The following is a 56,252-nucleotide window of genomic DNA, read 5'->3' as shown; positions in this document are numbered from 1 at the left end:
CCGCTCGATCGTGTGGGGTTCGGCGTGGGACGCCACGCGCGATGCAGAGACGCGCCCACGAGACTTCGTTCGCCTGGTGCTCGGCAACATCGCCACCGAGAGTGAGAGCACCACACTCCGCACGGCCCTCAACCAGCTGGTGCTGACGGCAAAGCTCTATGTCGCTCCTTCGTTCAGCCAGGAGGCGGTCGCCCACGCGGCGACGGAGCTCTGGTCGCTCGCGCGAAACGCTGCTCCCGGTTCTGACGAGCAGTTCCAGTTCGTGAAGTTCTTCGCCGCGGTTGCCAGCTCCGCTGACGATCTGGCGGTCGTGGCCGGGCTCAGGGACGGCTCCGTCGCACTCGACGGGCTCGCGATCGACACCGACCTCACGTGGGACCTGCTGACCGCTCTCGTGGCGAACGGAGTGGCGGGAGAGACGGAGATCGCCGAGGCCCTCGCGGCAGACAACACGGCCACCGGCGCCCAGTCGGCGGCGAGCGCCAGGGCATCGATTCCCACGGCCGAGGCGAAAGCTGCTGCCTGGGCATCGCTTGTCGACACCGATACGGCGTCGAACCTCATCGTTCGGGCCACGACCGCTGGTTTCCAACGCTCGAACGACGACGCGCTGCTGCAGCCATACATTGCGAAGTACTTCGAGGTCGTGAAAGAGCTGTGGGAGACCCGCAGCTACCAGATCGCGGCAACCCTCATCACCGGGCTGTACCCGGCTGGGCTCGCGAGCCAGGAACTCCGTGATGCAACGCAGGCCTGGCTCGACACCGACCCGGAGCCGGCCGCACTTCGCCGTCTCGTGGTCGAGAACCTCGCCGGCGTCGACCGCGCCCTCGCTGCCCAGGCCAAAGACGCCGCTTGATCTTGCGGCGTGTCTGACGCCACGCACGCGCTGCGATTGCCACTCCGCCGAGGCCGATCGGCGGACCAACCGAGTTCGGGCGAGCGTTCACGGGCTGCCTGCGCTCTGGCGTTCCCCAGTTTCACCGTTGCATGCTCGCCCGACAGCGAACCCGAGGTCGCTAGCGAAGCTGGGCCGAATGCCTCGGGCAATGCCAAGGGACGGGTGAGTACGATTGGGCACAAATGAATGAATTCTGGGCCAGCGTCGGGGACTTCTACACGACGTTCCAGCACCTGATCAACATCGTGCTGATCATCCTCGGAGCCCTGATCGCCCGGTGGATCCTGTTGAGGTCGGTCGACCGCGTCGTGAAGCGCGTGGTCACCGGCGTCAAGAAGAAGCATGACGCCGAGAACACCCAGGAGCTCCCCGCCTCTCCGGTGGCCGCCGTACGTGTGGTTCAGCGCACCCGCACCATGGGCAGCGTGCTCTCGAACGTGATCACCTGGTCGATCGTCGTCTTCGCCTTCATCATGATCCTCGGCGAACTGCAGTTCCAGGTCACGGCCCTTGTCGCGAGCGCCGGTGTCATCGGGGCCGCCCTCGGTTTCGGCGCCCAGAACGTCATCAAAGACATGCTCAACGGCCTGTTCATGGTGGTCGAAGACCAGCTCGGCGTCGGCGACGTTGTCGACCTCGGCCCCGCGACCGGTGTGGTCGAGGCCGTCGGCATTCGGGTGACGACGCTTCGCGACGTCAACGGCACACTCTGGTTCGTGCGCAACGGCGAGATCCTTCGCGTCGGCAACATGTCGCAGGGCTGGGCGCGGGTCATCATCGACCTCGCCATCCCCTACGATACCGACGTCGACGCCGTACAGGCACGCATGCTCGAAACGGCGAACGAGCTCGCCCTGAACCCCAAGTGGCGGTCGCGAATCCTCGAGAAACCCGAGATCTGGGGGCTCGAGAGCATCTCGGCCGAGGCCCTCGTGATCCGCCTCGTCATAAAGACGCGCACCAACGCCAAAGACGATGTCGCACGCGAGCTCCGGATGATGCTCAAACGTTCGCTCGATGCGATGGGCGTGAAGCTGCCTTCGCTGAACAGCATCGTTCTCACGGGATTCGAGGGTGCATCATCCGTCGCAGGCGCCCGGCCACCGCGCACCAAGTCGATTCCCACCCCGACACCCGCAGACCCCGGGCGTACCCCCGGCTCCCCCACTGGCAAGGCGTGACACCATGACCGACGAAACCCAGCGCCCCACGGGCATCCCACTGATCCCGGTGGTGCCGACGGCGTCGGTGCCGGCAACCGAATCCGGCACCACGTTCTACGAGCAGCTCGGCGGCCGCCCCACGTTCGAGGCCCTGGTGCGCGAGTTCTACCGCGGCGTCGCGGGTGACCCGGTCTTGAAGCCGATGTACCCCGAAGACGACCTCGAAGGGGCCATCCAGCGATTGACGGGCTTTCTCGAGCAGTACTGGGATGGCCCGACCACCTACAGCCAGCAGCGCGGTCACCCGAGGCTGCGGATGCGGCACAACCCGTTCAAGGTCAACCCCGATGCCCGCGACCGATGGTTGGCACACATGAGGGTCGCCGTCGACTCCCTGGCGCTGCCGCCGCTTCAGGAGGCGACCCTGTGGGACTATCTCGAACGCGCAGCGCATGCCATGGTGAATACGTTCGACGAGTAACGGAATACGCAGGTCTCGGATCTGGGCGGGCTCGGGCCTTCGAGATTCGCGCTGGGCATCACCGCTGTGAAACCACGATTTCGAGACCGACACCGAGACCGAGACTGAGACTGAGACTGAGACTGAGACAAGGATGTTTCTGATGACAGACCCCGAAGAGACCGATGTCATCGTTGTCGGGGCGGGGCTCGCAGGCCTGGTCGCCACCGCAGAACTCGTCGATGCCGGTCGGAGGGTCACCATCGTCGAGCAGGAGCCGGCGGCCTCGCTCGGGGGCCAGGCGTGGTGGTCGTTCGGTGGGCTGTTCCTGGTCGACAGCCCGGAGCAGCGTCGGCTCGGGGTGCGCGACAGCCTCGAACTCGCCCGGCAGGACTGGTTCGGCTCTGCCGGTTTCGACCGCCCGGAGGACTATTGGCCGAGGCGCTGGGCAGAGGCCTACCTGCAGTTCGCCGCCGGGGAGAAGCGTTCGTGGCTCCGCCAGCGGGGCGTGCGGTTCTTTCCTGTGGTCGGCTGGGCCGAGCGAGGCGGTTACACCGCGAACGGGCACGGCAACTCAGTACCGCGGTTTCACATCACCTGGGGAACGGGACCGGGCGTCGTCGCCCCCTTCGCGGCCCGCGTGCAGGCCGGGGTCGACGCGGGCCTCGTCACCATGCTGCACCGACACCGCGTGGACGCCCTGGAGGTGACCGGCGGGCGCGTGACCGGCGTCAGTGGCAGCGTTCTCGAGGCATCGGGCGCGGCCCGCGGTGAGACCAGTTCACGGGAGGTGAAGGGCGAGTTCTCGCTGCGATCCTCTGCCGTGATCGTGACGAGCGGGGGCATCGGGGGCAACCACGACCTGGTGCGCGCGAACTGGCCGGTTCGAATGGGGCAGGCACCAACATCCATGCTCTCGGGCGTACCCGCACACGTCGACGGCCGGATGCTCGGCATCACCCAGGCGGCCGGCGCGCGCCTCGTCAACACTGATCGCATGTGGCACTACACCGAGGGGGTGACCAATTTCGATCCCGTGTGGCCCCGGCACGGAATCCGGATTCTGCCGGGGCCCTCGTCGCTGTGGCTCGACGCGACGGGCAAGCGACTCCCGGTACCTCTGTTCCCCGGCTTCGATACGCTCGGAACACTCGAGCACATCGTCTCGACGGGGTTCGACTACAGCTGGTTCGTGCTCACCCAGAAGATCATCGAGAAGGAGTTCGCGCTCTCGGGCAGCGAGCAGAACCCTGACCTCACGGGCAAAGACCTGCGGCTGCTGGCCGCGCGCATCGGCCCCGGCGCGCCGGGGCCGATAGAGGCGTTCAAGGCGAGGGGTGTCGACTTCATCGTGGCAGACACGCTGAACGAGCTTCTGGCAGGCATGCAGCGTCTGTCGGGCGCCGGTGAGTCCGGCCCGAGCCCGCTGAACGCCGACCTCGTCGAGAGCGAGATCCGGGCGCGCGACCGCGAGATCGACAATGTGTTCACCAAAGATGCACAGATCACCGCGATTCGGGGTGCGAGAAACTACCGCGGCGACAGGCTGATCCGCGTGGCGGCTCCCCACAAGCTCCTCGATCCGAAGGCCGGGCCGCTGATCGCCGTCAAACTGCACGTTCTCACCCGCAAGTCACTCGGCGGCATAGAAACCGATCTGTCGGGGCGTGCTCGTGGTGTCGATGGCACTCCGATCGACGGGCTGTATGCCGCAGGCGAGGCGTCAGGCTTCGGTGGCGGCGGGATGCACGGCTACCGTTCGCTCGAAGGCACTTTTCTGGGCGGCTGCATCTTCTCGGGCCGCCAGGCCGGCCGTGCTGTTGCCGCGCAACTCTGACGTGCCCCGCCTCGCATCGAGTTGCCCGATTGTGCGAGCATCTCGCGAAATCGGTGCGCAATCGGGAAAGTCGATCACGTGGGCAGGGCCGGCGCGCCCGCGTTCAGCGTGTGAGGATGTGGCCGCGACGGGTTGTGAGGCGGGTCCATGGCCCCGACTCGTACAGAGCGACGGGGTCATCAGGGCGCAGGAAGCCCAGGCTCACCGCGGCAAACGCGGCCCCGGCAGCAGTTCGTCGGTCGATGTCGGGAATCGCGCGGCCCCAGACCTCTGAGCGGACCTTGTGCACGAGTTGCTCGCCCGTGTCGGGCGGGAGAGCCGCCGCGACCTCAGAGATACCCTCTCCGGCCGACCGCTCCAGCACGGCTGCGTCGACGAGGCCGAGGTTCGTCCACCCCCCGCGAGGTGGTGAGATCCCGGCCCACGCCATGAGGCCCTCGGCAGGCGGAAGGGAGACGTCGACAGGGCCCGTCTCTCCGTTCACTGTGACCGAGAGCATCGCCAGTCGGTCGAGCAGAGCGCGGATCGAGACGATCTCGTCGAACTGTACGGTCTTGTCGGTCAGGGCGAACGTACGAAGCCCGAGAACGGTCGGGGCATCGTCGAGCAACCCCTTGGGTGCCAGCACTGACGCATAGACCGCGAGCACGCCCTGGCCGCCGATCAGGCGCACCGAGCCGGTGCCGATCCGCGCTGCACGTCCCAGAAAGACCTTGAGGTCTCCGAGGGAGAGCGCGTCGACGAGAGAAAACGAATGAACCATCAGCTTCTAAACTACTTCAAGGAAACGGTTCGTGCGTGTTCTGGCACAGCTGTTGCAGTACTGAGATGGAGGCTTCATGACGAATCCGAATGCTGATCCGATGGCCGATCTTCTGGCGACGCTGACACTCACCGATACGGGCGCCCGAACGGCAGAAGACATCTTCACCGCCCCTTCGCAGTGGACCGCCCACGGTCGCGTCTTCGGTGGCCAGGTGCTCGCCCAGTCGCTCATCGCGGCACAGCACACCGTCGGCGGTGAACGGCCGGCGCACTCCATGCACGGGTACTTCCTGCGGCCCGGAGACACCTCGAAGCCCATCACCTTCTCCGTCGACCGGATCCATGACGGCCGCTCGTTCTCGACGCGTCGGACGCAGGCGTATCAGGATGGCCTTCCGATCCTGTCGATGATCGCCTCGTTCCAGGCAGTCGGGCCGGGCCTCGACCACCAGATCGACATACCCGCCGGCCTGCCGAGCCCCGAAGAGTTGCCCAGCGTCGCTGAACTCATCGGCCACATCGATCACCCCGTCGCCCAGAACTGGGCGCACCAGCGCCCGTTCGACATTCGGCACGTGGGTTCACCGATCTACCTGTCCTCCGATCCCAATCCGGTCGAATACCAGGCCATCTGGATGAAATCGATCGGCCCGCTCCCCGACGACCCGGATCTCCACCGCGCAGCGATGGCCTACGCCAGCGACTATTCGCTGCTTGAACCGATCTTTCGCCGCCACAGCGTCGTCTGGGTCACTCCCGGTCTCAAGTCGGCCAGTCTCGATCACGCGATGTGGTGGCACCGCCCAGGGCGGGCGGACGAGTGGATGCTCTACGTGCAGGAATCCCCAAGCGCCCAGGGTGGCCGAGGGCTGGCGACCGGCCGTATCTACTCGCAGGCGGGCATCCTGCTCGCGTCTGTGGCGCAGGAAGGCATGGTACGGGTTCCCGTGCACTGAGGAGCATGGTTCCTCTGCTGGCTGCGCGTCGCTGAGGTCACCACCCCGAGGGTGTTTCAGCGGCGTTTGTTGAAGACCACCGGTTCGTCGACGTAGGGCTGCCATGCCGCGCGCTCCTCGTCGGTGATGCGCCTGGGTCGCTGCGTCGCCGCGTCGACCAGAACGAGCGTGGTGGATGCCCGGGTGAAGAGCGTCGCCGGTTCGACACCCTCGGGGCTCCAGACCTCGTAGCAGAGCTCGAGGCTCGCACCACCGAGTCGACTGATCCACAAGTGGAGGTCGAGCGGCTGTCGAAGGAACGGAATCGGTGCCAGGTATTCGACCTCCTGGTGGGCGACCAGGCTGAGCGTCGCGGACCCGAGATCGGCATTGATGACCGCCATCGTGGTTCCTTCGATCGACGTGCGGTCGCCCGTCTCGCCGGACTCCGATGTCTTCAGCTGGATTCCGGGTTCGTCAGTCGCCCAGAAGGCCTGCACGCGCGCCTCTTCGAGAAGCCGCAGGATCTGTACGTTGTTGACGTGCCCGTACGCGTCGAGGTCGGACCAGCGCAGGCGGGTGGGGATGTGGAGTCTCATCGGCGTGCGCCGCGCCTAGTCGCGAGTGAGCTTGCGGTACGCGGAACGATGGGGCTTTGCCGCATCGGGGCCGAGCCGCTCGATCTTGTTCTGCTCGTACGACTCGAAGTTTCCCTCGAACCAGTACCAGTTTGCCGGATCGTCTTCGGTGCCTTCGTACGAGAGGATGTGCGTGGCGATGCGGTCGAGGAACCACCGGTCGTGTGTGATGACCACAGCGCAGCCAGGGAACTCGAGCAGGGCGTTCTCGAGGCTGCCGAGCGTTTCGACGTCGAGGTCGTTCGTCGGTTCGTCGAGCAGCAGCAGGTTGCCCCCCTGTTTGAGCGTGAGCGCCAGGTTGAGGCGGTTCCGCTCCCCGCCGGAGAGGACCCCCGCAGCCTTCTGCTGGTCAGGACCCTTGAAACCGAACGTCGAGACGTAGGCACGGGAGGGGATCTCCGTCTTGCCGACCTGGATGTAGTCCTGGCCGTCGGAGACGACCTCCCAGAGGGTCTTCTTCGGATCGATGCCGCCCCTGTCCTGGTCGACGTAGGAGATGTCGACAGTGTCGCCGATGACCAGCTCACCGGAGTCGAGCGGCTCGAACCCCACGATGGTCTTGAACAGCGTCGACTTGCCGACGCCGTTCGGGCCGATGACGCCGACGATGCCATTTCGGGGCAACGTGAAGCTGAGGTCGTCGATGAGCACGCGCTCTCCGAACCCCTTGTGCAGGTGCTTCGCATCGATGACCTGCGAACCGAGGCGCGGGCCCACGGGAATCACGATCTCCTCGAAGTCGAGCTTCTTGGTGCGCTCGGCTTCGGTCGCCATCTCTTCGTAGCGGGCAAGGCGTGCCTTGGACTTCGCCTGGCGTCCCTTGGCGTTCGACCGCACCCATGCGAGCTCTTCAGCGAGTCTCTTCGAGAGCTTGGCGTCTTTCTTGCCCTGCACCATGAGCCGTTCCTGCTTCTTCTCGAGGTAGGTCGAGTAGTTGCCCTCGTAGGGGTACAGGTGCCCACGGTCGACTTCGGCGATCCACTCCGCGACGTGGTCGAGGAAGTACCGGTCGTGTGTCACGGCGAGAACGGCACCGTGATATTTCGCCAGGTGCTGCTCGAGCCAGAGCACACTCTCGGCGTCGAGGTGGTTCGTCGGTTCGTCGAGCAGGAGGAGGTCGGGCTTCTGCAGCAGCAGCTTGGTGAGCGCGACGCGACGCTTCTCGCCACCGGAGAGGTTGGCGACACTGGCATCGCCGGGCGGGGTTCGCAGGGCATCCATCGCCTGTTCGAGCTGGGAGTCGAGATCCCAGGCGTCTTCGGCGTCGATCTGCTCCTGCAGTGTGCCCATTTCGGCCAGCAGCGTGTCGAAGTCGGCGTCAGGGTCGGCCAGCTCCTGGGAGATCTCATTGAAGCGGTCGACCTTGGCCTTGATCGGGCCAACCCCCTCTTGCACGTTCTCGAGGACCGTCTTCGTCTCGTCGAGTTCAGGCTCCTGCATGAGGATGCCGACGGTGTAGCCCGGGCTGAGTTTGGCCTCACCGTTGCTTGGTGTGTCGAGCCCGGCCATGATCTTCAGGATGGTCGACTTGCCGGCCCCGTTGGGACCGACAATGCCGATCTTCGCCCCGGGCAGGAATGCCATCGTGACGTCGTCGAGGATCAGTTTGTCGCCCACGGCCTTGCGGGCGCGCACCATGGAATAAATGTATTCGGCCATGGCTACCAGTCTATTGGGCGCGTCTCACCGATCAGACAGCCACCCGTACCCAGCGCGGGCGCAACGATGCTCGTGTAGTGGCCGAAACCGTACTGGCCGATGAGGCACTGCCCCCCAATGGCGACGGAGAACTGGATCGAATCGGCCTTGACGCCCACGGTGGTCACGTCGGGAGTCACCTGCATGTCGGCGACAGCGAATCCGCCCGAGCGGAGCGCAGAGATGAAAGCGACCCCGTCTGCTTGGCTGTTCGCCGCCGCAGCAGTCGTGATGACGCCGGCATTGACGAAGTCGAAGAATGCCTGGTTCTGCGCGGCCGTTCCATTGGCAACGTGAACAGGAGCAACCGAAGGCGACGGAGACGGCGCAGGTGCAGCCGATGTCGATGGTGTCGCGGTGGGACCCGGCGAAGGCGCAGAGGTGCACCCCGCGAGTGCGAACACAGCGCCGACAGACACCGCAGCCAGAATGCCCAGCTGTTGCGCACCACGCATGACCGCTCTCCTACTCATCTGGTTGTACCCGCCCCTGTGCCACGTAGTCTAAGCGGGCCAGCATGGAGAAAAGCTCAGAAGCCAGGACAAGCGCGGTTCGGCGCTCCGGAAGCCCACGAGGGCATCGGTACGTCAGCCGGTTGGTGTGTTGCTGGCGACAGCGGTCACTTCCACAGCGATGTCGTCAGCGAACTCGCTACCGTCGACGTCGTCAAAGTCATCATCGTCGTCGCCGTCATCGACGTCGTCGTCTTCAGCGTCAGCGACCTCGACGTCGACACGCCCGTGGTCGCTCCAGGCTGCCTGCGGCCGCCCGCTGGCCGCGTCAGAGCCGGCATCGGCGGCCACACCCTGGCCGAGCGAGGAGTTCCAATCGGCTGCACCCCCCGGAGACAACGCCGGGAAACCCGAGACCGGTAGCGTGAATGGATCAGGGTCACCTGCTGGCAGGAACCCTCCACCATGCACCTGCCCACCAGCACTCTGCCCGGCCGGCAGTGCATCGCTCAGGTCGTTCCGCGAACCTGAGCCTGCGGGCACGTTCTGGCCACGGGATGACGCGTCTCGTGAAAGGGCCTGTGCGCCGGCGGATGACCCCGCCGTTCTGGTGAAGACCGACCGACCCCAGGCGAGATCATGGCCGACGGAATCGGCCTCGATCTCCACGGTGATACCCGCTCGCTCCGTGCCCTGCCATTCCCGGATGCGCAGCCGACCCGTGGCTACGACCCGGTCGCCCTTACTGATTGATTGTGCGAGGTTCGAAGCGAGTTGCCTGAACGACGCGACGGTGTACCAGTTCGTTCCCGCATCGACCCAGGCATTCTTGTTGCGGTCGAACCGGCGCTGGCTGGACGCCAGCCGGAAAGTGGTCACCTCCAGCCCGTCGTTGGTGGTGAGGAATCTCGGCTCTGTTGCCACGACTCCGGTCAGCGAAATGGTGTCGGTCACGGTTGTCTTCTCTCTCTCGTCGACAGGCACGATGGCCCGGTGAGACGACTCTGCCCCGTCGCGAACGCGGCGGGGCAGAGGAAGAACAAGACTGTGCAGAGCATCCGCTCGCCCAGGATTGTGAGGGAGAAGCACCAGGATTGTGAGGGTGAAGCGCCAGGATTGTGAGGGAGAAGAATACGGGTCAGGCTGCCGTGATGTACTGCGCGAAACTCTTTCGCACCTTGTTCACCTTGGGCACCGCCACCGCCATGCAATAGCCCTGGCCGGGGTTCTTGGCGAAGAAGTCCTGGTGGTACTCCTCAGCCGAGAAGAATTCGGTGAGCGGCACAACCTCGGTGACCACCGTGCCGTCCCACAGGTCTGCGGCGCGCACGACCGACGCGTCGAACAACGCTTTCTGCTCCGGGCTGGAGTAGAACATGGCTGATCGGTACTGGGTACCCACGTCGTTGCCCTGGCGGTTGAGCTGGCGAGGATCGTGCAGCGTGAAGAACACGTCCAGGATGACATCGGCGGGGATCACGTCGGGGTCGAAGGTCACAGCCACAACTTCGGCATGCCCAGTGCGACCGGTGCAGACCTGTTCGTAACTGGGGTTCGGAACCTCCCCGCCCGTGTAACCCGAGACGACGTCGGTGACGCCGTGGAGTGTGCGATAGACAGCATCGAGGCACCAGAAACAACCGCCCGCGAGAACAAAGGTTTGCATGGATCAAGCGTACGACGAGCCACGCAGGGTTCGACCCCCGGCGCTCTGCTTGGAGCGAACGGGCTGCGGTGTCGGAGGCTGCTCGTAGAGTCAGCCACACGAAGACAACAAGCCCGGGCCGGCGCTGAGAATGGAGAACCACGATGCCGATCACCTCCACCCCGACCCCGATGCTCCGCAGCTCGCCGGTACTCCGCCAGGTGCGGCCGACGCTGTGGCGTGTGATTCGTGCCGATGGGTCACTGGCCGGGTACATAGCGAGGGCAGGCGATGCCGAGGGCGCGCGAACAGTAGGCGTGGCAACGGCACCCCGGTTCGAAGCCCGCCGCCTTGTTGTATCGACAAGGCAGATCATGCAGATCGGTGACTTCGCGTCGATAAATGATGCGCTCACCTGCTTCTTGTGACCCTCCCGCACGTATCCAGCGCCACACGCGCGGCGTGCCCGGGCATTCCGGGAACGCGGAGGTAGTCTTCCCCCATGGAATGGTGGAGCAACTTTCTCAACTGGACTCAGACAGACGGTGGCGCATTCGTCATCACCAGCATTGCCGTGCCGACCGTGTCGATCATCGCGGCTGGGCTTCTGGCCGCGTGGATAGCGAGCGGTTCGATCAAGCGGCTCCTCGCCGGCAGGGATCGCGAACTGAAAGTCGCTGCAATCGGTGCACTGGTCGACGCCGCAGAGCAGGCGTCGGTCTGGAACTCCCTGTCACCACAGGAGCAGATTCTGTCTGACAGGGCGACAGGCCAGGCCGACATCCAGGTGCGCCTGCTTCCCATTAAGGGAGCTTCTGTCGCTGCGAACTGGGCAGCGCACTCCCTCGGCGAGATGAAGCGCAACTCGGCGACGTTCGGCTACCAGATCGAACCCGCGGTCGTGCAGTTCCGTGACCAGCTCGTCGAATGGCAGCATCGACCAGGCCGCACCCGCCGCGCCTTCCAAGGCGATCTCGAGCGCTGGAAGACGCAGTCTGCAGACACCGAGAACACTCTTCGTGAGCAGCAGGAAGCCTGGGTCGCACAACAGCATCATGAACAGTACGCCGCTGCGCCTGCGGCAGTTGCGCCTGCCGTCACGCCAGCTGCACAAGCCACTTCCGGCGCTACCGTCACCGCTGCCGGCGACACCACTGCACCCACCGTTGCCTACGCTGCACCGGCACACAGTGCGCCTGCCGCAGCCGCGTACTCACGGTCATCCATACCGGCAGCATCAATCGAGACCAAACCGCGCGTTGCGCCGAGCGACCTCGACACACAGCGGGTGCTGAGCGATGTCGACGCCGTCGAGCGGCAGATCGAGGCAACGTCCGGGCGCTGAGCCGGGCACCCGAAAGCCTTACGCGAAGTCCCCCCGGAGGGATTCGAACCCCCGGCCTGATGGGTAGAAACCATTTGCTCTTCCGCTGAGCTACGGGGGGAGGACTACAACAGTCCATTATGCAGTAGTTGCCCGCGACGGCATCGAGCCTCGCGCGTGCCGCGATGGGCTGCTTCGAATGCGGCCCTAACCTCACCGCGATTAGGCTCAGGGCATGGCCACAGTCATTCTCGTGCGGCATGGCCGCACCACCGCAAATGCCAGCGGCATCCTGGCCGGCCGTACCGCCGGCGTCAGGCTCGACAAAGTCGGGCGCGACCAGGCTCTTCGCGCTGGCGAACGCTTGGCAGCCGTTCCCCTGGTGGCAGTTGTCTCCAGCCCGCTGGAGCGGTGTCGCCAGACGTCGCGCATGATTCTCGACCTCCAGGCAGAATCTCCGATCGTTCCCGTCTCGCCGATCGAGGCGGGCATCACCGAATGCGACTACGGACTCTGGCAAGGCCGACCCCTGAAGGAACTCGCCGCAGAAGACCTGTGGTCGGTCGTGCAGACTCAGCCATCGGCGGCGATCTTTCCCGGCGGCGAATCATTGACGGCGATGCAGGCCCGTTCAGTCTCGGCGATCAGGCGACACGATGCGGCGTTCGAATCCCAGCATGGCGCGGGGGCAGTGTGGGCCGCAGTCAGTCACGGCGACATCATCAAATCGATCCTTGCCGATGCACTCGGCATGCACCTCGACCTGTTCCAGCGCATCAATGTCAGCCCTGCATCGATTTCGATCGTTCGTTACGGTTCTGGGCGCCCCACCGTCTTCTCCATGAATACCGACGCGGGTGACCTCTCCTGGCTCAGGGCTTCTGACTCCGCCGAGCAGGAGACGGTCGGCGGCGGCGACAGCCGTACTACGCCCGAAACATCGCACGCCTAAAATATCCCCATGCCCACAATCGTCCATCTGTTCGACTGGCCCGACCGAATCATCGTCGGCACCGTCGGCCGACCAGGTTCGCGTACTTTCTACCTCCAGGCGCGAACCGGCTCACAGATCGTCAGTGTCGCGCTCGAGAAAGAGCAATCTGCCCTTCTGGCCGGTTCCATCGACGAGATCCTCGATGAGCTGATGGCCAGTGAGGGCAATCCCTTCAGCGTGCAGGCGACGACCCCCGTCGAGCTGGTCGACAACGATCCGCTGGAGCAACCGGTCGATGAGCAGTTCCGGGCGGGAGCGATGAGCCTGGGCTGGGACCCCTCGACCGCCCAGGTCGTGATCGAGGCGTTTCCGCTCGACCTCGCAGACGACGAAGACCCAGATCCGGTTCCGACCGAGCCCGCCGAGATGCTTCTCATCCGAATTCCTGTCGGAACCGCCAGGGCGTTCGCGATGCGCACGCGCGAAATCGTCGGTGCAGGCCGGCCGATCTGTCCACTCTGCGGCACTCCCATCGACGCTGACGGGCACGTGTGCCCGGTGCCAGACGACATTCTGTGACAACAGAGGGTGACCTCGCCGGGCGTGACGAACCCTCGCGAGGCGAGCTCGAGCTGAAGGGCCAGATCAGAACGGCCTCGAACGCAGCCTTCTTCGGCACGATCGGAGACGTGCCGGTCATCTACAAGCCCATCTCCGGCGAACGACCCCTCTGGGACTTTCCCGACGGGAACCTCGCACACCGGGAGGCCGCCGCCTATCTCGTCTCGCAGTCGATCGGCTGGAACATCGTGCCCCGCACGTGGCTGCATGACGGCCCTCTGGGCACAGGCTCGGTTCAACTGTGGCAGGAATACGATGGGGGGCAGGACGCCGTCGACCTCGTGCCGACGGATTCCGTACCCGGCGAAGGCTGGCGTCACGTCTTCGACGGGATCGACGAGGAAGATCATCCGGTGTCGCTCGTGCACGAGGATTCGCCGGAGCTTCGGAGAATGGCCGTGTTCGACATCGTCGTGAACAATGCCGATCGCAAAGGCGGCCACATTCTGCCGATGCCCGGCGGCCACCGCCACGGGATCGACCACGGCCTGACCTTTCACGCCGAATACAAGCTGCGCACGGTTCTCTGGGGATGGCGGGGCGACGAGCTCAGCGTCGCTGAACGGCAGGGGGTCGAAAAGGTGGTGGCAGACATCCAGGGTGAGCTCGGCGCAGCGCTTGAACCGCTGCTCACCGGGCGCGAAATCGCCGCCCTTGAAACGAGATGCGAGCGGCTGCTGGCGCGCGGCAGGTTTCCTGCGCCCCGCGGTGAGATGCCCGCGGTGCCCTGGCCCCTGTTCTGAGCTCTGCGGCTCCCTCCCTGCGAGGCCCGAACCTCCTAGGCTGAGTCCCATGGAATCCAGCTCCGGCACGCAACGACCGCTCGGCCACGCCGCAGACATCCACGACCAGATCCGTGTACAGGGCGCGCACGTGAACAACCTCAAAGACGTCAGCGTCACCATTCCCAAACGCCGGCTGACCGTCTTCACCGGCGTTTCGGGCTCAGGCAAGAGCTCCCTGGTCTTCGGCACCATCGCCGCAGAGTCGCAGAGGATGATCAACGAGACCTACAGCGCATTCGTGCAGGGTTTCATGCCCACGCAGGCCCGCCCCGACGTCGACGTACTCGAAGGCCTGACCACGGCGATCATCGTCGACCAGCAGCGACTGGGGGGCGATGTCCGCTCCACCGTCGGCACTGCGACCGACGCCACAGCACTCCTGCGAATCGTGTTCAGCCGTCTCGGGCAGCCCCACATCGGGCCGCCGAGTGCATTCTCCTTCAATGTCGCTTCGATCCGGGCCAGCGGTGCCATCACCGTCGATCGAGGCGCCGCCAGCAAGACCGTCGCCCAGTCGTTCTCCCGTACCGGCGGCATGTGCCCGCGCTGCGAAGGTCGGGGCACCGTCTCCGACATCGACCTCACCCAGCTCTTCGACGATGCGAAGTCGATCAATGCGGGAGCGATCACCGTGCCGGGCTATACCGGCGACGGCTGGATGGTGCGCATCATCGCGGGCTCGGGTTTCTTCGACCCCGACAAGCCGATCCGCGACTACACCGAGACCGAACTCCAGGACTTCCTCCACCACGAACCGGTGAAGGTCAAGATCAATGGGGTCAACCTCACGTTCGAGGGCCTCATTCCCCGCGTCCAGAACTCCTTTCTCTCCAAGGATCCGGATGCCCTGCAGCCCCACATCCGTGCGTTTGTCGATCGCGCGGTGACCTTCACCGCGTGCCCCGAGTGCGGCGGTACCCGACTCAGCGAAGGTGCCCGTTCGTCGCGCATCGGCGGAGTGAACATCGCCGAGGCCTGCTCGATGCAGATCAGCGACCTCGCCGAGTGGATCCGCGGGCTCGACGAGTCGACAGTGCGGCCGCTCCTGGATTCACTGCAGCAGATCCTCGATTCGATCGTGGAGATCGGCCTGGGGTACCTGTCGCTCGACAGGCCATCGGGCACGCTCTCGGGTGGAGAGGCACAACGCGTGAAGATGATCCGCCACCTCGGCTCCTCCCTCACCGACGTGACGTATGTGTTCGACGAGCCGACGACGGGCCTGCATCCCCACGACATCCAGAGCATGAACAACCTGCTCCTGCGGCTGCGAGACAAGGGCAACACGGTTCTCGTCGTCGAACACAAGCCCGAGACGATCGCGATCGCCGACCACGTCATCGACCTGGGCCCCGGTGCCGGCTCGGCAGGCGGCTCGATCTGTTTCGAAGGCACTGTCGACGAATTGCGATCAAGCGACACGATCACCGGAAAGCACTTCGACGACAGGGCGACCCTCAAGAACGAGGTGCGCACGCGCACTGGCAGCTTCGAGATCCGCGGCGCGGAAGCGAACAACCTCCAGAGCGTCGACGTCGACATTCCTCTCGGCGTGCTGTGCGTCATCACGGGTGTCGCCGGCTCCGGCAAGAGTTCGCTCATCCACGGTTCGGTGAGCCGCGCACCCGAAACCGCCCACGGCACCGTTGTGACGGTCGACCAGAGCGTGATCCGCGGCTCCAGAAGGAGCAACCCCGCCACGTACACCGGGCTGCTCGAGCCCATCCGCAAGGCGTTCGCGAAAGCGAACGGCGTGAAGCCCGCACTCTTCAGCTCCAACTCTGAGGGTGCGTGCCCGGTCTGCAATGGGGCCGGGGTCATCTACACAGACCTCGCCATGATGGCCGGGGTCGCGACCACCTGCGAGGAGTGCGACGGCAAACGGTTTCTCGCCTCGGTGCTCGACTACCATCTCGGCGGCCGTGACATCAGCGAGGTGCTCGGCATGTCGGTCACCGAGGCAGAACAGTTCTTCGGTGCCGGTGAAGCGCGCAATGCGCCCGCCCACGCCATCCTCGCCCGGCTCGTCGACGTCGGGCTCGGCTACCTCAGCATCGGCCAGCCCCTCCCGACGCTCTCCGGCGGCGAGCGCCAGCGGCTCAAACTGGCGACCCACATGGCCGAGAAGGGCGCGATCTACGTGCTCGACGAACCCACCGCGGGCCTACATCTCGCCGACGTAGCGCAACTCCTCGGCCTGCTCGACAGGCTCGTCGATTCGGGGCGATCGGTGATCGTCATCGAACACCACCAGGCGGTGATGGCCCACGCCGACTGGATGATCGACCTCGGCCCCGGCGCCGGCCACGACGGTGGCCGGGTCGTCTTCGAGGGCACCCCCGCCGACCTTGTCGCCACTCCCTCGACTCTCACCGGCGAGCACCTCGCCGCCTACGTCTCCGGCAGCAACATCCCGGCAGCCGCTGCGTCATGAGCGACGTCATCACCGAGTACCTGGACACCATCGCCGAGCCCACGCGAACGAGAATCGACGAGATCTACACGCGCGCCCGCACGATCGTGCCGGAGGCAGTGGCCGGAGTCAGCTACGGAATGCCGTCGCTTCTCTACCGAGGCAAGGGCCTCCTGTCGGTCATGAGCACGAGGAAGCACATCGGTGTCTACCCGTTCGGAAATCTGGGCGAACTCGCTGCAGAGGTGAACGCGCTCGGCCTCGAGACCACCAAGGGTTCCATCCACCTGCGAGAGGGCGAAGACCTGCCTGTCGAATTGCTGGAGAGGTTCCTCCTTGGGCGCAAGGCCCAGATCGAGCTCAGAGCGGGCTGAGCCCTGAAGCTGGCAGGCCCAGCCAAGCAGCCGATCAGGTGAGCCACTTCGACCGCACCTCGACGGCCGCGTCTTCGTACCCGAGGTGGTCGTAGAACCCGAGTACCTCCGTGTTCGACGACCGCACCATGAGTTGCACTTTCACTACGGCCTGTTCCCGCAGCCAGTCTTCTGCTCTCGACATCAACAGCCTGCCCAGGCCGATTCCCCGCCGACTCCCGCTCACGGCGAGGTAGTAGATCCAGCCGCGGTGCCCGTCGTGGCCGACCATGACAGTCCCGCACAACTCCTCGCCGTCGAACGCGCCGAGCACGGTCGATGTCGAGGTGTCGAGGGCCCGTTGCAGGTCGGTTTCGGGCGGATTCCACGGCCTCGTGAGCCCGGCTTCGTGCCACAGGGCAACAACGCCACGGGCATCGGCACTCGTCAGATCGCGTACGCGCATGCTCCTACAGATCCTGCGGCCCGAGAGACGCGCCCAAAGCAGTGCCGGCAGCTGCGCCCTTGAGTTCTACGAGAATCGTGTGCGTCGGCGTCTCGCCCGTGTTGGTGCCGGAGTGCCGTTGAGCAGGCAACCACACGGCCTTGCCACGGGGCAGGCTCACATCGGATTCGCGCCCACCCGAGGAGAGCCGCCGGTCGAACCCCGACAGAGTGACCATGACGGAGTTCGGATGATCGTGGGGGCTCGTTTCGGCACCGGGAACGTCGTCGTACTCCAGCACCCGCACAAACTCGTTCTCCCAGAGCGCCCTGTAGTTGGCGGGGTCTGTCACGGTAGGGTCATCGACACCCTCGCGCGTGCTGAGAGCGACGGTTTCGAGTCGACGTCGGTACGACTCCCACCAGGCCCGGTCGCCTTCCGGAAGGTTGCTGTTGTCTGCCCGGAGCCCAGCCGAGCCGTCGATGAGTTCACGAACGATGTCGGCGTGCCCGGCGTGGCGGTGGGTCTCGGCGATCATGTGCACGAGGATCTGCTGCAGGGTGACCTTGCCACGCTCGCCCGGCCACCAAGGCACGACGCCCGGTGCATCCAGTGGCAGGGCGGCGATGGTGGCATCGGAGTTGGCCCAGACCCGGTGGTACAGGCCGATGATGGATTCCGGCGATTCTTCGAGTGTCGCCCACATGTCGGCGTTGTCTTCGGCATCGGCGGCAATCCAGGGCAGTGGCTCAGCGAACGGGCGGTCGAAGACCTCACCGAAGTACCCGGCCTCCACACTCGCGGTGTGTTTCACGATGCCGAGCAGATTGGTTCCGCTCGTCACCATTGGTCGCCTGACGTCGTACTCGGAAAGGCCCTCGAGCTTCCAGAGCAGCGCGTCTCTCCCGGTCTGCAGATAGCGCTGGAGAACAGTCTTCGCGTTCACGTCGTCCATGACTCCAGCCTCACATCTTTGCCGCCCGAACGCGAGACCCGTCGTGCCGGCAGCTCGAGGCGGCGACTCCAGCGAACCGCACAAGGGCGGCCGGGCATCCGGCGCGGTGTAACGTCTTCACTGCAGACACGGCCCGGGGCGCGAACCCACGAACAGAGAGCACCACGTGAGCGAACCGGAATCTCCCCAGCCCGCAGCCCAGATCCCCCCAGCGCCACTCCCCCCAGCGCTACTTCCCGCAACGCTATTTCCCCCGACGCCGTTCCCTACGACCCCTCTTCCCCCAGCGCCACTTCCCGCCGCGCCACTCAACCAAGCGCAGTTCAATGTGCTCGCGATCGTGTCGTTCGTCTCGTCATTCATCGTCTCGATCGCCGGGGTCATCACCGGGCACATCGCGCTCTCGCAGATCCGGAAGACGGGCGAGCGCGGCCACGGACTGGCGCTGGCCGGTGTGATCATCGGCTACGTGCGCATCGTGATCGACCTTGCGGCGGTGATCGTGCTCGTGGTGATCCTGGTTCTCACTCTCAGCCACGCCCAGCGTGTCTACGATCCGGGCGGATTCAACCCGCTCCTGCCGACCGCGGCAGTTCCGGTTCCGCAGGGCCCGGCAGCCGCAGACCTCACGTTCGAGGCGGGTACCACCCTGACCCCTGAGTCCATCCCGCAGATCAGCGACGGCCTTCTCGGCACGGCTGGCTGGAAGGCAGGCCTGGCCAAGGGTGCCGAGGGAACGTGGACCTACATCTCTGCCGACAACCTCTGTCGCACCACGTTTCACCAGGGCCCGCTCGACCCGAAGGTGACCCTGACCGCGGGCGATGACCGCGCTACCACCGAAAGTTATCTCGCGCTGATCGACAAGACCACCGTCGACGATGTCTCCGCCAACGCGAGCGATGACTACATCAACCAGAACGTCGTCAACGCCGACTCCGTGGTCCAGACCCGCGCGATGTCTGGAACCGACCAGTCGAACAACAGCTTCATCACCACGGCCCGCGCGTTCGCGGCCTCTGGTCAGGGCGTCTTCGTGGATGTGACCTGTCGCCCGACAGCCGACATCACGTCTGTCATCACTGAAGTTCTGGACAGTTCCGCGATCCTGATCAGCTGAGGCGTTGCCTGGGACCTCAGCCGTTGACCTGAATCGTCACCGGTAGACTCGACCACATGAGTGCACAAACAGACCGACTGGTCTGGATCGACTGTGAAATGACCGGGCTCGACCTGGCGATCGACGAACTGGTCGAGGTGGCCGTCGTCATCACCGACTTCGACCTGAACCTGGTCGACCCCGGCTTCACCATCGTCATCAAGCCCGACGACTCTGCGCTGTCGAACATGAACGACTTCGTGCGCAACATGCACGCCACGAGCGGCCTCGACGCGCTCATCCCGAACGGCGTCAGCCTGGCGGAGGCGGAGTACGAGGTTCTCGAATACATTCTGAAGTTCGTACCGAACGAGATGAAGGCCCCGATCGCGGGCAACACCATCGGCACCGACCGCATGTTCCTGGCGAAGTACATGCCGCGGGTCGACGCCCACCTGCACTACCGCAGCGTCGACGTGTCGTCGATCAAAGAATTGGCCCGACGCTGGTTCCCGCCCATCTACTTCCACGCACCCGCCAAAGACGGCGGCCACCGCGCCCTCGCCGACATTCTCGAGTCGATCCGCGAACTCGAGTATTACCGCAAGGCCGTGTTCGTGGCTCCTCCGGGCCCCGCATCCGCCGACCTCAAGACCATTGCAGCAGACGTCGTGAACGAGTTCGCCGCAAAGCTGTAATAGACTTCTCTGGTTGCCCCGTTTGACGGGTCGACAGCCTGGTGGGTATAGCTCAGTTGGCAGAGCGCCTGGTTGTGGTCTAGGAGGCCGCGGGTTCGAGCCCCGTTACTCACCCCAGCAGAGAAAAACAGCACTGTGAAAAGTTGCAGAAGAAGAAATGGCCCGGCGCTTTCGGGTCATTTCTTCGTTAACCGCTTGTCTCCCGCATGAAGGGCCTGCTCCGGATGATCGAGCTCGACGCCGCCGCATTCGAAGCCCTTGTGGTCGAAGAACTCGACCTGTTGCCCGACGAGATGGTCGACGGGCTCGACAATGTCATCTTCGTGGTCGAAGACCTCCCCGAAGACGGCTCTCTCGATCTGCTCGGACTCTACGAGGGAATCGCGCTCACCGAGCGAGGTGACTACGGTTTCGGCGAACTGCCCGACCGCATCGTGCTCTTTCGGCTACCGCTGCTCTCGGTGTGCGAAAACGAAGACGAGCTCCGCGACGAGATCCACACCACTCTCGTCCACGAGATCGGCCACTTCTACGGCATCGACGACGAGCGTCTACACGAACTCGGCTGGGCCTGAGCGGAATACACGCACCGGCGGGTTAGCCTGACTTCATGCCGCTCACTCTCGCCCACCGCATCAGGCGTGGGGTGTTCGTGGGTCTCGGTGCCATCATCATCCTCGCGGTCGGCATCTACGGCCCGGCAACCCTCGTGGGCCCCCTGCCGGCCGCAACGGCAACCGTTCTGAATCCCGCCCCGCCTGCGGTCGCGTCATCGCCTCCCACGCTCCCCCAGACAGGCGCGAGCGGAATCTCCGTCGGAGACGACCCCACCGTTCTGGCGACAGCGGGCCAGGCCGACGCCGTTCCCCTCGGCGGCACGGCGAAGGTCATCCTGGCTCTCGTGGTGCTCGACGCCAAACCCGTCGACGCCGGCAAACCGGGCCCGTCGATCGTGGTGACCGCAGAGGACTATGCCGGTTACGTCGACTACATCGCGAACAGCGCCCGTGCCGTCTCGTTCATCACGGGGGAATCGTGGACCGAGCGTGAGTTCCTCCAGGCCATTCTGCTCGGCTCGAGCAACAATCACAGCGATGCGCTGGCCAGATGGGCATTCGGCTCCGTCGACGGTTATCTGACGGCCGCGAAATCCTGGCTCACCAAGAACGGGCTTGCCAGCACAACTGTTGTCGATGCGACCGGGCTCTCGGGAGACTCGGTGGGCACGGCATCCGATCTCACCCGCGTGGCACAGCTCGCCTTCGAGAACCCGGTCATCGCCGAGATCATGGCAGAGCCCTCAGCCACGGTGAACAAGAACCGTGTCGTCAACAATCTCGCAACGTATCTGCCCGAACAGGGCGTCACCGGGTTGTCTCTCAGCTACACCGACCAGGCGGGGCTGTGTTTTCTCTTCAGCGTTACGGTGACGGTCGCGGGCAACACCGTTCCGGTCTACGGGGCGCTGCTTCGTGAGCCCGACTACGACACACTGCACCAGGACATGGTCGCCCTCGTGGCGAGCGCGCCGCTCAGTCTGAAGCCCACTCCTGTCGTGACCGCAGGCGACACATTCATCCGCTACGACACGGCCTGGGGCCAGTCGGCAGAGGGCGTGGCACTCGCGGGCGACGACCGGATGCGCTGGGCACCCGTCACGACAGAACCGGTTGTCTCGGCCGCCCAGGTCACGACCGCACTCGCCGGAACCACGGCCGGCAGCGTCGCCTTCGACCTGCCCGGCGGGCCACTGACGGTACCGCTCAAGCTGAGCGCACCGATCACCGACCCCGGGCCACTGTGGAGGCTGACGCACCCGGTGCCGGTCATCCAGGCCTTCCTGGATTCACGACACTGAACGCGCGGGAGAACTGGATCAGACCAGCGCTTCGCCCAGGTCGGTGTCGTCGCCGCTCACGTAGGGGTCACTGTCTGCAGCGTCGAACGAGTAGCTCACGTGCAGTTCACCGTTGAGGGTGCGCTCTGAAACGGCCGTGTACTCGAAATTTGATTCGATGCCGTCGACGAGGGCAATCACACCGAAGGTCTTGTCGTGCTTGCCACCGACGAAGACCCGCTTGTCGAACTGGCCCTTGAGGGGGCCGTCGACGTATTCGACGGTGTACGACGTTGGGGTTGCAGCTGTCTCTGTCATACCCCCACCGTAGCGCTGTTGAGCGCCCAGCCCCCGGCGAGCTCACAGCCGTTTTGCGGAGAGGGCCGCATCGTCTATCCTTTCGCATCGCCTATTCTGAAGGGACGATGCCCCTCCTCCTGCTCGCCGCCGCCGTTCTGGTGGCTGTACTCTTTCTCGCCGTGTTCGCGCACCGCAGAATGACCGAGAGCTGGCTCTCACGGAACGGCACGCGTACCCGGGGCCAGGCCGTCACGGTTGCGCCTCCGCTCACCGCAGGGCTTCTCTCCCGGCTGACCTCAACGGTGACGATCATCTCGTTCACCGCGAGCGACGGCATCGCGCGCAGCCTCATTCCCCGCTCCGGCGGCTTCACGTTCAAGCTCGCGCAAGCCAGCGGCGCGGTGACCGTGCTGTATGACGCAGCGAGACCCGCCAACGACGACCGGATGCGCGTGGGTTTCGGCCCCGCACCGACCACGTGGCACCGCGTCAGATTGCGCCAGGCTGCCTGAACCACTGGACAGAGAGCCCGGCCGGAGCGCTAGTGCTTCAGAAGCGGTCTACTTCTTCAGTGACTTGATCACCCTCGACATGGCGTGGCCCCACACCCACATGGCCGGTATCGAGACAGCGATCAGTGACACCAGGTTCGGCTGGAACCAGGCACCCTTGCTCGTCTTGACGTACGCGCCGATCGGGATGCTCGCTCCCCCGCCTCCCCCGCCAGCCATCGGGCCGCCGAGCGCGCCAGCCCCACCCTCCGAGCCTCCGTTGTCGCCACCGCCGAAGCCGTACCACGCCAGGGCGACCGGAATGATGGTGACCCCTTCAAGATCGACCGGGTCACCGTAGATCGATTTGACTCCGGCGGACCGGAACGATTCAGAGAGCTGCATTGCGAGACTTGTCATGAGTCGACGCTACTCTTCAACCCCACACGGCGAAAGGGAGAAGTGTGTGAGGCTTGGTGTATGCAACTGCGTATCTTCACAGAGCCTCAAGACGGTGCGAGTTACGACGATCTCCTCGCGGTGGCCCAGGCCACCGAACGATTGGGCTTCGACGCGTTCTTCCGTTCTGACCACTATCTCGCCATGAACGGCGACGGTCTTCCCGGCCCGAGCGACGCCTGGACCTCCCTCGCAGGGCTCGCCAGGGAGACGAGCACCATCAAGCTCGGCACCCTCGTGTCGTCGGTCACCTACCGTCACCCCGGCATCCTCGCAATCCAGGTCGCCCAGGTCGACCAGATGTCGGGCGGCCGTGCTGAACTCGGCCTCGGCACCGGCTGGTTCGCCGCGGAGCACGCCGCGTACGGAATCCCCTTCCCCCCGAAGCGCTTCGGCCTGCTCGAAGAACAGCTCGAAATCGTGACGGGGCTGTGGTCCACCCCGCTCGGCGGGACGTATTCGTTCGAGGGTGAGCACTACCAGTTGATCGACTCGCCTGCCCTTCCCAAGCCGATCCAGAGCCCGGTTCCGGTCATCGTCGGCGGCTCAGGGGCCAAGCGCACCCCGGCCCTCGCCGCACGCTTCGCCACCGAATTCAACATCCCGTTCGCCGAATTCGACTCCATCGCTGCCCAGTTCGGGCGCGTCCGCGCGGCGTGTGAAGCCATCGAGCGCGACCCCGACAGCCTGGTCTACTCGGCGGCTCTCGTCGTGGCCGTGGGTTCTGACGAGAGGGAGTTCGCCCGCCGTGCGGCCGCAATCGGCCGCGAGCCCGAAGAACTTCGTCGGCACGGCATCGCGGGTACAGCATCCGAAGCCATCGATAGCATCGGCGCCCTCCGGGAGTCTGGTGTCGAGCGCCTCTACCTGCAGGTGCTCGACCTGGGCGACCTGGAACACCTCGACTTCATCGCGGCAGACATCGCGCCGCACCTCACCTCGCACTGACGACGCGTGCCCGCACGACAACAGGAGAATTCTTTATGGACAGCTGGCCAGGATCCGCATACCCGCTCGGAGCGACCTTCGACGGCAGTGGCACGAACTTCGCCATCTTCAGCGAGGGAGCAGAGAAGGTCGAACTCTGCCTCTTCGGCGAGAAAGGGGCCGAGACGCGCGTTCTGCTGAACGAGGTCGACGCCTTCGTCTGGCACTGCTACCTGCCCCAGGTGCAACCCGGCCAGCGCTACGGATACCGTGTCTACGGGCCGTACGACCCCGCCAACGGGCTGCGGTTCAATCCACACAAACTGCTTCTCGACCCCTATGCCAAGGCGACGAGCGGCACGATCGACTGGGACCAGTCGCTCTTCTCGTACAACTTCGGCGACCCGGACTCGCAGAACGACCTCGACTCGGCCAAGCACATGATGTACGGCGTGGTCATCAATCCGTTCTTCGACTGGTCGGGCGATCGCACCCTCAAGGTGCCCTACAACGAGACCATCATCTACGAAGCGCACGTCAAGGGCCTCACTGAGCTGAACAGTGCGATACCCAAGGACCAGCGCGGCACCTATGCGGGCATCGCCCACCCGGCGACCATCGAACACCTGCAGCGCCTCGGGATCACCGCGATCGAGCTGATGCCCGTGCACCAGTTCGTGCAGGACAGCACTCTGCTCGACAAGGGCCTGCACAACTACTGGGGCTACAACACCATCGGATTCTTCGCGCCGCACAGCGCCTACTCCTCTGCAGGCGAGCGCGGCCAGCAGGTGCAGGAGTTCAAGGGCATGGTGAAAGCGCTGCACGCCGCCAACATCGAAGTCATTCTCGACGTGGTCTACAACCACACCGCTGAAGGAAACCACCTCGGGCCGACGATCTCGTTCAGGGGAATCGACAACGAGGCGTACTACCGGGTCATGGATGACGACAAGCGGTATTACATGGACTACACGGGAACCGGCAACACGCTCAACGTGAGGCACCCCCATTCCCTGCAACTCATCATGGACTCGTTGCGGTACTGGGTGACCGAGATGCACGTCGACGGCTTCCGGTTCGACCTCGCCTCGACCCTTGCGCGCGAGTTCTACGACGTCGACCGCCTCTCGAGCTTCTTCGAGCTCGTGCAGCAGGATCCGGTGGTGTCGCAGGTCAAGCTGATCGCCGAGCCCTGGGATGTCGGGCCCGGCGGGTACCAGGTGGGGAACTTCCCTCCACAGTGGTCGGAGTGGAACGGCAAGTACCGCGACACCGTTCGCGACTTCTGGCGAGGAGAGCCCTCGTCCCTCGGCGAGTTCGCATCACGCTTCACCGGTTCCAGCGACCTCTATGAACATTCTGGGCGCCGCCCGGTCGCCTCGATCAACTTCGTCACCGCACACGACGGGTTCACGCTGGCTGACCTGGTGTCGTACAACGAGAAGCACAACGATGCCAACGGCGAAGACGGAAACGACGGTGAGTCAGAGAACCGGAGCTGGAACAGCGGTGTCGAAGGGCCAACCGATGACCCGGGCATCCGGGCCCTGCGTGCGCGCCAGCAGCGCAACTTTCTCGCAACCCTCCTGCTGTCGCAGGGAGTGCCGATGCTGCTGCACGGCGACGAGCTCGGCCGCACCCAGAACGGCAACAACAACACCTATGCGCAAGACAACGAGCTCTCGTGGGTGCACTGGAAGCGGGCGGATGAACCGCTCACCGAGTTCGTCTCTGCCGTCATGCGGCTGCGCAAGGAGCACCCGACGTTCAGGCGCTCGAGGTTCTTCGACGGCCGGCCCGTGCGTCGCGGTCGTGGCGAGCCTCTGCCCGACATCGTGTGGCTGAACACGGGCGCGGGCGAGATGGAGCCGGAGGAGTGGGACACACCGCTCAGCCGTTCGGTCGGCGTCTTTCTGAACGGCCAGGGAATTCGGGGGCGCGACTACCGCGGCGCCCGGGTCACCGACGTGAACTTCCTGCTGTACTTCAACGCCGACGACGTCGAAGTGCCCTTCACGCTTCCGAGCGCCGAGTACGCGACGGCCTGGGACGTGGTGATCGACACGGCCGGCCAGGCGACCAACGAAGACCCCAGCGTTCCGGGCGACGTGCTCACCGTGCATCCGAAATCGATGATGGTGCTTCGTGCCCACCGTCACGAGACGGTCGACCCCGACCACTCGGTGGCCGCCTCGCTGAGCTCGATGACCGGCGCGGTTCCGGTCATTCCGGCAAACCGGGCGTCAACCAGCTAGTTTCTCCCATCCACCCCCAGACAGAATCGAGCCGAACACCGTGCGCGTCCCCCAGTCGACCTATCGCCTGCAGATCACTCCGACCTTCACGCTTGCCGACGCGGCAGAGGTGGCCCCGTATCTTCGTGATCTGGGTGCCAGCTGGGTCTATTTCTCGCCACTGCTGAAGGCGGAGAAGGGCTCCGACCACGGGTACGACGTGATCGACCACGCGCAGGTCGACCCCGACCGAGGCGGAGCAGAAGGCCTCGACCACGCAGTAGGGGCCGCCCGAGACGCAGGGCTCGGCGTGTTGATCGACATTGTGCCCAACCACGTGGGGGTGAACACCCCACACACCAGCGCCTGGTGGTGGGATCTGCTCATGCACGGGCGTGATTCGCGGTACGCCGACGCGTTCGACGTCGATTGGGAGTTCGGCAACGGAAAGGTGCGACTCCCTGTTCTCGGCGACGCCCCGCTCGAGAGCCTCTCCACAGACGACTTCCGGGTCGTCGGCGACCAGCTGCACTTCTATGACAACCGTTTTCCGCTCAAACTGGGCTCTGCCGACGACGGTGCAGACGCTGTGACGGTGCATTCGCGCCAGAACTATGAGTTGGTGAACTGGCACCGGGCCGACTACGACCTCAACTACCGTCGGTTCTTCGCCGTGAACACCCTGGCCGGCATCAGAGTCGAGAACAGCTCCGTCTTCGACGAATCGCACGCCGAGATCGGGCGGTGGTTCACAGAGGGGCTGGCCGATGGGCTGCGGGTCGATCATCCTGATGGCCTGAAGGACCCGCGCGGATACCTCGACCGCCTGGCCGAGCTCACGGACGGCAGCTATGTGCTTGTCGAGAAGATCCTCGAGGGCCGCGAGAAGATGCCAGCAGACTGGGCTACAGCCGGCACGACAGGGTACGACGCCCTGGCCGACTTCGACCGGGTACTGGTCGACCCTGCCGGGCAGGCGACACTGGATGCCCTCGACCTGCGTCTCGCGACCGAATCCCGCCCCGCTCCCACGTCGTTCACCGCCCTCATCCACGACACCAAGCGCGGCATCGCCGACGGTATTCTGCGCTCAGAAGTGCTCCGGATCGTTCGCGACCTCGATGTGCCGACGCTCCCTGGTCAGCTCGATCCGGATACGGTCGCTGATGCCGTCGCCGAGTTGCTCACGTGCTTCCCGGTCTATCGCTCGTACCTGCCGTTCGGCGTCGAGGCTCTGTCAGAGGCGGTCGACCTCGCCGGGCAGCACCGCCCCGACCTCACCTCGACCATCGACGCCGTGCTTCCTTCACTGTCTGACCCAGAGAACGTCGCCGCCCAACGCTTTCAGCAGACCTCCGGCATGGTGATGGCCAAAGGCGTCGAAGACACCGCGTTCTACCGATTCAACCGTCTGACCTCACTCAACGAAGTGGGTGCAGACCCGGGTGAGTTCGCTGTTCCGGTGGCAGAATTCCACCACCGCCAGGAAACACGGCTCACCGACTACCCCACCGCGATGACCACGCTGTCGACCCACGACACCAAGCGAGGCGAAGACACGCGGGCACGCATCAGTGTGATCTCCGAGCTGGCGGCGGAGTGGGCATCCACCCTGCAACAGTTGCGGGTTCTTGCTCCGCTCGGCGATGGCCAGCTCGAGAACCTGTTGTGGCAGGCCATCGTCGGTTCAGCGCCTGCCTCTCGCGAACGGCTTCACGCCTACGCCGAGAAGGCTGCGCGCGAGGCGGGCGACTCGACGAACTGGCTGTCACCAGACCAGGACTTCGAGGCGCGCATGCACCGCGTGGTCGACAGCGCGTTCGACTCGCACGATGTGCGCCGGGTTCTCTCGGGCTTTCTCGAGCAGGTCCGGATGCCCGGCTGGTCGAACTCGCTCTCGCTGAAGCTGCTGCAGCTCACCGCCCCGGGCTCGCCCGACGTCTACCAGGGCAGTGAGCTGTGGGAGACCTCGCTGGTCGACCCCGACAACCGGCGGGCTGTCGACTACGGGGAGCGCCGGAGCATCCTGGCCCGACTCGACGCCGGAGACCTGCCGCCCATCGATGAGACAGGAGCGGCCAAACTCCTCGTGGTTTCGCGGGCACTTCGCTTGAAGCGCGAGAGGCCTGGGCTGTTCACGGGTTACCAACCGCTTGTCGCTGAAGGCGCTGCGGCCGGCCACGCCATCTCATTCGACCGCGGTGGCGCCATCACGGTCGCGACCCGGCTGCCCGTCGGGCTTGCGCGGGGCGGCGGTTGGGGCGACACGACCCTCACCACCGACTACCGGGCGACGGTCGACCTCATCACCGGTCGGCACTTCGCTTCGGCGATCATCCCGCTCACCGAGCTACTCTCCCGCTACCCGGTGGCACTGCTGGTGCCCGAAGAAGAGGCGTAACAGGCATGGCACTGCAGGAATTCGATGTATGGGCCCCCCGAGCTGAGGGCGTGACCCTCACCGTTCGCCGGCCCGGCTCCGTCGAGACGGAGCGCGTCACCATGTCGCCACGAGGAGACGGCTGGTTCGAAGCGCCAGGGTCTCTTCTGGCCGAGCTCGAGGGTTCAGGCGACATCGACTACGGGTATTCGATTTCCGGCGCCGACGGCGACGCCGATCTCGTCATCCCCGACCCACGGTCGAGGCGCCAGCCCGGCGGTGTGCACGGCTTCTCCCGCACTTTCGACCCCTCGCACTTCACGTGGACGGATTCCTCGTGGAAGGGCCGCCAGCTCGCCGGTGGCGAGATCTACGAGCTGCACATCGGCACCTTCACGCCCGAGGGTACCCTCGACGCGGCGATCGCCAAGCTCGACCATCTGGTCTCCATCGGCGTCGACTTCGTCGAACTCCTGCCCGTCAACGGATTCAACGGCACGCACAACTGGGGTTACGACGGCGTGCTGTGGTTCACCGTGCACGAGGGGTACGGCGGGCCTGAGGCGTACCAGCGATTCGTGGATGCCTGTCACGCGAAAGGTCTGGCGGTCATCCAGGACGTCGTTTACAACCATCTCGGCCCGAGCGGCAACTACCTGCCGATGTTCGGGCCCTATATCAACGATCAGAGCTCGAACACCTGGGGTTCGTCGATCAACCTCGACGGCGAGAGCTCAGAGGAGGTACGGCGCTTCATCGTCGACAACGCGTTGATGTGGCTCAACGACTACCATGTCGACGGTCTGCGGCTCGATGCCGTGCACGCCCTTCATGACGAGAGCGAACCGCACCTGCTCGCGCAGATGTCGACCGAAGTCGATGCCCTCTCGTCATTCCTTGGTCGACCGCTGACGCTCATCGCCGAATCGGACCTCAACGACCCTGTCATGTTCACCCCGCGCGAGAGTCGCGGTTACGGTCTCTCTGCCCAGTGGAGCGACGACTTCCACCATGCCCTGCACGTGGCGCTCACCGGCGAGATCTCGGGGTACTACGCCGACTTCGAACCTCTCTCTGCGCTCGGCAAGGTCATGACCGAGGGATTCTTCCACAATGGAACGTGGTCGAGCTTTCGCGAGAAGCCCCACGGCAAGCCCATCGACACCGAGCACACCCTCTCGTGGCGGCTCGTCGTTGCCAACCAGAACCACGACCAGATCGGCAATCGCGCCACCGGTGACCGGCTGAGCGCAACGCTGACGGATGGCCAGCTCGCCATCGCCGCCGTGCTCACGATGCTCGGCCCGTTCACCCCCATGCTCTTCATGGGCGAGGAATGGGCCGCATCAACACCCTGGCAGTTCTTCACCTCGCACCCGGAGCCTGAACTCGGCGAGGCAACCGCCAAGGGGCGCATCGCGGAATTCGCCAAGATGGGCTGGGACGAGTCGGCCGTACCCGACCCGCAGGACCCCGAGACCTTCGAGCGATCGAAGCTTGACTGGGCCGAGCGTGATCAAGGGAGGCATTCCCGCGTGCTTCGGCTCTACCAGGAGCTCGCCCGACTGCGGCGCAGCCTTCCGGAGTTCACCGACCCCCGTTTCACCGAGATCTCCGTGCGGTTGGACGAGGATGCCCACTGGTTCGAGCTCACACGTGGCCGCGTCAGCATCGTCGTGAACTTCTCAGACGCGCCGATTGCGGTCGGCGTTGCTGGGATCGGAGCGGGTGATACGGCGAGCACTGTACTGCTGAGCACCTCCGACGCCTTGGAAGGCACAGAGCTCAGTGGCGCTGAAGTCACGGCGGACTCAACGATCGCGCCCCACTCGGCAACGATCACCCTGCGCTCCTAACCCCCCTCCCCTCAGAATGGTGCTGGTTCGAGTGGTGCTGGTTCGAGTGGTGCTGGTTCGACATTCACGTCGCCGGGCGAAACTGCGCCTCCACCCGAATCGACTCCAGCATCAGGAAAGCGTGATTCAGGAGTAGTGACGTACTCACGACCGAGCGGTGAAGTCCACCTCAGCGCTCGGTCTGCTTCTTGCCGCACGGCCCACTTCGTCTCGTGTTTGAGGTGATGGTGCTTGGGGCAGAGGTGTGCCAAGTTCGTATGGCTCGTTTGCCCCCCGCGCGCCCAATCCACCGTGTGGTCGAGTTCGCAGCGTCGTGCGGCACGCGCACAACCCGGGAATCGACACGTCTGATCCTCGATCTCGAGAGCCGTTCGAAGGTCTGCAGGTGGTCGGTACCGTTGTCGGCCGACAGACAGAGTCGCCCCCGTCTCGGGATGCGTCAGGATCCGGATGAAACTAGGCGCATGCCGAGCCAGCTCTCTCGCGGTTTCGGCATCGATCGGACCGTACCTTTCGAGATCTCCCGGCTCTTCCGTGCGACCCAGCAGAGTCATCACAGGAACCGTGACGATCACTGTCGGTCGAACGCCCCTGCCCACGAGCCCCGGCGCCGAGCGGGATTGCCGCTCAGTGCCTCTCTGCCACAACCCTTCTGCCGTGGAGAGCTCGTCTTCGATTTCGGCGTTCAGGCCAGGCTGGGCGCTGTGACCAGCGCAGGATTGCAAATCGGATTCACCAAGATTGTCGGATCCATCAAGAACGTCGGATCCACCGGCGGTGCCGCCAAGAACGAGGTCGACCAGCACGTCGGATCGCAACTGGGCTACCGTGCGCGTCTCGTCGCCTGCCACGAGACCTCGCGCGAGATTCTCGACGGTGTCGTCGATCTGCAGCGCAACGGCGGCCGGAAGGTAGTGCGACAGCCAGGCCATACCGTCGCGTGCAGGCTCGAAACGCAGACAACGATCAGACGCCGCCTTCTCGCGTCGCGCAACCATCGACTCGGGGTGGAGGCGTTCACGAAGCTTGCGTGCGTGCTGGGTAAACCGGGAGGCCGTGGACGTCACCGCGGACCGGAGGGCGGCTCCTTCGAATCGGAGGCGCGCCTCCCGCGGCAATGACAAGGCGTTGTCGACCATCACCTGCGCGTGACGATAGCTGAGCCGCCCCTCCGCCAGAGCGTTCAGGGTCGAAGGCAACTGGTCGGCGAGGGTTTCACTCTCGGTGAGCAATCGCTGCACGCTGGCCTCAGGTTGGCGGAGCGCACAGCCCAGTTCGGCGACAAGCGACCGTCGTGCAAGGTGCTCACGGTCTTGGTTCGAGCCCGACTCAAGCACCGAAGGCATCAACACGACTTCCTCGGCCGCGACCGCGAGTTCGCGTGCCGATTCGACCAGCCGTGCCCGGCGCGCCATGCTCCGCGCTATCTCGGCCTCGACCTCGACGACCAGGTCAACCGCGCGACTCACGCCATCACAGAGCTGCGCATAGCTCGCGCGTGCGGAATCCGAGCACGCTGAGCAGCTGGACACCTCACAACCATTCGGATTGCCAGAGCAACTTGAGCCAGAACAACTCGAACCAGAGCAACTTGAGCCAGAACAACTCGAGCCACCGCAACTCGAGCATGAGCATCCAGCAGAATTTGCACCAGCATGTGTCTCGGCACCGAACCCAGGCAACGGCGCCGGACGGGTGAGCGAAGCGAACAACTCTTCGTCGCGAGCCATCCCGGAATACAGCTCAACCAGCAGTGCATCTGAAGCACCACGTCGCGAGTCTGTTTCGACCACATTCGAATTAATGAGCATATGTCAACACTACACCATCGAACACGCATTCGAAGCGTCGAATCTCGTCGAGAATGTCGCTGATCCTCTTGCGCACGGCAGCCTGGAGCGTAGTGTGAAGTTAACGGTTGGGTCTCGGACCCACAAGGAGCTGATCATGGGTGCGGTTATTGCTGCAGTTGGTGCGGGGCTCATCGGGGTGGCCGTCGTATTTGTGAGTTTGTTTTCGGTCTTGACGCGTCACAGCGGAGTCTCGAGGCGAGCAGATTCCGTACAACAGTCCGACCCGCAGCTCGCTGAGGAGCTGAGGAAGCTCCAGAACGATATCGATCGCGGAAACGGGCGCCGCGTCTTCTACTGAAGACAATCCACACCGATCGATTGAGCGGGTGAAGAACACGCCGAATGTGAATCGCCCCTCCCCGGCTGAGAGCGCTGCTTATTCCTGCGCCGCCGTAGGTGGCGCACCCTGCCGACCGAGCCCCGAAGGCGTGACCAGCGACGCCCGACGCACCGCACCGGCGCCGAATTTGTCTGCGACTCGATCAGCAGCGACCTCTGCCTCACGCCAGCTCGAGGGAGCCGCGGCCTCGTCGTCCCAGAGTGAGGGCTGGTGCACGGCTTCGGCCGCAGTGACGAGGTTCTCGACCCGCACGCCGATCAGGCGCACCCGCTGGCCGGCAAGATCAACCGCATCGAAGAGGTCACGAGCGGCATCGAAGATCGACTGGGCGAGGTCCGTCGGTTCTGAGAGCGTGCGCGAGCGGGAGATGGTCGAGAAGTCGGCGAAGCGGAGCTTGAGGGCGACGGTCTTGCCCGCCAGCCCTGCGCGGCGAAGGCGCACGGCAACCTGGTCAGACAGACGCAGGAGTTCGAGCCGGATCTTCTGCACGTCGAACACGTCGAACTCGAAGGTGATCTCATGACCGACGCTCTTCTCATGGCGCACCGTCACCACTTCACGGGTGTCGATGCCGTTCGCAAGAGCGTGCAACTTCTGGCCCGAAGCGGCGCCCACACGATTGATCAGCGTCGGCAACGGTGTGGCCGCGAGGTCGCCGACGGTTCTGATTCCGAGTCGGGTCAGGGCATCGGCTGTGGTCGCGCCGACGCCCCAGAGCGCCGAGACCGGCAAGGGGTGGAGGAACGCCAGCGTCTGAGAGGCAGGAACCAACAGCATCCCATCGGGTTTGGCCCGACCGGAGGCCATCTTGGCGATGAACTTCGTCGCGCCGCCCCCGACAGAGCAGGTCAGCCCGGTCTCCGCCTCGACGCGGCGCCGCACGAGCGAGCCGATGACCGACGGCGAGCCGAGAAGCCGGCGCGCGCCCGCGACATCGAGGAAGGCCTCGTCGATGCTCAGCGGCTCAACCAGTGGGGTGACGTCTCGAAAGATGCGCATCACCTCTGCAGAGAAGTGCCGGTAGCGGTCGTGATGGGGTGCGAGCACGATCGCTCGGGGGCACAGCTGCAGGGCGCGCGCCACGGGCATCGCCGAATGCACCCCGAATGCGCGCGCTTCATACGTTGCCGAGGTCACGACTCCTCTCGGCCCGTTGTGCCCGATGATCACGGGAAGGCCGACGAGTTCTGGATGCTCGAGCAACTCCACCGAGGCGAAGAACGCATCCATGTCGATGTGGAGCATCGTGGCGGTGCTGTCGGCAGCGCCATCTGCGCCCTCCCCGCCGAATACGGAGGGCCTGGGAGCAGCAGAAGCGATCGCAGCGACCGGCTTCGAGGCCCACCCTGCCGCCCTCTTCGCTCCATCAGCCACACCCCGATTCTAGGTTGCACGACTGACAGTCGACCCGTGAACCTGACGTCATCACGCGTGACTTCCATGCTGGCCCAGAGGATCGCCACGGTGATGGAACGGCAAGTGGATCGGAACACGACGAAAGCTCATTTATACTGATTCGGCGTCGATCTGGCGCGCAGGATGATCGATTGGAGGTGTGCATCATGGGAACTCTTCCACCGAAGCCCAGACCGGAGTAGGTCAATCCGGGCTGAGCGCCTCGCGAGGGGGGCGCGGGGACGCGAATGCAGCGTCGTCCGTCGCGACCGGCGCCCCAGTGACCCACCGGTCGACATCGGGCCCGACGATGACATGAGGCGGCCGTGGATCATCCTTCAACCAACCGGTGACGCCGAGAAGATCGAGCCTTCGCCTACCCGCCACGAGCACGACGTTTCCGTAGTTGTGGCCGCGCGCACCGACGCCACCGGCGTCACCGACCTCACCGACCTGACCGCGGCCACCGCAGCCACCGCAGCCACCGCAGCCACCGCAGCCACCGCAGCCACCGCAGCCACCGGCAGAATCATCAGGGCCGCAGCTGGCACAGCCGAGCATGCTCGGGTCACGAAGAACTCCCACATTCGGCCACACCCTGCGAAGTGTCGCGGCCTGCCCTCGCGAATAGTCAAACTCCGGGCCGCGGTCGAGCAGGTTCACGACCACCAGCGCCTCGGGTGCGGCGAGCTGGGCGACGAGCAGGTAGAACTCGAGCGTCGCGACGTGGGATGGGATACTCGCGCCGTCCCAGAGATCGATGACCACGACTCCTGCTCCCGCAGCCATCGCCCCCGAGCACGCAGAGTCGCGCCCACCTCCCGCGGTCGACCTGATCAAACGACGACGCAGAACCAGTCGCTCCGCCAACTCGCGGGCGTCGCCGAACAGGAGCCTGGTCGCATGGCCAGCAGCCAGGGGAAGAACCTCGAGAACACCCTCGACCATGGCCCGCTGCGAATCGATGACAAGCTGCTGTGATCCGGGTCGGGTCGCCTCGACATACCGCGCCAGCGACAACGCTCCGCCGCCCAGATGGATGCACGACAGCGCCTCCCCGGGTGCTGCCCACACATCGACCATCCTGGCGATGTGGCGCACGTAGTCGAACTCGAGTCGCGTGGCGTCAGAGACACACACCTGCGACTGCGGGATTCCGTCGACGGTGAGCAGATAGCTCGCCGACGCCTCGTCGACGAGCGACAGTTCGGCGACTGCACCAGAGCAGGGGAGCGATACAGTGCATGGGAGCGGCACAGGGCATGGGAGCGGCACAGCGCATGGGAGCGGCACTGGGCGATGGAGAGTGGCGCCGAGATGGTCGCGGAGCGGCAGATCACCAGGCGGGAGAAGTTCACTTTCGAGCATCCATCGAGCCTACAACCCTTTAGTGAAACAATCTCAGCTTATACCCCGTCAGCCAGTCATTCCCCGGCCTTGAGCCTCTGTGTGACCAGAGCCGCGAGCTTCTCCACGGTATTCACGTTCCGCGCCGTGTAGACCGGGCCGAGCTGTCTCCAGAACGACGCGGGCACGCGCGAATTCGAGATGCCGTTCGCGCACCAGACGTAGACCGCACGGGGGCCGACCGCGATCACCTCAGGCAGAAGCTCGGCAGCGTCGGGCAACGAGACCCCGAAGAGGTCGACGACGGGCTCACCAGCCTCGCCGAGCGGGACATACGCGACCACGAGCTTGGCCTTGTCAGAAGCAACGGCAAGCAGCGGGTTCTCAGCGGCGACGCCGAGAAACTGCTCTGCCGAAAGCACCACGAACCCCGCGCTGAACCCGGCGACCTTCGCAAAGATACGTTCGATCTCCGTGACGTCAGCCGCGGTGATATCGCTCGCCGAGGAGAACACCACGTTGCCGCTCCGAAGCAGGGTGACGACATCTGTGTAGCCCAGGTCTTCGAAGAGCTTCCTGAAATCGGCCATGGCGACCAGCGTGGATGACCCGACATTGATTCCGCGAACAAGACCGACGTACACGTGCATGCCGTTCGCGCCCGGGCCGGGTGCACCGCGAGCCATCACACCTCCACGACCTTCCCTGCGTCGACATTCCATTGGCGGTTCAGGGTGACGGTCTCGAGCATCCGGCGGTCGTGCGTGACGAGCAGCAGGGTGCCGTCGTACGATTCGAGCGCCTCTTCGAGCTGTTCGATGGCAGGCAGGTCGAGGTGGTTCGTCGGCTCGTCGAGCACGAGCAGGTTGACACCCCGTGCCTGCAGAAGGGCCAGCGCCGCGCGAGTGCGTTCGCCCGGCGAGAGGCTCGCAACCGGCCGGTCGACGTGGTCAGCCTTCAGCCCGAATTTGGCGAGAAGGGTGCGGACCTCAGCGATGGGCATGTCGGGAACAACAGCACTCACCGCTTCGAAGAGCGGCGTCTCGCCGTCGAGCATCGCCCTGGCCTGGTCGATCTCGCCGATCTGTACGCTGCGGCCGAGGGATGCACTGCCCTCGTCGGGCTGACGCGTGCCGAGCAGCAGCCTGAGCAGCGTCGACTTGCCAGCACCGTTCGGCCCGGTGATACCGATACGGTCGCCCCCGTTCACCTGCAGGGTGGCAGGCCCGAAGGTGAATGACCCCTGCCTGGCCACAGCGGAACCGAGCGATGCGACAACGGCACTCGATCGCGGAGCCGTGCCAATGCTGAACTGCAGCTGCCATTCCTTGCGCGGCTCGTCGACCTCGTCGAGGCGGGCGATGCGGCTCTCCATCTGGCGAACCTTCTGTGCCTGCTTCTCACTCGACTCAGTGGCGGCACGGCGACGGATCTTGTCGTTGTCTGGAGCCTTCTTCATGGCGTTGCGAACGCCCTGCGACGACCATTCGCGCTGGGTACGCGCCCGCCCGACGAGGTCGGCCTTCTTCGACGCGAACTCGTCGTACTCGTCTCTCGCATGCCTCCGGGCAGTGGCACGCTCCTCGAGGAACGACTCATACCCGCCGTTGTAGACGGCGACGCTGTTCTGGGCGAGGTCGAGCTCGACCACCGTCGTCACGCAGCGGGCCAGGAACTCACGGTCGTGCGACACCAGCACAACGCCGCCCCGCAGGCCCCTGACGAACGCCTCCAGCCGGGCCAGTCCGTCGAGGTCGAGGTCGTTCGTCGGCTCATCGAGCAGAACGATGTCGAACCTCGAGAGAAGCAGGGCCGCGAGCGCCACCCGTGCCGCCTGCCCGCCAGAGAGACCGGTCATCAACGCCGAGACATCGGTGTCGAAACCGAGTTCGGCGAGGGTGGCCGGCATTCGGTCATCCAGATCTGCAGCCCGGCTCGCCAGCCACCGGTCAAGCGCCACCGAGTAGGCATCGCCCGCACCGGGGTCATCGGAGCCGAGCGCTTCAGAGGCCAGCTCCATCTCGGTGGTCGCCGCTGAACAGCCCGTGCGCCGGCCGATGTACTCAGCGATGGATTCGCCCTCGACACGCTCATGCTCCTGCGGCAACCAGCCCACGAACGCATCGGTCGGGGCGAGCGAGACGGAGCCGGCGAGGGGCGCGTTTACGCCGGCCAGGAGACGCAGGAGGGTCGTCTTGCCTGCGCCATTCGCGCCGACGAGCCCCACGACGTCGCCGGGCGAAACCGTCAGATCGAGGTCGGAGAAGAGTACTCGGTGCCCATGGCCGCCGGAAAGGCCCTTGGCCACGAGTGTCGCTGTCATGAGACCAGTCTGTCAGGAGAGCATCCGCTCCATGGGATCACGGCCGCAGCCCTGCTATAAAGAATGCCAGGGCAGCATGCGCTCTCCGGTCAAGGGGGTAGTGACACCAGATGGATCAGTGGCTCGCGGCAATTCCGCCCATCGCAGTGCTCCTCGTCGTCTTCGGGTTCGTTTCCGTCGAGAGCATCGGTGTGCCGCTTCCCGGCGAGACCGTGCTGGTGGCCGCAACGCTCCTGTCGCTCGACGGCACGATCTCCCCCTGGGCCATCGGCGCGACCGCGGCCGTGGGTGCGATCGTCGGCGACTCGATCGGATACCTCATCGGGCGACGATTCGGCTCTCGCCTGCTGATTATCGGCGCCAGGCGGTTTCCCGCGCGATTCAACGCCCAGAGCATCCATTCGGCAATCGGCATCATGAACCGCTGGGGCATCTACGCGGTGGTCGCCGGTCGGTTCATCGCGCTGCTCCGCATTCTCATCGGCCCACTGGCCGGTACGCTCCGGATGCCCTACCGCCGTTTTCTCGCCGCGAACGCCATCGGCTCGGTGCTCTGGGCCGCGATGGTGACCACCGTCGTGTTCAGCCTGGGTACCGCCGCCATCACCCTGCTGCACCAGTTCACCTGGATCGCGCTTCTCGTGGTGGTGGCCCTCACGGTTGTGATCGCGATCGTGATGGTCTACCGCTCGCGAAAGGCCCGCGCGGCAGCGGGCGTCTCGGCAGGCACGTCGACCGACACCGCGCCGGAACTGCAGATGTCCGACCTGTTCGAAGAGGACGGCAGCCTCAGCCCGCTCGCCGCGGCGGCGGGAATGGAGTCCGGAACGACCGGGATCGCCGGAGTGAAAGCCGCCTTCGGTGTGGTTCTGGGCCCGGTCGGCCGGGTGCTTCGCCGCACACCATTCGCTGCGACCCTGCTCGGCATCTTCGTCGTCGCGGGGCTCGCCGCGGGCGCACTCTGGGACCCGCTCATTCACCGGCCCTGGTACCACGACATCGCCTACGGGTTGCCCTCGTTCCTCGACGGGCACTGGTGGACCCTCGTCACGGGCACGTTCTTCTCCCAGCTGCCCATCCACTACGCTGTCATTCTGATCGGGCTGATCGTGGCGGTCGGCTGGGCAGAACGGCAGTTCGGTTCGCTCAGGACCATCGGCATCTTCGCCGGCGGGCAGATCGTGGCCGTCATCGGCACCACGTTCTTCATGCTCGCGGCGCGTTCCTTCGACAGCGACTGGGCCAATCACCTCGCCACTCAATACGACGTGGGGCCCTCCGGCGGCATGTTCGCGTGCCTGGCGGCGGTGCTGGGCACAGTCCGCGCACCGTGGCGGCTGCGACTGCGCTTCGCCCTCTTCGCCTATGTTGCCGTGTCGCTCATCTACATCGGCACCCTGGCCGACGTGGAGCACTTCCTGGGCGTGGTCGCGGTGTTCGTCGCCACCCCGTTCATCCGCGGCCCGAAGTACCGCGCCGGCCGGCCGAGCAGCCGGGAATGGCGCATCCTGGCTTTCGCCAGCCTGATCACACTCGCTGTCGTCGAGATCGTGGGCACGATTCTGCCGGGCGACGATGCGACCGCATCGGCCACGCCCGGGACGAGCACGTGGGTCGATCTGGTGATCGATGTCGTCATCATCGCGCTGATCGCCAATGGAGTGCGCCTGGGCCACCGCCTTCCCTGGGTGATCGCTGTCATCCTCGGTGTGTTCAACGTGCTCGAGTTCGTGGGGCTCGCGATCTACGCGTTCGTCGCGGTCGACTTCCCTCCGTCGCTGTTCGAGGCGATGACCAACTCCTCATTGTGGATCGCCCTGCTGGTCATCCTCTGGCTCGGCAGAACCGCGTATCGGGTGCCTCTTCGCCGCTCGCGCCGCGCGATCAGGCAACAGCAGGATGCCCGGAAGACCCCCCTCGACATCTTGACGTCCGACGGCGGAGGCACCCTCTCGTGGATGACCATGTGGAAGGAGAACTCATACTTCGTCACGGCCGACGGCGAGAGTTTCGTGGCCTACCAGCGTTACGCAGGAGTGGCCGTCGCACTCGGCGACCCCGTGGGCCCTGCCGAGAAACTCCCGGCGACGATCTCCGAGTTCGTGGAAGAGTGCGAGCGGGTCGGGCTGGCCCCGTGCCTGTTCTCGGTCTCCGATGCGACGTTGGCCGCCGCACCGCAGGGCTGGACGCACCTGCAGGTGGCCGAAGACACCATCATCGACCTGCCGACGCTCGAGATGACAGGCAAGAAGTGGCAGGCCATCCGGTCATCGTTGAACAGGGCCGAGCGCGAGAAGATCACCTTCAGGATGACCTCACTGGCCGAGGAACCCTGGGCCGTGGCGTCACAGGTGCGGGCGATCTCTGAGGAGTGGGTGGGCGACAAGGCACTGCCTGAGATGGGATTCACGCTCGGCGGAGTCGACGAGGCGCTCGACCCGCATGTGAAGACGGCACTCGCCCTCGATGAGACGGGCACGGTGCAGGGATTCCTGTCGTGGCTGCCGGTCTACGGTGCCGACGATTCGATCCGGGGCTGGACCCTCGACCTGATGCGGCGCCGGAGCGACGGCACCTTCAAACCCGTCATGGAGTTCCTGATCGCCTCGTCGTGCCTCGCGTTCCAGGAGGAGGGCGCGCTCTTCGTCTCGCTCTCGGGTGCCCCTCTTGCTCGCGCCGACGGAGATGCCGCCGCAACCGGAATCGATGCCCTTCTCGAATCGCTCGGCACCATTCTCGAACCGCTCTACGGGTTCCAGTCCCTGCACAACTTCAAGACGAAATTCAATCCGCGGTATGAACGGATGAGCCTGCTCTATCGCGATGAAACAGATCTCCCGAAGATCGCTCTGGCACTCACCCGCGCATTCCTGCCGGGTGAATCCCTCGTGGGGATCGCGAAACTGGGCCTTGCTCGCTGACCGCGTGGGGATGACCGGCTTCGACCGCTTGCTGCCCCGCCGATCGCACGGGGCTGTCAGCGGCGAGGGGTAGCGTTGACTCCATGGAATTTCGTTACCTCGGCAACAGTGGACTCAAGATCTCTGAAATCACCTACGGCAACTGGCTGACCCATGGCTCGCAAGTCGAGAACGACATCGCGAAACGCAGCGTGGCCGCGGCTCTCGAAGCAGGCATCACGACCTTCGACACCGCAGACGCCTACGCCAACACCGTGGCCGAGAAGGTCCTCGGCAAGGCCCTCAAGAACGAGCGACGCGAGTCTCTCGAGATCTTCACGAAGGTCTACTTTCCGACCGGACCGAAGGGCCACAACGACACGGGCCTCTCGCGCAAGCACATCTTCGAGTCGATCAACGGCTCGCTCGACCGGCTGCGCACCGACTATGTCGACCTCTACCAGGCGCACCGCTACGACTACGAGACGCCCCTCGAAGAGACCATGACCGCATTCGCCGACGTGGTGCGCTCAGGCAAGGCGCTGTACATCGGTGTGAGCGAGTGGACGGCAGCCCAGCTTCGCGAGGCCTCCACCCTCGCCACGCAGCTCGGCTTTCAGCTCGTGTCGAACCAGCCTCAGTACTCGATGCTCTGGCGTGTCATCGAAGAGCAGGTCGTGCCCGCCTCCGAAGAACTCGGCATCTCACAGATCGTCTGGTCTCCCGTCGCGCAGGGCGTGCTGACCGGCAAGTACAAGCCGGGTGCTGAGCTGCCCGCCGGAACCCGCGCAACAGACAGCAAGGGCGGCGACGACATGATCAAGAGCTGGCTCAGGGAGGAGACGCTGACGCGGGTGCAGAAGCTGCAGCCGATCGCCGACGACCTCGGGCTCACCATGGCGCAGCTGGCCGTGGCGTGGGTCCTGCAGAACCCGAACGTGGCCTCCGCCATCATCGGCGCGTCGAAGCCGGAGCAGATCGAGTCGAACGTCGCCGCCGCCGGTGTGAAGATCGACGCCGAGACTCTCACCAGGATCGATGAGGCACTCGGCGACGTCGTCGAGCGTGACCCGTCGAAGACCGTCTCGCCAGCATCTCGCGTGGCCTGAGGCAGAAGTGAACATCGACCGCGCGACGAGGTACTCCCTGCTCGCCTTCATCGGTTCGTTTGTGACCGTGGCGGCGGCAGTGACGAACGCGCTGACCCGCAATGTGCTGCTCACGCCGCTTCTGGTTGTCATGGCCGGCGGAATGGTCTTCGCCTTGGTCATGGTCGTCGCGGCACGGGTCGAGCGGCGGCGTGTGCGAAAGGCTTCAGAACCACCGAAGCCGCTGCCTCCGACAATGCGGTTCCGCTAGCTGCAGAAGCTGGGCCCGGCGCCGCTGCGGCCCAGCCGCGGTACCACCACGAAGTGCGTCATGCCGCGCCGCGCCCCGCTGCAACGGTCTGGTCGGCTGAGAGAAGCCCAAGACGGATCAGGCGGCGACGCGCCGAGCTCTCGCTCGGAGCCTCGTGGCCGAGCATCGCCCCGACCAGCTTCAGCACGAGCCGCGTGGCGCCGACAACCGGCAGCCGCACCGGCCCGAGACGAGCGACCTCGAGGCCGAGCATCCGTCGGTATTCCTCGGGAATCGACGACACAGCGCCCGCGAAGAGCACGTGGTACGCGGGCATCATCGCGCGCGCGAGAGGGGGGTTTCCGATGAACTTCACTGCCTCGTCGACGCGGTCGTTTCGTACGAGGGTGCCGGAGTCGAGAAAGGCCTGCAACTGCTCTGCGAGCTCGGCTTCCGAGCGGGGCGGGTTCGGAACCCCCATGAGTTCGCCAGCTTTCGCCCATTCGCGAACGTAGGCGTCTGGCCCGCCCGGGATGGGTTCGCTCCAGAGTTTCGCCGTCGCCAGGAACGAATCGGTGAACGCCAGGTGCACCCAGGAGAGGAGTTCGGGGTCGTTCGCGGCGTAGTCGTGCGAGAGACCCTGCGCGTCGGGGTAGGTGCCGGTCACGCGTTCATGCAGTTTGAGCACCCAGTTCGACGTTGCGACTGCGGTCGCCGTGTCGGCATACGTCACCGTGAAGATCCAGCGGATGGTGCCGGCGAGCCGCCCCAGCGGGTCTTCCTTGTACCGGGAATGGTCGTGCACGCCGGCCATCGCTCCCGGATGCATGGCCTGCATCAGCAGCGCCCTCACACCGGCGACGATCGTCGCGGTCTGGCCGTGGACCGCCCAGGTGGCCGAATCCGGCGCGAAGTAGCCCGCGTCATCACCGTCTTCCAGCTTCAGCACCCACTCGGGCGAGCCTTCGAGCTGGCCGGTGAACGTCGATCGCAACCGGTTTCGCATGCCCTCAGGAAAGATGTTCACGACTCTATTTTCATCTGTCGCCAGAACGCCGCCTGACCGGGAGCCCGAACTCCCAGCGGCTTCACCGCCGACGTGTATCGCGACGACCGCGTCAGCGGGCGATTCGTTCGACGGCCGCACCGAATACTGCAGGCAAGGCCGCGGAGATCGGAACCACAAGTCGCCTGAACGGGGAGTGCGCCAGCGCGAGAAGACCCGCCGTGAGCGTGTTGGCGTCGCGCGACGCGCGGGACCACGCCCGCTCGTAGTTTCGATTCACTTCGACGGGCTCGTGTGCCCCAGCCACGGCAGCCACGGCCCCCGCCGCCTGGGCAAGACCCACGCGCAACCCTTCGCCCGTGAGCGCGTCGACGTAACCCGACGCGTCACCGACCAGCAACACGCGTCCGATGCCGTGACGCTTCACTCGCTGGCGAAGCGGGCCGGCGCCCTGCAGAGCCGAATCCGGCTCTGCACCCTCCAGACGCGCTGCGAGCGCCGGGATCGAGGCGATCACGCGTTCGAAGTCAAGCCCTCGTCCACCCAGGATCGCTACGCCGATCGTCGAGGCGCTGACCGGCGTCACGTAGACCTCGCACTCCCGGGCCCAGAACACCTCGACCCGGTCGCTCCACGGCGCCACTCTGAAGTGCCGCCGAAGACCGTATCGTCGTCGAGCAGGCACGAGTCTGCGCGTGGGCACCGCCTCGAGCCCTGCCATTCGCCGCACGGGCGAGTGCAGGCCGTCACAGCCGAACAGCCACAGGCCCCGGATGCCCGGGCCTCCGCTGAGCGAGACCGTCACCCCCCGGGCATCCTGAACCAGTGCCGCCACCTTGGCGTCGACGAACGAGGCCCCGCACGAAATCGCCCTCTGCGCCAGCGCACCGGACAACTCGGGGCGCCGCACTCCCCTGCCCGGTGCAGCTTCGAAGTCATGCGTGGCGAATCGGGGTCCCGAGCCCTGGCGATACGCAATGCCTGTGATCGTGTGGCCGTCGACCTCGACCCCGAGCCGCGACAGCTCGGCCATGGCCCCGGGCATGAGTCCCTCACCGCACGCCTTGTCCAGCGGAAGTGAACGCGGTTCGACGACAACGACGCTCAAGCCCCGCTGCCGCGCGCCGATGGCTGCTGCCAGGCCGACAGGCCCGCCACCGACCACAATCAGGTCGTAGTCGGCTCGATCCGCGCCGGCAGCACCGTCGCTGCCCACGTTCCCTGTCACCGTCAGCCCGTCACTCCGGCCCTGGCAAGACCGTACGCCAGCGCGCGTTCTTCGACGGGGATGCGAAACCGAAGGAGCAGGACGAGGTTGACCACGGTGAAGACCAGGGCCGTGATCCACGCGTTGTAGACCAGGGGCAGCGCGATACCCTCGGCGATCACCGCCACATAGTTCGGGTGCCGGAACCAGCGGTAGGGGCCCCGGTCCACGAGAGGCAGGCCGGGCACGACGATCACCCTGGTGTTCCACCGCTTACCGAGGGTGCCGATGCACCACCAGCGAAGCCCCTGCGAAGCGAGAGCGATCACCAGCATCGGGTAGCCGAGCCACGGCGTGAACTCGCGCTGGAGCAGGAACACCTCGGCGAGGCACGCCACCAACATGCTCGTGTGCAGGATCACCATGAACGGAAAGTGTCGCCTGCCGAACTCGACGCCTCCCCTGGCGAAGGCCCAGGCCGCATTGCGCGTGGAGACTCCGAGCTCGACGAATCGCTCGCCTCCGGTGGCGAAGATCAGCAGAGCGTAGAGCAGCACTGGAGCTACTGCCCCTCGGTGTCGTCGTCAGGCCACTTCATGAGCACGATCTCTGCACACACGCCTGGGCCCAGAGCAAACAACATACCCATGTCGCCCGGAGTGAACTTCTGCTTGTCGAGGGTCTCCGACAGCACGTGGAGGATGGAAGCCGAAGACATGTTGCCCTTCGCTCCCATCGACTCCCAGCTCACATCGAGGGCGCCGTCGGGAAGGCTCAGCGCACTCGCAAAGGAATTCAGTACCCGCGGGCCACCCGGATGAGCCATCCACACACCCACATCAGACACTGCGAGTTCGTGGTCTTCGAGGAATCCCACCACGTCAGCATCGAAATGCTCGTCGATCACGTCGGCCACTCCGGCCGTCAGCACGATCCGGAATCCGCTCTCGCCGGGGTTGAAGCCGAGCACATCTTCGGTTCCCGGGTACAGCCGGCTGCGGGTGTCGAGCACGTCGGGCCCGGTGACCGGCAGCGTCTTCGCCCGTTCGGAGCCGACCATGACCACGGCAGCGGAGCCGTCACCGAAGAGCCCGCTGGCCACGAGGTTTCCCATGGAATCGTCACCTCGCTGAACTGTGAGCGAGCAGAGCTCCACAGAGATCAGCAGGGCCACATCGTTCGGGTGCCCGAGGAGGTAGTCGTTGAGGCGGGCTATTCCCGCCGCTCCGGCGACGCATCCGAGGCCGAACATGGGCATGCGTTTGACGTCGGGCCGAAACCCGAGCCGGAGCGCGACCAGGGCATCGACCGAGGGAGCAGAGATGCCTGTCACGGAGGTGAAGACGATGAAGTCGACGTCTTCGGGCTTCAACGACGCCTTTGCGAGCGCACCGAGGGTTGCCTCTTCGGCAAGCTCGACGGCAGCGGTGATGAAGGTGTTGTTGGTGAGGGTGAAGTTCAGGCTGCTGTTCTTGTACCAGTCGTACGGCATGACGAGGTGACGGGTGTTCACCTTGCTATTGGTGTGCAGGCGATTGAGCAGCGCTCGCTTGGACGGGTTGTCTGTGATCATCGGACCAAGAAGCTCCGTTATTTCAGACTGAGTATAGGAATGAGGGGGAAAGGCTGCGGCAACTCCCGATATTCTTGGCATTTTTGCACGCTACCACGCGCGGAGAGACAGAATTCGCCACCGATGTTGCCTAGAGGGATTTGCCGCTCATTTTGTCCCTCATTGGAACCAATGGGAGGGCGATGAGGGGCAGAATCGCTGTCACCCCGAAGGCACCACCGAACCCGACGAGCGCGATCAGCCCACCCACGACCGGAGCTGTGGCGGCGGCCGCCAGGAACTGCGCGGTGTTCTGGGCGCCGAGGGCCCTGCCTGACCACCGGCCGCCGGCCAATTCCGCCACCGCCGTGAACGCCAGGCCGTTGTCGGCAACGGTGATGGTCGAGGCCATGACGACCACCACAGCAGCCAAGACCGGCCACCCCAGAACATCTGCCGCGGCCAAAGCGAGCATCGAGAGGCTCGCGGCGACCGCGACGACACGCAACGGCTTCATTCGGCTTCCCATCCGGTCAGAGACGATTCCGACCACGATTCGCCCCACGGCACCGATCAGCTGCGAAATGCCGACAACGATTCCGGCTGCCAGAGGGCTCCATCCCTCGGCCGTGATGAGCCACACCAGGGCGAACGTCGAGACGACGAATTGCGGAAACACCAGAAGCACTGACACGAGATGGATGCGCCACAGCACTGCGCTCGTTCGATAGGGGTTCGCGGGCCGCCCAGATGTGGCGCCCGCCGCAGCCGGCGGCCGATGCGGGTCAACGATGAACAGCGCCGAGAGAAGCGTTGCGACGGTGGTGATCGCGAGAGGAAACACGAGCGCCTCGCCTAGGCCACCTGCTGCGGCGAGCGACGGAATAACGAGCGCTGCGACGGCCACACCCAACGGCTGTGCCATCTGCCGGATTCCCATTGCCAACCCCCGGCGTCTGGCCGGGAACCAGCCCACAACGAGGCGACCACCGGCAGCGTTGGCGCTGGCCGCGCCCATGCCGCCGAGCGCGAAGAACAGAGCAAGCACGACCAGATCGGTCGCCAGGAACGCACCGAGGCAAGCGAGTGCAGTCACGGCCAGGCCCGCCGTGATGACCCAGTGTTCGCCGATCGCATCGGCCAGGGCACCCCACGCGATCAGCGTGAGAACCATGCCGAGAGACGGCGCAGCCACCAGCAACCCGGCCTGTCCGAGGGAGAGTCCTTGCTCGGTGGTGAGCAGCGGCAGGAGAAATGCCGGAGTGGTCACGGCCACCGTGCCGGCCACCTGGGCGAACAGGCCGAGTGCCAACATGAACCAGGGCCGCGTTCGCTCTCGAGGCGGCGCTGTGGTGTGCATCCACCCACCCTAAATGCTCCCCAGAACATCTTCGTCGGGCCGTGACGTACCGAGAACCCGCGTGACCGTAAACTAGCCGGTATGGCAGGGGTAATCGGGCACATTCTTCCGCTGGCCCTTGCGGTCGCGCTCAGCTCCATTCCCATCATCGCTGTCATTCTCATTCTGCTGTCACCCACTCCCCCCGGGGTGGGAATCGCCTTCATGATCGGCTTCACGGCCGGCGTGTTCCTCGTCGTCAGCGTGCTGAGCGTCGGCTTCCGACTGATTCCGCCGCCGACCGCCTCGAACCCGCCGTTCTGGCAGGGCCTGGTCGAGATCCTCGCGGGAATCCTCTTGACGGTCTACGCGAGCATCTCGTGGTACCGCACATCGAAGAGTAAGACTGATCCGAGCCTTCCGAAGTGGATGTCAGCACTGAACCGCCTCAATCTGTTCAGCGCGGTGGGCGTCGGGTTCGCTCTCGCCTTCCGGCCGAAGAACCTCCTGCTGTCGATCGCGGCCGGCGTGGAGATCGGCAGCGCCGGGCTGGGTCTGGCCGAATCGCTGATCCCTCTCGGCATCTTCACCGTGGTCGGCGTCTGCACCGTGGCCGGCCCCGTGATCGGTTACATCTTTCTCGGCCAGAAGATGGAAGACACCCTCAACACGACCCGGGAATGGATTGTGCGAAACAACCAGAGCGTGACTAGCGTTGTGCTCATCATGGCCGGAGTGGTCATCCTCGGCGCCGGGATCGCCCGACTCTAGCGCACCAGTAGTTGCTGGCCCGGTCGGAGACTGCTCAGTCGGAGTCGACCGATGCGGCCATCAGCGACACGACGACCGTGCCGCCCTTCGTTGCCTGCTGCCCGACCTCGGTGAACCCCAGGCGCCCGTGGAAGGTGAGCGAGCCCGGGTTGGGCGGCTGCAGGTTCACCTCGCAGAACACCTCTCGCCGACGGGCATCCCGAGCCGCCTCGAATACCGCCGAGTAGAGCACCTGCCCGAGCTTTCTGCCACGGTGGCCGTCTGCCACGACGATCCGGTCCACGTAGAGAAAGTCGTCTGACCGGTTCTCGAACCAGCGATAGTTCTCGCTGTCGTAAGGAGCACCGGCCACGAATGTCACAACGAACCCGAGCACGGTCTGAGGGTCACGCTCGTCGACGACGGCAATCGAGAGATGGCTGTTCCCGAGGATCGACCGGAGAGCCGCGTCATCGAGTTCATTCACCGCAGGCACGGCGGCGTTGTTCAGTCTCAGCAGTTGGGCTCCATCGGTGGCGGACACCGGGCGAACGACAATACTCATCCCCCGACCGTATCGCGAGCGAGAGCGAGTGGGAGCCTACAGCGCATTACGCTGGCAGGATGACCGGCAAAACGTCACGCAGACCGTTCGACATCGTGCTTCCCGAGCTCAGGGGCAAACGTGCTCTGGTGACCGGGGCAAACTCGGGCCTGGGGTTCGAGACCGCCAAGCGACTGCTCGCGGCCGGTGCTGATGTGATCATCACCGCGCGTTCCGCGGAGAAGGGCGAAGCGGCCCTCCACGAGCTGCAATCGGCGGCGAGCGCGGCGTCGCCACAACCCGCACGGGGTGCAGTCACTCTTGCAAGCCTCGACCTCGCCAACCTCGCGTCGGTCGAACGCCTTGCCTCCGAGGTCGTGGCAGACGGGCATCCACTCGACCTGCTCTTCAACAACGCGGGTGTGATGGCTGTGCCGAAACGAACCCTGACCGACGACGGTTTCGAACTGCAGCTCGGCACGAACCACCTGGGGCACTTCGCTCTCACGGGCAGACTGCTGCCGGCGCTGATGCGCTCGGATTCTGCGCGGGTGATCACGATGTCGAGCATCATGCACTGGATGGGACGGATCGACTTCGACGACCTGCAGTCAGAGAACCACTACAGCGCCTGGGGCGCCTACGGCCAGTCCAAGCTCGCCAATCTCATGTTCGCGAAGGAATTCGCTCGCCGGAATGCATCGCTCGGCTGGAAGATCCTGAGCGTCGCCGCCCACCCGGGCTTCAGTCGCACGAATCTGCAGTCGTCAGGCCCCAATCTCGGCAGAGAGAAGCCATCGGGCTTCATGAGGCGCATGAATGCCGCCCCAGGAATGACCCAGTCGGCGGCGGAGGGCGCGCTCCCGGAACTCTTCGCGGCTACGAACCCCGAAGCTCTGGGTGGCGACTACTTCGGGCCCTCTGGCTTCATGGAACTCACCGGCGAGCCGGGATTCGCACATTTCGCCAAACGTGCCGAGAAGGAACGACCCGCAGAACTGCTCTGGTCGATGTCGGAGACGCTGACGGGCGTGACGTACCCGAACGATTGACCGCTGGCATCGGGACCCTCCGCCTCGGGTTCGCAGTGGGTGGGCTGCGAGATTCCTCCTTTCGCCGAGGGTCGAATCCTGATATCTTCTGATCGCTGGGGCGATCAGACCCAGCTCTCCTTTCGGCTCTGCGGCTGCATCGAAGGGGTGCGACGTGATGCTCCTTCGAAGACTGCTCGCAGGTCTGGTGGCCGGCGCGATACTGATTTCGGCGTGCGGCTGTTCGACGAGTGCGCAACCTCCCGTGCAGCCCGAAGACCCCTACAGCCCGTCGCAGATGTCGTTCGGTTCAACCCCGATCCCGGGCCAGGGTGCAACGTTCCAGCCCGATGTCGTCGTCATCGCGGCGGGGGCTGCTGCGGTCGAATCCGTCTCCGACGACGGTTTGACCTGGATGCTCGACCCCAACGCGCCGGGAGTGGGCGATCTCGCTCCCGGAAAGGTCTTGTTCGTGACCAGTCGCGGAGTCGGGCGTATCGTGGATGCCAGCCGAAGTGGCGCCGATCTCGCAGTCACCCTTGCCCCGGTGACGATCACCGACGTGATCAAAGATGGCTCGTTCGCGTCCACGTCGGCCATCTCACTCGACAAGGCGATCGTCTACCAGACGCCGCAACCCTTTTGGGCTGACCCCCAGGGCGCGTCAGAAGACGGCGCGCCGCGAATCGGACCGGCCTCGTACCGTCCCGGAGTCGATCTGCCGACGGTGCCGGGGATCGGAACAGACGCGGCAACGGTTGCCGGTGGGTTCGGAGTGACATCCACCTGTTGCGAATCGGGCGTCGGGGCCGCTTTCAGTTATGGCGCGGGCGGTATCAAGATCGAGGGCTCGATTGCACTCGAAATGAGCCAGCCACACGCGAGTTTCGCGCTGAACATCGCCGGAGGTGAGGTGACGAATGCGAGTTTCCACCTGCTCGGCGCGGCAGGCCTGAAGCTCGCGGTGGCGGCGGGAACCTCGCCTGACGGGTTCACCAACATCAACCGCGCACTCCCTGTCAGCGCGGAATTCACCGTTCCTGTCGCCACAATCCTCGGCGTGCCCCTCTCCGTGACGGTGAACCAGTACCTCAACGTGCAGACGACGTTCTCAGCAAAGACGGCGTACATCAGTGCGAACGGGGAGTACTCGTTCTCGGGCGACCTGGGATTCGACTACTCGAACAAGACATTCACGCCGAGCTTCGTGTCAGACCCCCAAGTGAAGACGAGCATCCTCGATTCTGCGAAGATCCTGTCGGTGGGTGTCAACGGCATCGCCTTCGACGACCATGTGAAATTCACCATCGGCCTCGGTGCCTACGGTTTCAAGGCAGGGGTGTACTTCACGCTCACGGCAACTCTGGGGCTCACTCTGGGTTCAGCCCTCGCAACGGGCAGCATTGTGTGCCGCGGCGCCCAACTCGACCTGTGGGGCGACTACGGCGTCGGTTACGACATTCCCAAACCCGTGACCGCATTGATCAACTTCTTTCTGAAGCACTTCAACTCGACCCCGATCGCCAGTTCGGGCGGTATCGCAGGTCCGGCGAAGAATTTCTTCGACCGGGCCGTCGTCGAACCTGACTCGAAGATCTGCAAGAAATAGGAGGAGCCGTGCGCCACCGTCGAACCCCGATCATCCTCGCAGGAGCACTGTTGGCAGCTGCAGTGTCTGCCGTGTCAGGATGCTCGACCACCCCCACACTGTCTCAACAGCAATCCCTGCCTGCCGCGACCACGGCCGCCGCTGCGGCAGAGCAGACGCCGACACCATCGGCCCAACCGCTCGCGAAGATCGTCGACGTCTGCACGCTGATCGACCAACAGAGCGCCGAAACCCTGGTCGGTACCCCGCTGGACACTCCCGACGCCGGTAACCCCGATAACCCGTCGTGCACCTACAATTCGCCGACCACGGGGCCCACGGCGCAGGTCAATGCCTACGCGGGCGATGGCGCGAAGAAGACCTATGACATCGATGTGACGCTCGGCCACACTTTCACTGATGTTCCCGGTCTCGGCGATGAGGCCCACGCCGAAGACAACGCGATCTTCGCAAGAGTGGGTTCGACGTGGCTTTCGCTGAGCATTGTGCTGCTCAACGACCCCTCGGAGAACACCGCTGCGCTCCAGACGGCTATGGCGACCATGGTCTCGCGGCTCTGATCGGGTCAGAACCCGAAATCTCCGAAGTCCGAGCCGAAACCCGAATCGGAGAAGCCACCACCGACGTCGCCGCCGCCGAAACCGTCTGACCCGCCGTCGGCGGACACGGTATCGGCCTGGGCAGAGGAATCTGCAGGAGGGTCGGATGCACCCGACTGCTGGTCAGACGCTGAGTCGGAAGCCTGAGAGGCGTCTGCACCCTGGTCGGTACCGATCGAATCGGGGATGAAGGCCTGCGCGATGGCCGATCCGATCACGAAGCCCGCCACCGAACCGAGCAGCGAACTCGCGAACATTCCGCCGAACCCCATGCCCCCGCCCAGACCTGACTGAGAACCAGAGAGCGTTCGTTCGAGAACCCCTGGCTGCCTGATCTCTGAGCGGGTCGCAGAGCGCGCCAGGGCTTCGGGCGATGCCGAAGCAGGCGCGTCTCCGATCTGCGCAGCGGTCGTCAGTTCGGTGAAGATGATGTCGCGCTGGGCCGGGGTGAGCTTGGCGAATGCCTCGGCGTGCACCTGCTCGATGGTTTCGGGTGGTGCCGTGCGAAGCAGGTAGCGGTACCGTTCGACGGCGATCTCATCGGCTGATTTCGCGGCAGGCGTGGCCGGGTTGTTCACCCTGGTAGGCTCTTCGGCTCGCCCCAACAGTCGGTCCAGAAATCCCATCGCGCTGACTCTCCTCCGTTGTGCGGTCGAAGTGTCAATCTAGGTCATTGTGCCGAACGGTTTCTGAGAACCCTGACAGAATCGCTCCGGCTCAGCCTGCGGCAGGGTCGCTGATCCTGGGCTCGAGCATGACGAGCGGAATCTCGCGTACCGTCTTCGTCTGGTAACCCGCGTAGTTGGCATAGCGTTTCGTGATGATCGGCCACAGGCGCGCGCGTTCGTCAGAAGTGGCCGCACGGGCATTCATCGGCTTCGATGGTGCTCCCCCGATCACCACGTCGACGTTCGGGTTGCTCTCGAGATTCAGGAACCAGGCCGGATGCCTGTCGTCGCCACCACGCGAGGCGACCACGACGTAGAGGTCACCCTCGTGAAACGGTGACGTCAGCATCGTGGCCCGTTTCTCGCCACTGCGACGCCCGATGGTCGTCAGCTCGATCACCGGCATCTGGTTGATCGACCAGCCGACGCGGCCCCGCGTGATCCATTGCACGAAGCGGTGGGAGGATTCCATCGCTTTCATCGAGAACGTTGATGGCATGGCTGGCGAACCTATCGGGCTTCCGGGTCACCGGCGGCGCGGGTTTGCACCGCACGAGCCCCTGCAGTGCTCGCGAAGATGTCTGACGCTGAGAGGGCGGTGTCGGTCTGCAGGGCATCCACCCACTCGGCCGTGGTCGTGACCGCAGCGAAACCGCTCTGCAGCACGATCAGCACGCTCTCGTGGAGCGCCTGGGCTGAGATCGTACCGGCCTCGTTCGCGAAGTCGAGGGTACCGGTGGCGTCAGAGAGCAATTCGACGCTGAATCCGCGCTGAACGGCATCGCGTGCGGTCGCTTCGTCGCAGTTCTGCGTCATGTATCCGGCGATCGTGATCGTATCGACCTCTTCTGCTGCCAGCCAGGCGCCGAGCACGGTGCCATCGAAAGCGGAGTCCTCGGTCTTGTCGACGAGAAGGCTGCGTGGATGCTCGGCCACACTCGCCAGCAACGCGCCGCCGTGGCTGCCCTCTGCAAAGATCGGGGATGAGTCTGGCGCCACGTGCTGCACGACGACGATCGCCACGTGAGCGGCGGTCGCTGCCTCCATGGCAGCGAGAATGTTGGGCACGCTGACGTCGAGCGGCGGATACGTGACACGCAGACTGCCGTCGATGTACTCGTTTTGCACATCGATGACGATGAGGGCGCGTTTCATGGTTTCTCCTGTTGTCGTGCAGACGGTGGTCTCGTCGGTATCCCTCTACGCTAGACGGTCCGGGACTGGCTCAGTGGGCGACCCATGATCGCTGTCGTGAGAGACTCGATGGGGGCAGCGGGCGCAGACGGGTTGGAGAGGAGCCGGAAATCGACATGGCCGAGCTCGGGCAGGCCGAACCGCTGCCCGACGGTGACCAGGTCGTCGGGGATGAGCGACTGCGGGAACACTGCGATTCCGATTCCCGCCCGCACAGCTGCGAGCATGCCATTGACCTCGCGGGTGTTGCAGGTGATGCGCCAGGTGCGACCAGCGTTCTCCAGGGCGTCGATCGCACTCTGTCGGCTGATGCTCGGCGCCTGGTAGGCGATGAGGGGCACCGGCATCCCCGGCTCGACCAGCGTCCTCTCCTGCCCGACCCACACCAGGTCATCGCGGCGGACGAGCGAACCCTCGTCGGAGTCGGACATGCGCTTGATGAAGATCAGGTCGAGTTGCCCGCTCTTCAGCCGACGGTACAGGGGCGTGCTCTGGTTGACCGTGAGCTCGAGATTGATCTGGGGATACAACTGGCGGAAGTGCCGGAGGATTCGAGGCAGCTGCGTGATGGCGAGATCGTCTGCCGCGCCGAATCTCAGGCGACCCTTCATCGCCGAACCGGTGAAATAGGCCGAGGCTGCCGAGTGCGCGGCGAGAATCGTTCGCGCGAAACCGGCCATCGCATCGCCATTGTCGGTCATGCGCACATCGCGGGTGTCCCGCGCCACGAGCATCCTCCCCGCGGCCACTTCGAGCTTGCGGATGTGCTGGCTCACCGTCGGCTGGCTGATGCCGAGCCGCTGGGCCGCCGCTGTGAAGCTGTGCGTCTCTGCGACCGCAAGGAACGTCTTCAGGAGAACCGGTTCGAACACGTCGGCACCTTTTCATTCGAAAACGTAATAGGAGTAATAGTTCCAATTTAGCAAAGCAATGTCACTTTGCGCGATACCGTCGAAGTACAGAACACATATCGATACTGGCTAGAGGTTTCACCGTGGCTCCACCTTTCTCGCAGGCACTCCCTGCAACCGCACCCATCACCGTCATGCACCAGAGGCCCGCGTGGCGCGACACACTTGTTTCGCTGCGCATTCGCAACTACCGGCTCTTCACCTTCTCGAACCTGTTGTCGATGACCGGCACCTGGATGCAGCGCATCGCTCAGGACTGGCTTGTCCTCGAACTCACCGGCAGTGTCGCGGCCGTCGGAATCACGGTCGCCATGCAGTTCGCACCCATGCTGCTCTTCGGCCTGTTCGGCGGAGTCTTCGTCGATCGTCATTCCCGACGGTCGATCCTGCTGGCCACCCAGCTGGCGCTGTTCGTGCTGGCCGGTGCCCTCGCCGCACTCACCCTCACCGGCGGAGTGCAGGTCTGGCAGGTCTACGTCATCGCCTTCCTCGTGGGAACCGTCACCGTGTTCGACAACCCCGCACGCCAGGTATTCGTGAACGAACTCGTGGGCCCTGCGAATCTCCACAATGCCATCAGCATCAACTCTTCGGTGTTCCAGCTGGGCGGTCTCATCGGGCCAGCGTTGAGCGGTGCGCTCCTCGTTGCAGTGGGCGCCGGATGGTCGTTCGCCATCAATGCCGCGAGCTGCCTGTTCGTTGTGGCTGCCCTTCTCCGCCTGCGCGTAGACGAGTTGCACCCGACGACGCCCGCCGTCCGCGCCCCGGGCCAGCTCCGCGAAGGACTCCGTTACGTTGTCTCGAAGCCGGCCATCCTGTGGACGATGGTGATGATCGCGGTGATGTCGCTCTTCACCTTCTCGATGCCGGTTCTTCTGGCCGCCTATGCGCGCGACGTGTTCGAGGTGGGTGCCGGTGGGTACGGCCTCTTCAACACTCTGCTCGCCGTCGGTGCCTTCACGGGCGCCATCGCGTCGACCAGGAGGCTCGGCATCCGTCTGCGCACGGTCATCTTCACGGCCGGCTTCTTCGGGGCGCTTCAAGCGGTCGCAGGCTTCATGCCCAGCCAGGTCTTCTTCTGCGTCGTACTCGTCGGGGTCGGCTTCGCCAATCTCCTCTTCATCACCGGCGCAAATTCACTCGTGCAGGTCTCCTCGAACATGGGAGTACGAGGGCGGGTGATGTCGGTGTACGTTCTCCTGCTGCTCGGCGGGCAGGCGATCGGAGGACCATTGATGGGATGGATCGTCGAGACGTACGGCGCCCACGCAGGAATGGCCGTCTCCGGATTCGCACCCGTCGTGGCGGCCGTGGCGATCGGAATCGTGCTGGCACGACAGGGACGGCTTCGCTTGCGACTCAGTCTTCGACGAGAGCCACGCTTCCTGAGCATCGTCACACGAAGCCCACATGACGGCGTGCTCGTGGCGGGTCAGAAGGCCTGATCGTTCGCCAGCGTGGCAAGATCCAAGAGTGAGTTCTGCCAACAACATCGTTCCCCTCCGTCGCCGCACGGGGACCCGTGTCGTGGTGATGATGGTCGTGGGCGTCGTTGCCGCCGGAATCGCCGTGGCATCCGGACTCGGCATCGAAGCAGCGGTCATCGGCTGGGGATGCGCGGCGCTGCTCTATTCGGTCTGGGTGTGGGCGCGGACGCATCGGTTCGACGCGGCACAGACGGAAGCGCATGCGACGCGCGAAGACCCGTCGCGGCCGATTGCCGAGCTGCTGATCCTGC

At 65.0% G+C, this 56,252-nt stretch carries 56 protein-coding genes and 2 tRNA genes (2 of these 58 only partly in view); 32 read left to right on the top strand and 26 right to left on the bottom strand.

Annotated features, from left to right (window positions below; translation table 11 throughout):
* The 4 genes from pepN to KPL76_RS08980 form a co-directional block, all read left to right on the top strand.
* Window positions 1-859: the final stretch of an aminopeptidase N gene (gene pepN, locus KPL76_RS08995; RefSeq protein ID WP_216332484.1), read on the top strand. It extends 1,685 nt beyond the left edge of the window; 859 of the gene's 2,544 nt are visible here — the last part of the coding sequence; its start codon lies beyond the left edge, outside the window; it ends in the stop codon at window positions 857-859.
* Between the two features lie 224 nt (window positions 860-1,083).
* Complete coding sequence (locus tag KPL76_RS08990) at window positions 1,084-2,082, top strand: mechanosensitive ion channel family protein (RefSeq protein ID WP_216332482.1); 999 nt, start codon at window positions 1,084-1,086, stop codon at window positions 2,080-2,082.
* 4 nt (window positions 2,083-2,086) lie between these two features.
* Complete coding sequence (locus tag KPL76_RS08985) at window positions 2,087-2,545, top strand: globin (RefSeq protein ID WP_216332480.1); 459 nt, start codon at window positions 2,087-2,089, stop codon at window positions 2,543-2,545.
* A gap of 142 nt (window positions 2,546-2,687) precedes the next feature.
* Complete coding sequence (locus KPL76_RS08980; RefSeq protein WP_216332478.1) at window positions 2,688-4,361, top strand: FAD-binding dehydrogenase; 1,674 nt, start codon at window positions 2,688-2,690, stop codon at window positions 4,359-4,361.
* Window positions 4,362-4,464: 103 nt separating this feature from the next.
* On the opposite strand, the gene KPL76_RS08975 is transcribed toward KPL76_RS08980, so the two are convergent.
* Window positions 4,465-5,124, bottom strand: coding sequence for a hypothetical protein (locus KPL76_RS08975; protein ID WP_216332476.1), 660 nt, complete (start codon window positions 5,122-5,124; stop codon window positions 4,465-4,467).
* A gap of 76 nt (window positions 5,125-5,200) precedes the next feature.
* Here KPL76_RS08975 and KPL76_RS08970 point away from each other — a divergent pair, with 76 nt between their 5' ends.
* Window positions 5,201-6,082, top strand: a complete 882-nt coding sequence (locus KPL76_RS08970; RefSeq protein WP_216332474.1) for an acyl-CoA thioesterase II — start codon at window positions 5,201-5,203, stop codon at window positions 6,080-6,082.
* A 56-nt stretch (window positions 6,083-6,138) separates the two neighbouring features.
* Here the strand turns inward: KPL76_RS08970 and KPL76_RS08965 are convergent, their stop codons facing one another.
* The 5 genes from KPL76_RS08965 to msrA all read right to left on the bottom strand — a co-directional run bounded on the left by KPL76_RS08965 (window position 6,139) and on the right by msrA (window position 10,515).
* The gene (locus KPL76_RS08965) at window positions 6,139-6,660 is read right to left on the bottom strand and encodes a thioesterase family protein (protein WP_216332472.1); all 522 of its coding nucleotides are present in this window, start codon (window positions 6,658-6,660) and stop codon (window positions 6,139-6,141) included.
* Between the two features lie 15 nt (window positions 6,661-6,675).
* Window positions 6,676-8,358, bottom strand: a complete 1,683-nt coding sequence (gene ettA / locus KPL76_RS08960; protein ID WP_205109760.1) for an energy-dependent translational throttle protein EttA — start codon at window positions 8,356-8,358, stop codon at window positions 6,676-6,678.
* Between the two features lie 2 nt (window positions 8,359-8,360).
* On the bottom strand, window positions 8,361-8,852 hold the full coding sequence (locus tag KPL76_RS08955; RefSeq protein ID WP_253201967.1) for a hypothetical protein: 492 nt from the start codon (window positions 8,850-8,852) through the stop codon (window positions 8,361-8,363).
* 132 nt (window positions 8,853-8,984) lie between these two features.
* The gene (locus tag KPL76_RS08950) at window positions 8,985-9,803 is read right to left on the bottom strand and encodes a single-stranded DNA-binding protein (RefSeq protein WP_216332468.1); all 819 of its coding nucleotides are present in this window, start codon (window positions 9,801-9,803) and stop codon (window positions 8,985-8,987) included.
* A gap of 184 nt (window positions 9,804-9,987) precedes the next feature.
* Window positions 9,988-10,515, bottom strand: a complete 528-nt coding sequence (gene msrA / locus KPL76_RS08945) for a peptide-methionine (S)-S-oxide reductase MsrA (RefSeq protein ID WP_216332466.1) — start codon at window positions 10,513-10,515, stop codon at window positions 9,988-9,990.
* Between the two features lie 143 nt (window positions 10,516-10,658).
* On the opposite strand from msrA, the gene KPL76_RS08940 reads away from it, so the two are divergent.
* Entirely contained in the window at window positions 10,659-10,922 is a 264-nt protein-coding gene (locus tag KPL76_RS08940) for a hypothetical protein (RefSeq protein ID WP_216332464.1), read from the top strand.
* A gap of 74 nt (window positions 10,923-10,996) precedes the next feature.
* Window positions 10,997-11,839 carry a hypothetical protein gene (locus KPL76_RS08935; protein ID WP_216332456.1) on the top strand — a complete coding sequence of 281 codons (843 nt, stop codon included), beginning with the start codon at window positions 10,997-10,999 and terminating at the stop codon, window positions 11,837-11,839.
* 28 nt (window positions 11,840-11,867) lie between these two features.
* Here KPL76_RS08935 and KPL76_RS08930 read toward each other — a convergent pair.
* Window positions 11,868-11,939 (bottom strand) — tRNA-Arg (locus KPL76_RS08930).
* A gap of 114 nt (window positions 11,940-12,053) precedes the next feature.
* On the opposite strand from KPL76_RS08930, the gene KPL76_RS08925 reads away from it, so the two are divergent.
* Genes KPL76_RS08925 through KPL76_RS08905 form a run of 5 tightly spaced genes read left to right on the top strand, consistent with a single transcriptional unit; the run spans window position 12,054 to window position 16,945 of the window.
* Entirely contained in the window at window positions 12,054-12,770 is a 717-nt protein-coding gene (locus KPL76_RS08925; RefSeq protein WP_216332454.1) for a histidine phosphatase family protein, read from the top strand.
* Window positions 12,771-12,779: 9 nt separating this feature from the next.
* Complete coding sequence (locus KPL76_RS08920) at window positions 12,780-13,331, top strand: DUF3090 domain-containing protein (protein ID WP_216332452.1); 552 nt, start codon at window positions 12,780-12,782, stop codon at window positions 13,329-13,331.
* Window positions 13,328-14,116: an SCO1664 family protein gene (locus KPL76_RS08915; protein WP_216332450.1), complete on the top strand. Its 789-nt coding sequence runs from the start codon at window positions 13,328-13,330 to the stop codon at window positions 14,114-14,116. Before KPL76_RS08920 ends, KPL76_RS08915 begins: the two co-directional genes overlap by 4 nt.
* A 49-nt stretch (window positions 14,117-14,165) precedes the next feature.
* Window positions 14,166-16,592, top strand: a complete 2,427-nt coding sequence (locus KPL76_RS08910; protein WP_216332448.1) for an excinuclease ABC subunit UvrA — start codon at window positions 14,166-14,168, stop codon at window positions 16,590-16,592.
* Window positions 16,589-16,945: an iron chaperone gene (locus KPL76_RS08905; RefSeq protein WP_216332446.1), complete on the top strand. Its 357-nt coding sequence runs from the start codon at window positions 16,589-16,591 to the stop codon at window positions 16,943-16,945. The genes KPL76_RS08910 and KPL76_RS08905 overlap by 4 nt, the downstream gene beginning before the upstream one ends.
* A 34-nt stretch (window positions 16,946-16,979) precedes the next feature.
* Here KPL76_RS08905 and KPL76_RS08900 read toward each other — a convergent pair whose 3' ends face one another.
* Together KPL76_RS08900 and KPL76_RS14980 are read right to left on the bottom strand one after the other, a co-directional pair.
* Complete coding sequence (locus KPL76_RS08900) at window positions 16,980-17,390, bottom strand: GNAT family acetyltransferase (RefSeq protein ID WP_216332444.1); 411 nt, start codon at window positions 17,388-17,390, stop codon at window positions 16,980-16,982.
* Window positions 17,391-17,394: 4 nt separating this feature from the next.
* The gene (locus KPL76_RS14980) at window positions 17,395-18,324 is read right to left on the bottom strand and encodes a DUF664 domain-containing protein (RefSeq protein WP_371733886.1); all 930 of its coding nucleotides are present in this window, start codon (window positions 18,322-18,324) and stop codon (window positions 17,395-17,397) included.
* Window positions 18,325-18,664: 340 nt separating this feature from the next.
* Between KPL76_RS14980 and KPL76_RS08885 the strand changes: the two genes are divergently transcribed.
* The 5 genes from KPL76_RS08885 to KPL76_RS08865 all read left to right on the top strand — a co-directional run bounded on the left by KPL76_RS08885 (window position 18,665) and on the right by KPL76_RS08865 (window position 21,979).
* Complete coding sequence (locus KPL76_RS08885) at window positions 18,665-19,444, top strand: DUF4190 domain-containing protein (protein WP_216332442.1); 780 nt, start codon at window positions 18,665-18,667, stop codon at window positions 19,442-19,444.
* Between the two features lie 56 nt (window positions 19,445-19,500).
* On the top strand, window positions 19,501-20,121 hold the full coding sequence (orn, locus tag KPL76_RS08880) for an oligoribonuclease (RefSeq protein WP_205109775.1): 621 nt from the start codon (window positions 19,501-19,503) through the stop codon (window positions 20,119-20,121).
* A gap of 41 nt (window positions 20,122-20,162) precedes the next feature.
* Window positions 20,163-20,238: transfer RNA gene (locus KPL76_RS08875), tRNA-His, on the top strand.
* 107 nt (window positions 20,239-20,345) lie between these two features.
* Window positions 20,346-20,696: a metallopeptidase family protein gene (locus tag KPL76_RS08870; RefSeq protein ID WP_216336268.1), complete on the top strand. Its 351-nt coding sequence runs from the start codon at window positions 20,346-20,348 to the stop codon at window positions 20,694-20,696.
* A gap of 35 nt (window positions 20,697-20,731) precedes the next feature.
* On the top strand, window positions 20,732-21,979 hold the full coding sequence (locus tag KPL76_RS08865) for a D-alanyl-D-alanine carboxypeptidase family protein (RefSeq protein WP_216332440.1): 1,248 nt from the start codon (window positions 20,732-20,734) through the stop codon (window positions 21,977-21,979).
* 18 nt (window positions 21,980-21,997) lie between these two features.
* Here the strand turns inward: KPL76_RS08865 and KPL76_RS08860 are convergent, their stop codons facing one another.
* Complete coding sequence (locus KPL76_RS08860) at window positions 21,998-22,276, bottom strand: hypothetical protein (RefSeq protein ID WP_216332431.1); 279 nt, start codon at window positions 22,274-22,276, stop codon at window positions 21,998-22,000.
* 107 nt (window positions 22,277-22,383) lie between these two features.
* Between KPL76_RS08860 and KPL76_RS08855 the strand changes: the two genes are divergently transcribed.
* Entirely contained in the window at window positions 22,384-22,770 is a 387-nt protein-coding gene (locus KPL76_RS08855) for a DUF3592 domain-containing protein (RefSeq protein ID WP_216332429.1), read from the top strand.
* Between the two features lie 48 nt (window positions 22,771-22,818).
* Here the strand turns inward: KPL76_RS08855 and KPL76_RS08850 are convergent, their stop codons facing one another.
* Window positions 22,819-23,169, bottom strand: a complete 351-nt coding sequence (locus KPL76_RS08850; protein ID WP_216332427.1) for a hypothetical protein — start codon at window positions 23,167-23,169, stop codon at window positions 22,819-22,821.
* Window positions 23,170-23,229: 60 nt separating this feature from the next.
* Between KPL76_RS08850 and KPL76_RS08845 the strand changes: the two genes are divergently transcribed.
* From KPL76_RS08845 to treZ, 4 genes are read left to right on the top strand one after another with little or no spacing between them, the layout of a single operon-like run.
* The gene (locus KPL76_RS08845) at window positions 23,230-24,156 is read left to right on the top strand and encodes an LLM class F420-dependent oxidoreductase (protein WP_216332426.1); all 927 of its coding nucleotides are present in this window, start codon (window positions 23,230-23,232) and stop codon (window positions 24,154-24,156) included.
* Window positions 24,157-24,191: 35 nt separating this feature from the next.
* Complete coding sequence (gene glgX / locus KPL76_RS08840; protein WP_216332424.1) at window positions 24,192-26,393, top strand: glycogen debranching protein GlgX; 2,202 nt, start codon at window positions 24,192-24,194, stop codon at window positions 26,391-26,393.
* Between the two features lie 40 nt (window positions 26,394-26,433).
* The gene (treY, locus tag KPL76_RS08835; RefSeq protein WP_216332422.1) at window positions 26,434-28,773 is read left to right on the top strand and encodes a malto-oligosyltrehalose synthase; all 2,340 of its coding nucleotides are present in this window, start codon (window positions 26,434-26,436) and stop codon (window positions 28,771-28,773) included.
* Window positions 28,774-28,778: 5 nt separating this feature from the next.
* The gene (gene treZ / locus KPL76_RS08830) at window positions 28,779-30,608 is read left to right on the top strand and encodes a malto-oligosyltrehalose trehalohydrolase (RefSeq protein WP_216332421.1); all 1,830 of its coding nucleotides are present in this window, start codon (window positions 28,779-28,781) and stop codon (window positions 30,606-30,608) included.
* Between the two features lie 11 nt (window positions 30,609-30,619).
* Here treZ and KPL76_RS14760 read toward each other — a convergent pair whose 3' ends face one another.
* Window positions 30,620-32,077 carry an HNH endonuclease signature motif containing protein gene (locus KPL76_RS14760; RefSeq protein ID WP_253201965.1) on the bottom strand — a complete coding sequence of 486 codons (1,458 nt, stop codon included), beginning with the start codon at window positions 32,075-32,077 and terminating at the stop codon, window positions 30,620-30,622.
* A 79-nt stretch (window positions 32,078-32,156) separates the two neighbouring features.
* On the opposite strand from KPL76_RS14760, the gene KPL76_RS08820 reads away from it, so the two are divergent.
* A complete protein-coding gene (locus tag KPL76_RS08820) occupies window positions 32,157-32,759 on the top strand; it encodes a hypothetical protein (RefSeq protein WP_216332419.1) in 603 nt (200 codons plus the stop codon).
* A 78-nt stretch (window positions 32,760-32,837) separates the two neighbouring features.
* Here the strand turns inward: KPL76_RS08820 and KPL76_RS08815 are convergent, their stop codons facing one another.
* From KPL76_RS08815 to KPL76_RS08800, 4 genes are all read right to left on the bottom strand, one after another.
* Complete coding sequence (locus KPL76_RS08815; protein WP_216336264.1) at window positions 32,838-34,046, bottom strand: DNA polymerase IV; 1,209 nt, start codon at window positions 34,044-34,046, stop codon at window positions 32,838-32,840.
* A gap of 354 nt (window positions 34,047-34,400) precedes the next feature.
* Entirely contained in the window at window positions 34,401-35,453 is a 1,053-nt protein-coding gene (locus tag KPL76_RS08810) for a spermidine synthase (protein WP_216332417.1), read from the bottom strand.
* A gap of 167 nt (window positions 35,454-35,620) precedes the next feature.
* Window positions 35,621-36,229 (bottom strand): DUF1697 domain-containing protein, encoded by a 609-nt coding sequence (locus tag KPL76_RS08805; RefSeq protein WP_216332415.1) that lies wholly within the window; start codon window positions 36,227-36,229, stop codon window positions 35,621-35,623.
* Window positions 36,229-37,866: an ABC-F family ATP-binding cassette domain-containing protein gene (locus KPL76_RS08800; protein WP_216332412.1), complete on the bottom strand. Its 1,638-nt coding sequence runs from the start codon at window positions 37,864-37,866 to the stop codon at window positions 36,229-36,231. Before KPL76_RS08800 ends, KPL76_RS08805 begins: the two co-directional genes overlap by 1 nt.
* 110 nt (window positions 37,867-37,976) lie before the next feature.
* Between KPL76_RS08800 and KPL76_RS08795 the strand changes: the two genes are divergently transcribed.
* The 3 genes from KPL76_RS08795 to KPL76_RS08785 all read left to right on the top strand — a co-directional run bounded on the left by KPL76_RS08795 (window position 37,977) and on the right by KPL76_RS08785 (window position 42,125).
* Window positions 37,977-40,787: a rhomboid family intramembrane serine protease gene (locus tag KPL76_RS08795; protein ID WP_216332410.1), complete on the top strand. Its 2,811-nt coding sequence runs from the start codon at window positions 37,977-37,979 to the stop codon at window positions 40,785-40,787.
* Between the two features lie 83 nt (window positions 40,788-40,870).
* Window positions 40,871-41,875 carry an aldo/keto reductase family protein gene (locus KPL76_RS08790; RefSeq protein WP_216332408.1) on the top strand — a complete coding sequence of 335 codons (1,005 nt, stop codon included), beginning with the start codon at window positions 40,871-40,873 and terminating at the stop codon, window positions 41,873-41,875.
* A gap of 7 nt (window positions 41,876-41,882) precedes the next feature.
* Window positions 41,883-42,125 (top strand): hypothetical protein, encoded by a 243-nt coding sequence (locus KPL76_RS08785; protein WP_216332406.1) that lies wholly within the window; start codon window positions 41,883-41,885, stop codon window positions 42,123-42,125.
* A gap of 58 nt (window positions 42,126-42,183) precedes the next feature.
* Here KPL76_RS08785 and KPL76_RS08780 read toward each other — a convergent pair whose 3' ends face one another.
* The 5 genes from KPL76_RS08780 to KPL76_RS08760 all read right to left on the bottom strand — a co-directional run bounded on the left by KPL76_RS08780 (window position 42,184) and on the right by KPL76_RS08760 (window position 47,229).
* The gene (locus KPL76_RS08780; protein WP_216336262.1) at window positions 42,184-43,110 is read right to left on the bottom strand and encodes an oxygenase MpaB family protein; all 927 of its coding nucleotides are present in this window, start codon (window positions 43,108-43,110) and stop codon (window positions 42,184-42,186) included.
* 112 nt (window positions 43,111-43,222) lie between these two features.
* Window positions 43,223-44,338 (bottom strand): NAD(P)/FAD-dependent oxidoreductase, encoded by a 1,116-nt coding sequence (locus KPL76_RS08775; RefSeq protein WP_253201964.1) that lies wholly within the window; start codon window positions 44,336-44,338, stop codon window positions 43,223-43,225.
* A gap of 2 nt (window positions 44,339-44,340) precedes the next feature.
* On the bottom strand, window positions 44,341-44,874 hold the full coding sequence (locus tag KPL76_RS08770) for an isoprenylcysteine carboxyl methyltransferase family protein (RefSeq protein ID WP_216332403.1): 534 nt from the start codon (window positions 44,872-44,874) through the stop codon (window positions 44,341-44,343).
* A 5-nt stretch (window positions 44,875-44,879) separates the two neighbouring features.
* Complete coding sequence (locus tag KPL76_RS08765; protein WP_216332401.1) at window positions 44,880-45,971, bottom strand: type III polyketide synthase; 1,092 nt, start codon at window positions 45,969-45,971, stop codon at window positions 44,880-44,882.
* A gap of 49 nt (window positions 45,972-46,020) precedes the next feature.
* Window positions 46,021-47,229, bottom strand: coding sequence for an MFS transporter (locus tag KPL76_RS08760; protein WP_216332400.1), 1,209 nt, complete (start codon window positions 47,227-47,229; stop codon window positions 46,021-46,023).
* Window positions 47,230-47,310: 81 nt separating this feature from the next.
* Between KPL76_RS08760 and KPL76_RS08755 the strand changes: the two genes are divergently transcribed.
* A complete protein-coding gene (locus KPL76_RS08755) occupies window positions 47,311-47,979 on the top strand; it encodes a GAP family protein (RefSeq protein WP_216332398.1) in 669 nt (222 codons plus the stop codon).
* Window positions 47,980-48,013: 34 nt separating this feature from the next.
* Here KPL76_RS08755 and KPL76_RS08750 read toward each other — a convergent pair whose 3' ends face one another.
* A complete protein-coding gene (locus KPL76_RS08750) occupies window positions 48,014-48,523 on the bottom strand; it encodes a GNAT family N-acetyltransferase (protein ID WP_216332395.1) in 510 nt (169 codons plus the stop codon).
* 59 nt (window positions 48,524-48,582) lie between these two features.
* Between KPL76_RS08750 and KPL76_RS08745 the strand changes: the two genes are divergently transcribed.
* From KPL76_RS08745 to KPL76_RS08735, 3 genes are all read left to right on the top strand, one after another.
* The gene (locus KPL76_RS08745) at window positions 48,583-49,554 is read left to right on the top strand and encodes an SDR family oxidoreductase (protein WP_216332393.1); all 972 of its coding nucleotides are present in this window, start codon (window positions 48,583-48,585) and stop codon (window positions 49,552-49,554) included.
* Window positions 49,555-49,708: 154 nt separating this feature from the next.
* A complete protein-coding gene (locus KPL76_RS08740; protein ID WP_216332391.1) occupies window positions 49,709-51,142 on the top strand; it encodes a hypothetical protein in 1,434 nt (477 codons plus the stop codon).
* Between the two features lie 8 nt (window positions 51,143-51,150).
* Complete coding sequence (locus tag KPL76_RS08735; RefSeq protein ID WP_216332389.1) at window positions 51,151-51,702, top strand: DUF3558 domain-containing protein; 552 nt, start codon at window positions 51,151-51,153, stop codon at window positions 51,700-51,702.
* 5 nt (window positions 51,703-51,707) lie between these two features.
* Here the strand turns inward: KPL76_RS08735 and KPL76_RS08730 are convergent, their stop codons facing one another.
* From KPL76_RS08730 to KPL76_RS08715, 4 genes are all read right to left on the bottom strand, one after another.
* Window positions 51,708-52,367: a hypothetical protein gene (locus KPL76_RS08730; RefSeq protein ID WP_216332381.1), complete on the bottom strand. Its 660-nt coding sequence runs from the start codon at window positions 52,365-52,367 to the stop codon at window positions 51,708-51,710.
* A gap of 91 nt (window positions 52,368-52,458) precedes the next feature.
* Window positions 52,459-52,908, bottom strand: a complete 450-nt coding sequence (locus tag KPL76_RS08725) for a nitroreductase/quinone reductase family protein (RefSeq protein ID WP_216332380.1) — start codon at window positions 52,906-52,908, stop codon at window positions 52,459-52,461.
* A gap of 11 nt (window positions 52,909-52,919) precedes the next feature.
* Entirely contained in the window at window positions 52,920-53,564 is a 645-nt protein-coding gene (locus KPL76_RS08720; RefSeq protein ID WP_216332378.1) for an isochorismatase family protein, read from the bottom strand.
* 50 nt (window positions 53,565-53,614) lie between these two features.
* Entirely contained in the window at window positions 53,615-54,475 is an 861-nt protein-coding gene (locus KPL76_RS08715) for a LysR substrate-binding domain-containing protein (RefSeq protein ID WP_216332375.1), read from the bottom strand.
* Window positions 54,476-54,597: 122 nt separating this feature from the next.
* On the opposite strand from KPL76_RS08715, the gene KPL76_RS08710 reads away from it, so the two are divergent.
* Together KPL76_RS08710 and KPL76_RS08705 are read left to right on the top strand one after the other, a co-directional pair.
* Window positions 54,598-55,959 (top strand): MFS transporter, encoded by a 1,362-nt coding sequence (locus tag KPL76_RS08710; protein WP_253201963.1) that lies wholly within the window; start codon window positions 54,598-54,600, stop codon window positions 55,957-55,959.
* A gap of 28 nt (window positions 55,960-55,987) precedes the next feature.
* A protein-coding gene (locus KPL76_RS08705; RefSeq protein ID WP_253201962.1) for a DUF1345 domain-containing protein crosses the window boundary here: on the top strand, window positions 55,988-56,252 show its start. The gene runs 392 nt beyond the window's last position; only the first 265 of its 657 coding nucleotides appear in the window; the start codon lies at window positions 55,988-55,990; its stop codon lies beyond the right edge, outside the window.

The organism is Subtercola sp. PAMC28395, from assembly GCF_018889995.1.
GTDB lineage: Bacteria > Actinomycetota > Actinomycetes > Actinomycetales > Microbacteriaceae > Subtercola.
Note: the sequence above shows the minus strand (reverse complement) of the source record. Positions and strands in the feature narration are given on the sequence as shown.

What these genes read in the sequence shown, in the direction of transcription:
- KPL76_RS08990 (WP_216332482.1), top strand. Translation starts at nt 1,084, where the DNA reads ATGAATGAATTCTGGGCCAGCGTCGGGGACTTCTACACGACGTTCCAG.
- KPL76_RS08985 (WP_216332480.1), top strand. Translation starts at nt 2,087, where the DNA reads ATGACCGACGAAACCCAGCGCCCCACGGGCATCCCACTGATCCCGGTG.
- KPL76_RS08980 (WP_216332478.1), top strand. Translation starts at nt 2,688, where the DNA reads ATGACAGACCCCGAAGAGACCGATGTCATCGTTGTCGGGGCGGGGCTC.
- KPL76_RS08975 (WP_216332476.1), bottom strand. Translation starts at nt 5,124, where the DNA reads ATGGTTCATTCGTTTTCTCTCGTCGACGCGCTCTCCCTCGGAGACCTC.
- KPL76_RS08970 (WP_216332474.1), top strand. Translation starts at nt 5,201, where the DNA reads ATGACGAATCCGAATGCTGATCCGATGGCCGATCTTCTGGCGACGCTG.
- KPL76_RS08965 (WP_216332472.1), bottom strand. Translation starts at nt 6,660, where the DNA reads ATGAGACTCCACATCCCCACCCGCCTGCGCTGGTCCGACCTCGACGCG.
- ettA (WP_205109760.1), bottom strand. Translation starts at nt 8,358, where the DNA reads ATGGCCGAATACATTTATTCCATGGTGCGCGCCCGCAAGGCCGTGGGC.
- KPL76_RS08955 (WP_253201967.1), bottom strand. Translation starts at nt 8,852, where the DNA reads ATGCGTGGTGCGCAACAGCTGGGCATTCTGGCTGCGGTGTCTGTCGGC.
- msrA (WP_216332466.1), bottom strand. Translation starts at nt 10,515, where the DNA reads ATGCAAACCTTTGTTCTCGCGGGCGGTTGTTTCTGGTGCCTCGATGCT.
- KPL76_RS08940 (WP_216332464.1), top strand. Translation starts at nt 10,659, where the DNA reads ATGCCGATCACCTCCACCCCGACCCCGATGCTCCGCAGCTCGCCGGTA.
- KPL76_RS08935 (WP_216332456.1), top strand. Translation starts at nt 10,997, where the DNA reads ATGGAATGGTGGAGCAACTTTCTCAACTGGACTCAGACAGACGGTGGC.
- KPL76_RS08925 (WP_216332454.1), top strand. Translation starts at nt 12,054, where the DNA reads ATGGCCACAGTCATTCTCGTGCGGCATGGCCGCACCACCGCAAATGCC.
- KPL76_RS08920 (WP_216332452.1), top strand. Translation starts at nt 12,780, where the DNA reads ATGCCCACAATCGTCCATCTGTTCGACTGGCCCGACCGAATCATCGTC.
- KPL76_RS08910 (WP_216332448.1), top strand. Translation starts at nt 14,166, where the DNA reads ATGGAATCCAGCTCCGGCACGCAACGACCGCTCGGCCACGCCGCAGAC.
- KPL76_RS08905 (WP_216332446.1), top strand. Translation starts at nt 16,589, where the DNA reads ATGAGCGACGTCATCACCGAGTACCTGGACACCATCGCCGAGCCCACG.
- KPL76_RS08900 (WP_216332444.1), bottom strand. Translation starts at nt 17,390, where the DNA reads ATGCGCGTACGCGATCTGACGAGTGCCGATGCCCGTGGCGTTGTTGCC.
- KPL76_RS14980 (WP_371733886.1), bottom strand. Translation starts at nt 18,324, where the DNA reads ATGGACGACGTGAACGCGAAGACTGTTCTCCAGCGCTATCTGCAGACC.
- orn (WP_205109775.1), top strand. Translation starts at nt 19,501, where the DNA reads ATGAGTGCACAAACAGACCGACTGGTCTGGATCGACTGTGAAATGACC.
- KPL76_RS08870 (WP_216336268.1), top strand. Translation starts at nt 20,346, where the DNA reads ATGATCGAGCTCGACGCCGCCGCATTCGAAGCCCTTGTGGTCGAAGAA.
- KPL76_RS08865 (WP_216332440.1), top strand. Translation starts at nt 20,732, where the DNA reads ATGCCGCTCACTCTCGCCCACCGCATCAGGCGTGGGGTGTTCGTGGGT.
- KPL76_RS08860 (WP_216332431.1), bottom strand. Translation starts at nt 22,276, where the DNA reads ATGACAGAGACAGCTGCAACCCCAACGTCGTACACCGTCGAATACGTC.
- KPL76_RS08855 (WP_216332429.1), top strand. Translation starts at nt 22,384, where the DNA reads ATGCCCCTCCTCCTGCTCGCCGCCGCCGTTCTGGTGGCTGTACTCTTT.
- KPL76_RS08850 (WP_216332427.1), bottom strand. Translation starts at nt 23,169, where the DNA reads ATGACAAGTCTCGCAATGCAGCTCTCTGAATCGTTCCGGTCCGCCGGA.
- KPL76_RS08845 (WP_216332426.1), top strand. Translation starts at nt 23,230, where the DNA reads ATGCAACTGCGTATCTTCACAGAGCCTCAAGACGGTGCGAGTTACGAC.
- glgX (WP_216332424.1), top strand. Translation starts at nt 24,192, where the DNA reads ATGGACAGCTGGCCAGGATCCGCATACCCGCTCGGAGCGACCTTCGAC.
- treZ (WP_216332421.1), top strand. Translation starts at nt 28,779, where the DNA reads ATGGCACTGCAGGAATTCGATGTATGGGCCCCCCGAGCTGAGGGCGTG.
- KPL76_RS08815 (WP_216336264.1), bottom strand. Translation starts at nt 34,046, where the DNA reads ATGCTCCACATCGACATGGATGCGTTCTTCGCCTCGGTGGAGTTGCTC.
- KPL76_RS08805 (WP_216332415.1), bottom strand. Translation starts at nt 36,229, where the DNA reads ATGGCTCGCGGTGCACCCGGCCCGGGCGCGAACGGCATGCACGTGTAC.
- KPL76_RS08800 (WP_216332412.1), bottom strand. Translation starts at nt 37,866, where the DNA reads ATGACAGCGACACTCGTGGCCAAGGGCCTTTCCGGCGGCCATGGGCAC.
- KPL76_RS08795 (WP_216332410.1), top strand. Translation starts at nt 37,977, where the DNA reads ATGGATCAGTGGCTCGCGGCAATTCCGCCCATCGCAGTGCTCCTCGTC.
- KPL76_RS08790 (WP_216332408.1), top strand. Translation starts at nt 40,871, where the DNA reads ATGGAATTTCGTTACCTCGGCAACAGTGGACTCAAGATCTCTGAAATC.
- KPL76_RS08780 (WP_216336262.1), bottom strand. Translation starts at nt 43,110, where the DNA reads ATGCGAAACCGGTTGCGATCGACGTTCACCGGCCAGCTCGAAGGCTCG.
- KPL76_RS08765 (WP_216332401.1), bottom strand. Translation starts at nt 45,971, where the DNA reads ATGCCAAGAATATCGGGAGTTGCCGCAGCCTTTCCCCCTCATTCCTAT.
- KPL76_RS08760 (WP_216332400.1), bottom strand. Translation starts at nt 47,229, where the DNA reads ATGCACACCACAGCGCCGCCTCGAGAGCGAACGCGGCCCTGGTTCATG.
- KPL76_RS08755 (WP_216332398.1), top strand. Translation starts at nt 47,311, where the DNA reads ATGGCAGGGGTAATCGGGCACATTCTTCCGCTGGCCCTTGCGGTCGCG.
- KPL76_RS08750 (WP_216332395.1), bottom strand. Translation starts at nt 48,523, where the DNA reads ATGAGTATTGTCGTTCGCCCGGTGTCCGCCACCGATGGAGCCCAACTG.
- KPL76_RS08745 (WP_216332393.1), top strand. Translation starts at nt 48,583, where the DNA reads ATGACCGGCAAAACGTCACGCAGACCGTTCGACATCGTGCTTCCCGAG.
- KPL76_RS08730 (WP_216332381.1), bottom strand. Translation starts at nt 52,367, where the DNA reads ATGGGATTTCTGGACCGACTGTTGGGGCGAGCCGAAGAGCCTACCAGG.
- KPL76_RS08725 (WP_216332380.1), bottom strand. Translation starts at nt 52,908, where the DNA reads ATGCCATCAACGTTCTCGATGAAAGCGATGGAATCCTCCCACCGCTTC.
- KPL76_RS08720 (WP_216332378.1), bottom strand. Translation starts at nt 53,564, where the DNA reads ATGAAACGCGCCCTCATCGTCATCGATGTGCAAAACGAGTACATCGAC.